Source organism: Paraburkholderia sp. SARCC-3016 (genome assembly GCF_031119615.1).
Taxonomy (GTDB): Bacteria; Pseudomonadota; Gammaproteobacteria; order Burkholderiales; family Burkholderiaceae; genus Paraburkholderia.
In genome coordinates this window covers 57,672-115,342 of the sequence record NZ_JAVHZD010000027.1, presented here as the reverse complement: position 1 = coordinate 115,342, position 57,671 = coordinate 57,672, and the positions used below count along the sequence as shown (strand labels likewise).

At 63.1% G+C, this 57,671-nt stretch carries 48 protein-coding genes and 1 pseudogene (2 of these 49 cut by a window edge); 35 read left to right on the top strand and 14 right to left on the bottom strand.

Annotated features, from left to right (window positions below; translation table 11 throughout):
- The 5 genes from QYH69_RS25405 to QYH69_RS25385 form a co-directional block, all read left to right on the top strand.
- A protein-coding gene (locus tag QYH69_RS25405) for a haloacid dehalogenase type II (protein ID WP_308834484.1) crosses the window boundary here: on the top strand, positions 1-68 show its 3' portion. It extends 607 nt beyond the left edge of the window; the window shows 68 of its 675 coding nt (coding positions 608-675); its start codon lies beyond the left edge, outside the window; the stop codon is at positions 66-68.
- Positions 69-319: 251 nt separating this feature from the next.
- Positions 320-1,207, top strand: a complete 888-nt coding sequence (locus QYH69_RS25400; RefSeq protein ID WP_308834483.1) for an alpha/beta hydrolase — start codon at positions 320-322, stop codon at positions 1,205-1,207.
- A 198-nt stretch (positions 1,208-1,405) separates the two neighbouring features.
- On the top strand, positions 1,406-2,305 hold the full coding sequence (locus QYH69_RS25395) for a LysR family transcriptional regulator (RefSeq protein WP_308834482.1): 900 nt from the start codon (positions 1,406-1,408) through the stop codon (positions 2,303-2,305).
- A gap of 196 nt (positions 2,306-2,501) precedes the next feature.
- A complete protein-coding gene (locus QYH69_RS25390; RefSeq protein WP_308834481.1) occupies positions 2,502-3,272 on the top strand; it encodes an SDR family oxidoreductase in 771 nt (256 codons plus the stop codon).
- Between the two features lie 638 nt (positions 3,273-3,910).
- Complete coding sequence (locus tag QYH69_RS25385) at positions 3,911-4,501, top strand: CGNR zinc finger domain-containing protein (protein ID WP_308834480.1); 591 nt, start codon at positions 3,911-3,913, stop codon at positions 4,499-4,501.
- A 36-nt stretch (positions 4,502-4,537) separates the two neighbouring features.
- Here QYH69_RS25385 and QYH69_RS25380 read toward each other — a convergent pair whose 3' ends face one another.
- The 8 genes from QYH69_RS25380 to QYH69_RS25345 form a co-directional block, all read right to left on the bottom strand.
- The gene (locus QYH69_RS25380) at positions 4,538-5,125 is read right to left on the bottom strand and encodes an ABATE domain-containing protein (protein WP_308834479.1); all 588 of its coding nucleotides are present in this window, start codon (positions 5,123-5,125) and stop codon (positions 4,538-4,540) included.
- A 261-nt stretch (positions 5,126-5,386) separates the two neighbouring features.
- Positions 5,387-6,595 (bottom strand): MFS transporter, encoded by a 1,209-nt coding sequence (locus tag QYH69_RS25375; RefSeq protein WP_308834478.1) that lies wholly within the window; start codon positions 6,593-6,595, stop codon positions 5,387-5,389.
- A 223-nt stretch (positions 6,596-6,818) separates the two neighbouring features.
- Entirely contained in the window at positions 6,819-7,577 is a 759-nt protein-coding gene (locus tag QYH69_RS25370; RefSeq protein WP_308834507.1) for a 2OG-Fe(II) oxygenase, read from the bottom strand.
- Between the two features lie 121 nt (positions 7,578-7,698).
- Positions 7,699-8,382 carry a 4-carboxy-4-hydroxy-2-oxoadipate aldolase/oxaloacetate decarboxylase gene (ligK, locus tag QYH69_RS25365; RefSeq protein WP_308834477.1) on the bottom strand — a complete coding sequence of 228 codons (684 nt, stop codon included), beginning with the start codon at positions 8,380-8,382 and terminating at the stop codon, positions 7,699-7,701.
- A 13-nt stretch (positions 8,383-8,395) separates the two neighbouring features.
- On the bottom strand, positions 8,396-9,421 hold the full coding sequence (locus tag QYH69_RS25360) for an amidohydrolase family protein (RefSeq protein WP_308834476.1): 1,026 nt from the start codon (positions 9,419-9,421) through the stop codon (positions 8,396-8,398).
- Between the two features lie 36 nt (positions 9,422-9,457).
- Positions 9,458-10,762 carry an MFS transporter gene (locus QYH69_RS25355; RefSeq protein ID WP_308834506.1) on the bottom strand — a complete coding sequence of 435 codons (1,305 nt, stop codon included), beginning with the start codon at positions 10,760-10,762 and terminating at the stop codon, positions 9,458-9,460.
- A 42-nt stretch (positions 10,763-10,804) separates the two neighbouring features.
- Complete coding sequence (locus tag QYH69_RS25350; RefSeq protein ID WP_308834475.1) at positions 10,805-11,638, bottom strand: IclR family transcriptional regulator; 834 nt, start codon at positions 11,636-11,638, stop codon at positions 10,805-10,807.
- A 246-nt stretch (positions 11,639-11,884) separates the two neighbouring features.
- The gene (locus QYH69_RS25345; RefSeq protein ID WP_308834474.1) at positions 11,885-13,510 is read right to left on the bottom strand and encodes a M85 family metallopeptidase; all 1,626 of its coding nucleotides are present in this window, start codon (positions 13,508-13,510) and stop codon (positions 11,885-11,887) included.
- 774 nt (positions 13,511-14,284) lie between these two features.
- On the opposite strand from QYH69_RS25345, the pseudogene QYH69_RS25340 reads away from it, so the two are divergent.
- The 19 genes and pseudogenes from QYH69_RS25340 to QYH69_RS25250 all read left to right on the top strand — a co-directional run.
- Positions 14,285-18,013: pseudogene (locus QYH69_RS25340) on the top strand (immunoglobulin domain-containing protein); the annotation flags it as partial.
- Positions 18,014-18,935: 922 nt separating this feature from the next.
- The gene (locus QYH69_RS25335) at positions 18,936-22,526 is read left to right on the top strand and encodes a discoidin domain-containing protein (RefSeq protein ID WP_308834505.1); all 3,591 of its coding nucleotides are present in this window, start codon (positions 18,936-18,938) and stop codon (positions 22,524-22,526) included.
- A 164-nt stretch (positions 22,527-22,690) separates the two neighbouring features.
- Positions 22,691-23,128 (top strand): type II secretion system major pseudopilin GspG, encoded by a 438-nt coding sequence (gene gspG, locus QYH69_RS25330; RefSeq protein ID WP_308834473.1) that lies wholly within the window; start codon positions 22,691-22,693, stop codon positions 23,126-23,128.
- 85 nt (positions 23,129-23,213) lie between these two features.
- Positions 23,214-24,401 carry a type II secretion system F family protein gene (locus QYH69_RS25325; RefSeq protein WP_308834472.1) on the top strand — a complete coding sequence of 396 codons (1,188 nt, stop codon included), beginning with the start codon at positions 23,214-23,216 and terminating at the stop codon, positions 24,399-24,401.
- 2 nt (positions 24,402-24,403) lie between these two features.
- On the top strand, positions 24,404-26,263 hold the full coding sequence (locus tag QYH69_RS25320; RefSeq protein ID WP_308834504.1) for a GspE/PulE family protein: 1,860 nt from the start codon (positions 24,404-24,406) through the stop codon (positions 26,261-26,263).
- Positions 26,256-27,392, top strand: coding sequence for a hypothetical protein (locus tag QYH69_RS25315; RefSeq protein WP_308834471.1), 1,137 nt, complete (start codon positions 26,256-26,258; stop codon positions 27,390-27,392). Before QYH69_RS25320 ends, QYH69_RS25315 begins: the two co-directional genes overlap by 8 nt.
- A complete protein-coding gene (locus QYH69_RS25310) occupies positions 27,389-27,940 on the top strand; it encodes a PilN domain-containing protein (RefSeq protein ID WP_308834470.1) in 552 nt (183 codons plus the stop codon). Before QYH69_RS25315 ends, QYH69_RS25310 begins: the two co-directional genes overlap by 4 nt.
- Positions 27,937-28,554, top strand: coding sequence for a hypothetical protein (locus QYH69_RS25305; RefSeq protein ID WP_308834469.1), 618 nt, complete (start codon positions 27,937-27,939; stop codon positions 28,552-28,554). Before QYH69_RS25310 ends, QYH69_RS25305 begins: the two co-directional genes overlap by 4 nt.
- Positions 28,551-29,099 (top strand): hypothetical protein, encoded by a 549-nt coding sequence (locus QYH69_RS25300; RefSeq protein WP_308834468.1) that lies wholly within the window; start codon positions 28,551-28,553, stop codon positions 29,097-29,099. The genes QYH69_RS25305 and QYH69_RS25300 overlap by 4 nt, the downstream gene beginning before the upstream one ends.
- A 138-nt stretch (positions 29,100-29,237) precedes the next feature.
- The gene (locus QYH69_RS25295; protein ID WP_308834467.1) at positions 29,238-31,730 is read left to right on the top strand and encodes a secretin N-terminal domain-containing protein; all 2,493 of its coding nucleotides are present in this window, start codon (positions 29,238-29,240) and stop codon (positions 31,728-31,730) included.
- Positions 31,727-32,209, top strand: a complete 483-nt coding sequence (locus tag QYH69_RS25290) for a type II secretion system protein (RefSeq protein ID WP_308834466.1) — start codon at positions 31,727-31,729, stop codon at positions 32,207-32,209. Before QYH69_RS25295 ends, QYH69_RS25290 begins: the two co-directional genes overlap by 4 nt.
- A gap of 5 nt (positions 32,210-32,214) precedes the next feature.
- Complete coding sequence (locus tag QYH69_RS25285) at positions 32,215-32,607, top strand: type II secretion system protein (RefSeq protein ID WP_156884030.1); 393 nt, start codon at positions 32,215-32,217, stop codon at positions 32,605-32,607.
- Positions 32,607-33,458: a hypothetical protein gene (locus tag QYH69_RS25280; protein WP_308834465.1), complete on the top strand. Its 852-nt coding sequence runs from the start codon at positions 32,607-32,609 to the stop codon at positions 33,456-33,458. Before QYH69_RS25285 ends, QYH69_RS25280 begins: the two co-directional genes overlap by 1 nt.
- Positions 33,459-33,719: 261 nt before the next feature.
- Positions 33,720-34,076: a cytochrome d ubiquinol oxidase subunit II gene (locus tag QYH69_RS25275; RefSeq protein ID WP_308834503.1), complete on the top strand. Its 357-nt coding sequence runs from the start codon at positions 33,720-33,722 to the stop codon at positions 34,074-34,076.
- Between the two features lie 199 nt (positions 34,077-34,275).
- Positions 34,276-34,650, top strand: coding sequence for a DUF3302 domain-containing protein (locus tag QYH69_RS25270; RefSeq protein ID WP_308834464.1), 375 nt, complete (start codon positions 34,276-34,278; stop codon positions 34,648-34,650).
- Between the two features lie 12 nt (positions 34,651-34,662).
- Complete coding sequence (locus tag QYH69_RS25265; protein ID WP_308834463.1) at positions 34,663-35,817, top strand: efflux RND transporter periplasmic adaptor subunit; 1,155 nt, start codon at positions 34,663-34,665, stop codon at positions 35,815-35,817.
- Positions 35,818-35,840: 23 nt separating this feature from the next.
- Complete coding sequence (locus QYH69_RS25260) at positions 35,841-37,259, top strand: TolC family protein (RefSeq protein WP_308834462.1); 1,419 nt, start codon at positions 35,841-35,843, stop codon at positions 37,257-37,259.
- A 221-nt stretch (positions 37,260-37,480) separates the two neighbouring features.
- Complete coding sequence (locus QYH69_RS25255) at positions 37,481-38,749, top strand: DUF3300 domain-containing protein (RefSeq protein WP_374992498.1); 1,269 nt, start codon at positions 37,481-37,483, stop codon at positions 38,747-38,749.
- An 85-nt stretch (positions 38,750-38,834) separates the two neighbouring features.
- Entirely contained in the window at positions 38,835-39,785 is a 951-nt protein-coding gene (locus tag QYH69_RS25250) for a DUF2950 domain-containing protein (protein WP_308834461.1), read from the top strand.
- A gap of 304 nt (positions 39,786-40,089) precedes the next feature.
- Here QYH69_RS25250 and QYH69_RS25245 read toward each other — a convergent pair whose 3' ends face one another.
- On the bottom strand, positions 40,090-40,695 hold the full coding sequence (locus QYH69_RS25245) for a UbiX family flavin prenyltransferase (RefSeq protein WP_374992497.1): 606 nt from the start codon (positions 40,693-40,695) through the stop codon (positions 40,090-40,092).
- 385 nt (positions 40,696-41,080) lie between these two features.
- Between QYH69_RS25245 and QYH69_RS25240 the strand changes: the two genes are divergently transcribed.
- Positions 41,081-42,757, top strand: coding sequence for a UbiD family decarboxylase (locus tag QYH69_RS25240; protein WP_308834460.1), 1,677 nt, complete (start codon positions 41,081-41,083; stop codon positions 42,755-42,757).
- A gap of 255 nt (positions 42,758-43,012) precedes the next feature.
- Entirely contained in the window at positions 43,013-44,047 is a 1,035-nt protein-coding gene (locus QYH69_RS25235; RefSeq protein WP_308834459.1) for a porin, read from the top strand.
- Positions 44,048-44,184: 137 nt separating this feature from the next.
- On the opposite strand, the gene QYH69_RS25230 is transcribed toward QYH69_RS25235, so the two are convergent.
- The 3 genes from QYH69_RS25230 to QYH69_RS25220 all read right to left on the bottom strand — a co-directional run bounded on the left by QYH69_RS25230 (position 44,185) and on the right by QYH69_RS25220 (position 46,965).
- Positions 44,185-45,018, bottom strand: a complete 834-nt coding sequence (locus QYH69_RS25230) for an ABC transporter ATP-binding protein (RefSeq protein ID WP_308834458.1) — start codon at positions 45,016-45,018, stop codon at positions 44,185-44,187.
- 50 nt (positions 45,019-45,068) lie between these two features.
- Positions 45,069-46,061 (bottom strand): ABC transporter substrate-binding protein, encoded by a 993-nt coding sequence (locus tag QYH69_RS25225; RefSeq protein ID WP_308834457.1) that lies wholly within the window; start codon positions 46,059-46,061, stop codon positions 45,069-45,071.
- A gap of 112 nt (positions 46,062-46,173) precedes the next feature.
- The gene (locus tag QYH69_RS25220) at positions 46,174-46,965 is read right to left on the bottom strand and encodes an ABC transporter permease (RefSeq protein ID WP_308834456.1); all 792 of its coding nucleotides are present in this window, start codon (positions 46,963-46,965) and stop codon (positions 46,174-46,176) included.
- Between the two features lie 341 nt (positions 46,966-47,306).
- Here QYH69_RS25220 and QYH69_RS25215 point away from each other — a divergent pair, with 341 nt between their 5' ends.
- From QYH69_RS25215 to QYH69_RS25190, 6 genes are read left to right on the top strand one after another with little or no spacing between them, the layout of a single operon-like run.
- Complete coding sequence (locus QYH69_RS25215) at positions 47,307-48,143, top strand: alpha/beta hydrolase (RefSeq protein WP_308834455.1); 837 nt, start codon at positions 47,307-47,309, stop codon at positions 48,141-48,143.
- Positions 48,144-48,195: 52 nt separating this feature from the next.
- Positions 48,196-49,092 (top strand): xanthine dehydrogenase family protein subunit M, encoded by an 897-nt coding sequence (locus tag QYH69_RS25210; protein WP_308834454.1) that lies wholly within the window; start codon positions 48,196-48,198, stop codon positions 49,090-49,092.
- The gene (locus QYH69_RS25205) at positions 49,093-51,411 is read left to right on the top strand and encodes a xanthine dehydrogenase family protein molybdopterin-binding subunit (protein ID WP_308834453.1); all 2,319 of its coding nucleotides are present in this window, start codon (positions 49,093-49,095) and stop codon (positions 51,409-51,411) included.
- Between the two features lie 2 nt (positions 51,412-51,413).
- Positions 51,414-51,908, top strand: a complete 495-nt coding sequence (locus tag QYH69_RS25200; protein WP_308834452.1) for a 2Fe-2S iron-sulfur cluster-binding protein — start codon at positions 51,414-51,416, stop codon at positions 51,906-51,908.
- A gap of 58 nt (positions 51,909-51,966) precedes the next feature.
- The gene (locus tag QYH69_RS25195; RefSeq protein WP_308834451.1) at positions 51,967-53,349 is read left to right on the top strand and encodes an MFS transporter; all 1,383 of its coding nucleotides are present in this window, start codon (positions 51,967-51,969) and stop codon (positions 53,347-53,349) included.
- Between the two features lie 3 nt (positions 53,350-53,352).
- Positions 53,353-53,733 carry a RidA family protein gene (locus QYH69_RS25190; protein ID WP_308834450.1) on the top strand — a complete coding sequence of 127 codons (381 nt, stop codon included), beginning with the start codon at positions 53,353-53,355 and terminating at the stop codon, positions 53,731-53,733.
- A 41-nt stretch (positions 53,734-53,774) separates the two neighbouring features.
- Here the strand turns inward: QYH69_RS25190 and QYH69_RS25185 are convergent, their stop codons facing one another.
- Together QYH69_RS25185 and QYH69_RS25180 are read right to left on the bottom strand one after the other, a co-directional pair.
- On the bottom strand, positions 53,775-55,421 hold the full coding sequence (locus QYH69_RS25185) for a class I adenylate-forming enzyme family protein (RefSeq protein ID WP_308834449.1): 1,647 nt from the start codon (positions 55,419-55,421) through the stop codon (positions 53,775-53,777).
- 4 nt (positions 55,422-55,425) lie between these two features.
- On the bottom strand, positions 55,426-56,421 hold the full coding sequence (locus QYH69_RS25180) for a LysR substrate-binding domain-containing protein (RefSeq protein ID WP_308834448.1): 996 nt from the start codon (positions 56,419-56,421) through the stop codon (positions 55,426-55,428).
- 254 nt (positions 56,422-56,675) lie between these two features.
- Between QYH69_RS25180 and QYH69_RS25175 the strand changes: the two genes are divergently transcribed.
- The 3 genes from QYH69_RS25175 to QYH69_RS25165 form a co-directional block, all read left to right on the top strand.
- On the top strand, positions 56,676-56,927 hold the full coding sequence (locus tag QYH69_RS25175) for a hypothetical protein (protein WP_308834447.1): 252 nt from the start codon (positions 56,676-56,678) through the stop codon (positions 56,925-56,927).
- A 14-nt stretch (positions 56,928-56,941) separates the two neighbouring features.
- Positions 56,942-57,379: a PaaI family thioesterase gene (locus QYH69_RS25170; RefSeq protein WP_308834446.1), complete on the top strand. Its 438-nt coding sequence runs from the start codon at positions 56,942-56,944 to the stop codon at positions 57,377-57,379.
- Between the two features lie 105 nt (positions 57,380-57,484).
- Positions 57,485-57,671, top strand: partial view of a UbiD family decarboxylase gene (locus tag QYH69_RS25165; RefSeq protein ID WP_308834445.1) — the 5' portion only. The gene runs 1,307 nt beyond the window's last position; the window shows 187 of its 1,494 coding nt (coding positions 1-187); the start codon lies at positions 57,485-57,487; the stop codon falls past the right edge of the window.

Sequence of the window (57,671 nt, the reverse complement as noted above, 5' to 3'; positions counted from 1 at the left end):
AATACGAGTTCGCGGGATTGCATAGCGAGCATCGGTCGCTCGTCGAACTCGCAACGCTGATCCGGTAGGCGGCGCGTGCCGAATCCCATAAGGCACCGCAGCGGGCGATTTGAACAAGCGCCTTGTTTGATTTGCAATACATTTTATTAGATAGGATACCGACGATATTTAGACGAGTCGGAACCGATTGTCAGGCCACCTGGAAGGTAATCAGTCAACGTAACCAATAAAACATTCAATCAAAAGTTGGATTGACTGGTTGCCGCGAAGCTCCGGCAGCATGCGGCCAGCCCGTAGATCAATGGTTCATGGAGGTTCAATGTCGCAAGCTCATAGCGTCCCAGCCGTTTCCCTCAAGCGTATCGAGGCCGACGGCGTCAGCGTCTTTTATCGGGAAGCCGGCTCGGCAACGGCACCGGTCGTTTTGCTGTTGCACGGTTTTCCTTCCTCGTCGCACATGTATCGTCAACTGATTCCGCGCCTCGCGGATACTTACCGGGTGATCGCGCCGGACTTGCCCGGCTTCGGTTTCACCGATGTCCCAGACGCGCGTGGCTACAAATATTCATTCGATGCGCTCGCGCAGACGATGGCCGCATTTGTCGACAAGCTCGGCTTGAGGCGCTATGCAGTCTACGTATTCGACTATGGTGCACCGGTCGGCCTCCGGCTCGCCGTGAAGTTTCCGGAGCGTGTGAGCGCATTGATCTCGCAGAATGGCAACGCGTATGAGGAAGGGCTCGGTGACGCGTGGGATCCTATTCGCAAGTACTGGGCGGAGCCGACACCGGCTCATCGCAAGACCGTTCATGATGCAATCCTCAACTTCGAGGGCACGCGCTTTCAATATTTGCACGGCGTATCGAACCCCGATTCGGTGCCGCCGGAATCGTACACGCTCGACGCGGCGCTGCTCGAGCGCCCGGGCCAGAAAGACATCCAGCTCGACCTGTTCCTCGACTATCAATCAAACCTGAAGCTCTATCCGGTATTCCAGCAGTTTTTCCGGGAAAAGCAGCCGCCGACGCTCGCCATCTGGGGAAAGAACGATCCGTTCTTTATCCCGCCCGGCGCCGAAGCGTACCGTCGCGACAATCCGAAAGCGGTGGTGAGAATGCTCGACACCGGGCACTTTGCACTGGAAACCCACGTCGACGAAATCGCGGCGGCGATGCGAGATTTTCTTGCGGAGAACCTGAAGGCCTGATCACGACGCCGCGGGTTGCCTCGCTCGCGCGCTGCGGGCACGCAACCCCACGGACGCAAGGCACACGCGAGTACTTTGACGCGTGTGCCTTACTGCCGTAACTGGTAATAATGAGTTTGACAAGTTACATATGTTCGTGCAACTATTTTTATAACATTCGGCAACGGGCCGACCGACAAAGCAACGCATCCTGCAATCATGAAATCCAACGTTGACTATCAGGCCAGGCTCTTCATCGAAATAGCTGCCCATAAATCGCTTTCCGCCGCAGCGGAGGCGATGTCGCTCACGCAATCGGGGTTGAGCCGTCATCTCGCGAGCCTCGAAGAATTCATCGGGCAACCGCTTTTCATTCGCCACGGGCGTGGGGTGGAATTGACCGAAGCGGGGCGCAGGCTGCTGGAAGTGGTCAGCGCCGCGTATCAACTGGTGGACAACACCATCCTGCAATTGCGCAACGAACACGGCGTGACGGACGGCAGCATTCACATCGCGACGATCCACACGCTGAGCTATTACTTCATGGCGGAAGTGGCTGCGAGATTCATGGCGCAAAGGCCGAGCGCGAGCCTCGCGTTGCTCGGGCGCAGTTCGCCCGGTGTCGTGGAGCTGGTCGAAAGCGGACGGGCCGAGATAGGTTTCGCGTACGACTCCGCAGTCGCATCGGACCAGCTCGAGATTACGCCTCTATTCGAAGACACGATGTGTCTGGTCGTGCATGAGCATTCACAATTTGCCACGAGGGCGAGCGTCGACTTGCGCAGCGAGTCGGTGCCGCTTGTTGCGTTCCCGGCAGGCTACGCATTGCGCAAGATGCTGCACACGAAGGAATTCGACGCGACGGTCACCGCGGAAGTCGAAACAGTCGATGCGATGCTGAAGCTCGTGTCGATGACAAATGGCCAATGCATTCTGCCGGATCTGATTCCGGAAAAACTGTTGCAGGAGTATCAGCTCGTGAGCGTGAAGATCGAGGAACCGATGATGCGCCGCTGGGTCGTGGCGGTGACGCGCCGCGGGCGTCCGTTGTCGGCGATGACCGCGCTGATGCTCGAAATCGCGCGTGAAAGCGCATCGAAGGTAATGAGCGAGGCTTAACCACGTCATGGCAGCTATCTCGCCCGTTGTATGGCTTGTCCTGCGCGATTGGCCGATACTGAATTCAACGAGGCAGCACTCGGTATCCCGTCGTTGTCGTGTCATAACGATCCAGCTCGGCAACGATGCGTGATGCGAATCAATGTGAAGTTCGGATGACTCGAACCTGGCCATCCACCATGCTGAGGTATTAGAAATGGAAAAGAAAATTGCGATCGTGACCGGCGCGAGTCGCGGTATCGGGCGTGCGACGGCGATTCGTCTCGCGCAGGACTTTGGCGGCGTCGTGATCGCGGCACGAGACGCGGAACTACTGAAGGCGACGGCGAGAAACGTCGTCGCGGCCGGTGCGGAATCGCTCGATATCTGTATCGATTTGCGCGAACCGATCGCTGCCGGGGCGGTGGTTGCGAAGACGCTGGACCGATTCGGCCGAATCGACGCGGTGGTCAACATCGCTGGTGCTGTGCCGCAAATCGACGTGCTCGAAATGACCGACGAACAATGGGACGACGGATTTGCACTGAAGCTACACGGCGCAAGAAGGCTTGCAATTCACGCGTGGGATGCGCTGAAGGCAACGCGCGGTGCGGTTATTTTTACGTCCGGCAATTCGGCCGAAGCGCCCAAATCGGGTTTTGCCGCCGTTGCGACCGTCAACGCGGCGATCGTTGCGATGGCGAAGGCATTTGCGGACCGCGGTATTGGCGACGGCGTACGCGTGAATAGCGTGCTTCCGGGCCCCGTGATGACCGATCGGCGCCGCTCGTATATGGAGAAGTATGCGGCTTCTCACGGTATGACGGTGGAAGAGGCGCTCGAGAAATTTCCGGGGCTCGCCGGCATCACACGCTATGGCAAGCCCGACGATATCGCGGAACTGATGGCGTTCATGTTGTCCCCCGCAGGCGAATGGCTGATCGGCGCGGCGTTGCGGATGGATAAGTCGGAGGCCAAGCGGTCTTAGGAAGACAAAACATTCTACCAACTCCTTGGCTCACAGAACGACATGGCTACGATCCGACTTGAATGCATCGTCGTTCGCATTCGGCTTTCGACGCCAGCATTGAGAGGGCTGAGGGTATGAGATGAATGGGAAAACTAACGAAGGCAATACCATTCCAGGCCGCCGCAATCGGACAGTTGTGAACACCGGTCATTTCCGTATCGCCATCGAAAAAATTCGAGATCGTCTGTCGGTCCGCGTCACCGCTACGCAGCGATGACGACACGGCATGTGAGACATGCTCTCCCGCAGGCGCGATGCTCGCGCCCTATGCTTGCCCTTCGAAGGCTTCGCTCCACTATCTCCCGTTATTGCATTCGATTGAACGGTATCTGGCTGGTCCATTAATCAACGTCGTTCCTCTATCTGCGAGCCCTCCCGGTCAGTCAAAATTTTTGTCGTTTGATGGGCGACGAGGTATGAGTAGCAGGTATGAGTGCGCACTCATACCTGAAAAGCGGATCTGAATCTTCCTGTTGAGATGAGCCGTCGACCTATGCTAAAGAAATCATGCGCATGGGTTGTGATTCATTACAAGAGTAACTTGTCAAGTGTGGTGTTAGAAGTTACAGTCACGGTTCATTTTTGTGGAGGATTCAATGGCTTCGCCATTGGCATCAGTACGCGCTCAGGACGCGGTGCTCGAATTCCTGAATACCGTCGTACCGCGGAATGGGCAGCTGCTGGATCTTTTTCAATCCGATAGCGATGTGCTTGCCTGGCTGGAACGGGCCGGGCTGCTCGATATGATTGAGATGCGTGGAGACGGCCTCTATTGCGATCTCGCGTTAGAGGCTCGGCAGTTGAGGGAGGATGTGCGTCAGCTGGTGTTGCAGAAAAAGCTGGGCCAGTGCGTGGACGCCGAGCTGCTCAACCGGGTGTTGAGCGCCGGCAGCTATCAAATGGAGCTCGCGGAGGACGGCGAGGGAAACTTGAATGCGTTATACCGGTTCCCGGCGCAAACGGCGATGCAGGTGCTCGTGCCTGTCGCGATCGCCGCAGCGGAACTGCTCGCTCGCGGCGATTTCCTGCTGATTCGCCAGTGCGAATCGCCGGACTGTCCGCTGTGGTTTTACGACAGAACGAAATCGCATAGGCGGCGCTGGTGCAACATGACGATTTGCGGGAACCGCCAGAAAGCAGCTCGTTTTCGCACGCGACTACTCTGTGGCGGCCTCGTCGAACAATGAATGAGCGAGCTCGACTCAGCAGAGGATGCGGAGGCGTCACGCAATTCCGGCGCCGGCGCGGCCTTTGCGGCGCGCGCGATACGCGGCGACCTTGCGGCGATTGCCGCACCTCGCCATGCTGCACCAGCGGCGCCGGTGAGCCTTGGTTCGATCGTAGAACCATAGCGAGCATGTGTCGGACTCGCATTTCCTGATCAGCGCGAAGTCTCCGGCGGCCAGCAGTTCGGCTGCCGCGCCGGCGATTTGCGCAAGAAACTGCTCAGGTGTCGAGTGCTCGTATTCGTGCATGAGCCGCATCTGGCCGTTCGATTGTCGGACCAGAGTGAGCCGATAGTGGCCTTGCGTCAGGAATGCGTTCAGCGATCCGACGTGGACTTTCTCCCCTGCTTTGCGCTCGGACAGTGCCTTTCTGATCGCTTCTCTAAGCGCATGTGCGGTGTTGACCAATGCGCCTTCCGCAAATGGCGGCAGCTTCCTCGTGCCGATAAGCCGATGCGCCCGCATCCAATCGATGACGTGCTGGTCGCTGGCGAGATGTTCGTGCGAGTGCGTATCGTCGGAGGAAGACGTGTTGAGAAAATCAAGCACCATATCGTCGGATAGCGTCAGGAATTGGGTGGGCATAACGGGTTCTCCGGGACAGATCACCCATGAAGCGTAACTATTAAATCTAAATATGACAAGTTACGAAAAATCGCCTCGCGGAAGTGCGAGGTCTAGAGGAAGAGTTTGATAAAACAGTACCGACAGAGGGGCGGTATGGCGGGGGCGGGAAGGTGATGCACGGCGCCGGCGTCTAACGGCCGGCGCACCAGTTCGCAGGTGGAGCGGGTGCGGGGATTTAGCGCGACTTGCGCGCCGCCTGGCTCGACGACTCGCTGCCGCTCATGCCATGCCTTCCTTTCCGGACGGGGCATTGCGCTTCAGTGCCCACGAACACAGCACGAACAGCACGAGAGCCGCAACGAAGAACACGCACGACACCCAAGGCAGATTCGACGTCGCAATGCCGTGTCGAATCAGCAGCGCGCTAGCGGCCGATCCGATGGCGCCGCCGAGGTACATCGTCGAGTTGTTCAAGGCAAGCACAAGCGGGCCATGCTGTGGCGCAATCGAAAGGAGCCGGCTTTGCTGTGCGGGGAACAGGAACCACATGTTCAAGCCGAAAATCGCAATCGAGCACGCATTGGCGATCATCGACGACCCGGCAAGACCGAGCCACACGAGGTTCGCAATCTGGATGACGAGCGCGACGGCGACGACGCGTTGCGATCCGATCCGGTCGCTTAACTTGCCGCCGATATGGTTGCCCGCGATGCAGCCCACGCCGAACGCACCATAGATGGCGCTAAGTTCTTCCTTTGTCATGCCGCGCTCGGTCATTGCGGCGCCCAGATACGTATATAGCGAAAACATCGCCACGTACCAGACGAGCGAGGGCGTCATGCCGAGCAGTACCTCGCGATGGGCCAAGGGCGCGAAGCGGGCAGCGAGGCCGGGCGCTTGCGCCGCGGCTGGCGCATCGATTCGCGGCAAACGCATCGCGAGGCTCGCGGCGCCGATTAGCGCGAGCGCGGTGACAAACCAGAAGCTGCCGGGCCAGCCGAAGCGGTTGCCGATGTAGGCGCCGATCGGCACACCCACGACGAGCGAGATCGTGATGCCCGACAAGGCCGCGGACAGCGCGGCGCCCCTTCGATCCGCCCGCGCGAGCGTCGCGGCGAGTCCGTAAGCGGCCGGCGAGAACATGCTGGCGGCGAAGGCCGCGACGATGCGCGTGCCGATCAGGAATGCGTAGGTTGGAGACAGCGCGGACGCCGCGTTGGCGGCCGCGAACGCCGTCAGCGATATAACGATTAGCGGTTTGCGCGGGACATGCGCCGTTAGTCCCGCGAGCACCGGTGCGCATACCGCATAGAACAGCGCGTAGGAGCTGACGACCTGGCCGGCAGCGGGCACGCTGACACCGAGGCTTTGTGCGAGCGACGGCAAAATGCCTGAAACGACGTTGAAATCCGTGCCGATGGCGAAAAAGGCAAGCGCCAACAGCCATACGCGGCGATCGAATGCGGGTGTTTCCGTGACGTGAGCCATTCTGTTCCGAGGACCGGGCGGAGCGTTTGACATAGGAGGTGCTCCAGTTAAAACACGTTGCCGTGTATTAATGCCGAACGGACGAACACCCCGTCCTATTCCCGGGCGAATGGAATTGCAAAGCGAGATGGCCAATCGCTACGATCGATTGTATTGTCGGCCACCTTTGTTCCGGTAGAAGAATGTCCGCCCACCTTTGGTGAGACGAAACGGCCGCCCCCAATCACTGTGCGTCGTGAAAGATCACGCCGACGGTGTGCCGATGCCCCGAACGAAGGCGGCTGACCCCATGCCGCAAATTCACGCGATAGACGCCACGCGTGCCCTGCACGGGCCGGCTGTTGACGGTAAAGATGACGGCATCGCCCTTGTTCAGCGGTACCACTTCCGCGCGCGACTGCATTCGCGGTCGCTGCTCGGTCATGACGAATTCGCCGCCGGTGAAGTCCTTGCCGGGTTCCGAGAGCAGAATTGCCACCTGAATCGGAAATACATGCTCGCCGTAAAGGTCCTGGTGCAGACAGTTGTAGTCGCCGGACTTGTATTGAAGCAGCAGCGGCGTCGGCCGCGTCTGCCCGGCACGATGACAGCGCTCGATGAAGTCGCGATGCGATGACGGATAGCGCACGCCGATGCGCAGCGCCTCGTTCCAGCGATTCGCCACGGCGACGAGGTGAGGGTAGAGCGCGCCGCGCAGGGCGCCGATGATATCGGGCAGCGGGTAGGCGAAGTATTTGTATTCGCCGCGCCCAAAGCCGTGCCGCTCCATGACGACGCGCGAGCGGAAGATTGCGTCTTGCGTGTAAAGCCCCGCGAGCCGATCGCACTCTTGCGGGTCGAGGAGGCCGGCGGCAGTCGCGCAGCCGAAGCTGTCGAGCCCGTCTTCGATGCACGGCCAGTCAAGCGACGCGACGCGTTCGTCGACAGGCCGGTCCGGCAAAACGCTTGCCCCCGCGTCAGCGGCGTGCCGCGCTCCCTGCATGGCGATTTCCATCTCGACCCCCTCGTATCGTTGCACAGCCTTTCAATGTCGAAAGGCTAGTTTACCGATGCCGCGAGGCACGCGCACTCCGGGTCTTGCGGTCTAATCCGGCACAAGCGGTTCAGTCGATATAGCGCAGGCCGAGCGTCCTGAGCGGCTCGCGCATCTGGTACATGTCGAGACCGAGCACGCCCGATGCGAGTTTCGCGCGCTTTTCTGCTTCGTTTGCTTCTCTCGCACCCGCTCTTTCGAGCGTCGCGAGCGCGTTCGCCGATGGCACGACGACGACGCCGTCCTGATCGGCAACGACGACGTCGCCGGGATTCACCAACGCACCCGCGCATACCACAGGTACGTTGACCGAACCGAGCGTCGCCTTGATCGTGCCTTTCGCGGAAATCGCCTTGCTCCATACCGGAAAGCCCATCTCGGTCAGTACGGTCACATCGCGCACGCCGGCATCGATGACGAGCGCGCGCGCGCCGCGCGCCTTGAAACTCGTTGCGAGCAGGTCGCCGAAATAGCCGTCGGTGCAATCGGCCGTGACTGCTGCCACGACGAAATCGCCGGGCTCGATCTGTTCGGCGGCGACATGCAGCATCCAGTTATCGCCGGGATGCAGCAGCACCGTGACCGCTGTTCCCCATGCGTGCGCGCCCGGGTAGATCGGACGCACATACGGCTTCATCAGGCCCGTGCGGCCCATCGCTTCGTGCACGGTGGCGCTGCCGAGTGCGCCGAGACCGTCCGCAACGCGGCTGTCCGCGCGCGCAATGTTGCGATAAACAACTCCGAGTTCGTACATGTCTGTGTCCTGTTTAGCGTCCCTGTGCAAGAAGGTTGGCGTTCAGGCGCGGATAGACGCGCCGCGCGTTGCCCTCATAAATCTTGTAGCGCTGTTCGGTGTCCACCCTGGCGGCTTCGACATAGCGTTTCGTATCGTCGAAGTAATGGCCGGTCTCAGGATCGATGCCACGCACGGCTCCGATCATTTCGCTCGCGAACAGAATGTTGTCGACGGGAATCACGCGAGTAAGCAGATCGATGCCGGGCTGATGGTAGACGCAGGTGTCGAAGAAAATATTGTTCAGCAGGTGTTCCTGCAAAAGGGGCTTCTTCATCTCCTGCGCGAGCCCGCGAAAGCGACCCCAGTGATAGGGCACCGCTCCGCCGCCGTGCGGAATCACGAAGCGCAGCGTCGGGAAATCGCCGAACAGGTCCGACGTCAGGCATTGCATGAATGCGGTCGTGTCGGCGTTCAGGTAGTGCGCGCCCGTCGTATGGAAGCACGCGTTGCAACTCGTGCTGACGTGAATCATCGCGGGAATGTCGTACTCCACCATCTTTTCATAGATCGGGTACCAGTAGCGGTCGGACAGCGGTGGGCTCGTCCAGTGGCCGCCGGAAGGATCGGGGTTCAGGTTGATCGCGACATTGCCGAACTGCTCGACGCACCTGACGAGTTCGGGAATGCATGTTGCCGTATCGACACCGGGGCTTTGCGGCAGCATTGCCGCGGGGACGAAATGCTCGGGAAACAGCTCGCTGATGCGGTAGCACAGTTCGTTGCAGATCGCGGACCACGTACTCGACACGGAGAAGTCGCCGATGTGATGCGCCATAAAGCTCGCGCGCGGGCTGAACACCGTGAGGTCCAGTCCGCGCTCGCGCATCAGGCGCAACTGGTTGGTCTCGATGGATTCGCGCAGCTCGTCGTCGCCGATTCGCAGTTCCGACGGCTTCGGCATGTCGGCCGGATTGCCGAGCGCGGCAATATGGCGCTTGCGCCACGCTTCCAGCGCCTGAGGCGCGGTCGTGTAATGCCCGTGTACGTCGATAATCATGCGTCCAACCTTGAATTGATAGCGGAAACAGGGCAGTTAGCGCGATACGGCATTGTCCGTGCGGCTCGCGTGATCGACTGCGTCGGCGGCGGCCGGCGTCGCTTCGTCGCTGACCTGTGAGAGATCGCGTCCGCGCGTTTCCGGCAGCAGCAATGCGGCGGTCACGACGAGCAGGTACGACACGCACGCACACAGCCCCATCGCCGCGCCGAGCTCGAGCTTTGCGCTCAGCACGCCGACCATGGTCGGCATGATCGCGCCGATCGCGCGGCCCGCATTACCGCAGAGCCCTTGCGCCGAGCCGCGGATGCGCGTCGGAAACAGTTCGGCGATATAGGCGCCGGTGCCGGCGGCCGTGCCCGACTGCAGCGTGCCGAGCACGAAGCCGAGCACGAGCGTGACGGGCAGCGTGATCGGCGCGAGCGTATAGGTTGCGACCGCAACGGCCTGCAGACACGCGATCACGATAAACGTGCGGCGGCGGCCGAAACGGTCGGCCATCCAGCCATTCAGGAAAGCGCCGGCGAACGAGCCGAGAATGTTGATCGCGAGATAGCCGCCGACGTTCGTGATCGACAGATGCAGCACGAGCTTCAGATACGCGGGCAGCCACGTGATCATCACGTAGTTGCCGCCGTAGATGCCGAACGTGAGCAGGATCGCCTTGAGCGTGGTTATCCGCGTCGGCCCTTCGAACACGGCCCAGATGCTTGGGCGATCGGCCGCATGTTCGCGGCGGGTCTGCGCGAACACCGGGGCTTCTTCGATATGGCGGCGAATCCACAGCACCAGCAGCGTCGGCACGATGCCGACTGCGAACAGCACGCGCCACGCAAGCGACGGCGCGAGCGAACTGAACAGCAGCGTGGAAAGCAGCACGGCGAGGCCATAGCCGATTGCCCAGCCCGCCTGCAGCGAGCCGACCGCGCGCCCGCGCACCTGCGGGCGGATCGTTTCGCTGATCAGTACCGCGCCGACGGCCCATTCGCCGCCGAAGCCGAGCCCTTGCAGGCCGCGCGTAATCATCAGTTGCGCGAATGAATCGGTGAACGCCGACAGCAGCGTGAACAGCGAGAACCACAAAATGGTGATTTGCAGCACGCGGACGCGGCCATAGCGGTCGGCCAGAATGCCGGCGATCCAGCCGCCGAGCGATGCCATGATCAGCACCGTCGTGCCGAGCAGCCCCGCCTCGCCGCGCGTCATGCCCCACAGCGCAATCAGTGTCGGAATCGCAAGCGCATACATCTGCGTGTCCATCGCGTCGAGGCCCCAGCCGCTGAAACACGCCCAATAGGTGCGCTTTTCGGGCTGCGTCAGATCCTTGTACCAGCTAAGCATGCTCATTCTCCCCGGCTTCCCGGCTTGCGAGGAAGGCTTTGTCTAGGGTGCGGACCGCACGCGCGACTTTCGCGCGCCGGCGCCCGCTTGTGGTGATGCGGCGGACCGCCTGGAAGCGGTGGCCGGCGTTGCCGCGGCGGCCAGCAACGGCGCAGCATCGCCGCCGAGCGCCGCGGTGGCTTGTGCCGCAAACTGCAGGAGCCGCGGCCGATAACATTCCATTTCGTCGATCCCCATGCGCGTGATCGGGCCGACAATGCCGAGTGCGCCAACCAGTTCCTGCCCGACGCGGAACACCGGTGCGGAGATCCCGGCCGTTTCCGGGTCTCGCTCGCCGAGCGACAGATATACGTGGCGCCTGCGGACCTCGTCGTACGGCGCGCCGGGTTTGCCCGAAAATGCGAGCAGCACGCGCCCGCCGGCGCCGCGATCGAGCGACTGCACGTCGCCCGGATGCACTTCGGCGCGAATCGAATGGCGCGACGAGATGCGATAGAGGCACACGCGATGATCGCGCTCACGCACATGAAACGACACTGCTTCGCCGGTCTCGACATTGAGCTCTTTCATGACGGGCAGAAGAACGTCGCGCAGATCGAAGCCGGCTTCGTAGATCGCGCCCAGATGCATGATCGACGGGCCGATCCAGTAGCGCCCGTCGTCACGACGGTTCAGGAGATTGTGGTGACAAAGCGCATGCGCGAGCCGCGACAGCGTGCTTTTGTAGAGCCCTGTGCGTTCCGATAGTTGGGTCAGCGTCAGCGGTTCGTCCTCGCGCCGGAACGCAAAAAGGATCGAGGCCGCGCGATCGAGCACATCGATGCCGCTCGCTGTGACGCCCTGCGGCGTCCGCGCGCTCTCGCTGCTACGAGGCATGCCTGTCTCCCGTTTTCTGCGTATGTTCTATCAGATAGAACACAAATTCACTGTGTGGAACAATGCTAATACACGCTTTCGGGTAGTGTCAAACGCGCTCTTGCGTGTTTTTCAGGCGCAATGAGGCGGATGGGCAGTAGTGGCCGGCGCTTCACGGCATCGTTCGGAGGTTGATTTGGAATCCGGAATATCGAGCATGCGCACGTGCAAGGGAAACCGGCACGCTTCAGCGTTTCGCCGACGAGGTCACGTGCGTTTGGGCGCGTTGCCCGCTCTCCACGTCCACCAGTTCCAGTTCTTGTCGGGGTTGGTATCGGCGTAATCGGGCCAAAGGTTTGAATCGCGCTGTCTCGATAGCAAGCCGACCCGGCTCCAGCCGCTGTCCCACGCATACATGGACTGCGTGTAGAACGGAGCCGTCTCGCCCTGGTTGAAGTACTCGAGCGTATAACCCTGCCAGATGCGGTCGTAGGGAAACTTCGCCGCGATTGCCGATCCCGCGGCAGCACCGGCTACGCCGCCGAGGTATGCGCCGGCCGGGTTGCCGCCGCTGCCGACAAAGCCGACGACGGCGCCGCCCAGCGCTGCGCCGCCCACCGCCACGGCCGTCTCGAATCCGGTCAGATCACTCGCGGCCAGTGTCGGCTGGTGCGCGGTGATGACGGCCTTGCTGCCGTCGGGAAAATCGTATTGCCGGACGTGCGGGTTGCCGCCCACCGGTTCGCCGTAGCGAAAAAACCGGCCCTGCGTATCCCAGCTTGCGCTGCTGGCCGCATACGCGCTCTGGTATCCGTCGGGTTTGCCCGCGGGGGCGCTGTCGGCGAACGGGAAGAACGACACTTCGCCGTCGTGGAAGCGCACGCGCTCGAGATCGTCCGGCTCCATATCCGCAAGCACGGAGGCGTTATGGGTCGCATTGCCCGCTGCGCCGGGCGGGTCCAGCTCATGGAAATCGGAACTCGCGTCGTGCGCATCGCTGATGTTTTCCAGCCGCTCGAAAAACGAGTGCTCATGTGCGCCATTGCGCTGCGCCGCTTCGAGGAGCCCGGTCCAGTTGGCTCGCAGGTGATACGCGACGCGAGCCGGATCGCCGTAGCCGCGGAATGTCGGCAGGTCCCAACCCATCTCGCCTGCTATACGTCGCGCAATGATCTCGGTCGGCCCCAGGTGACTGCCCTGTGAACTTGCGGGGGGATCGTCCGCGCCGGTCAGATGATGGGTGATCTCGTGTATCAATACGGCTTGCCAGGCCTGCGAAGCGGGCGTATCCGGGTTCGGCGCCACGCCGAGATTCACATAGGGTCCAATGTTTCTCCATGCGCGATTCGCGTCGGATTCCGCAGTGACGGGCAGCGGATTCGTTCCATGCGACTGCAGGTAGGAAATCGTCATGCTGCCGATTCGTGTCATGGCACCCAGGTAGGAAGCGTTGTGGATGTATTCGTTCCTGAACGTGAGGTTGTCGAAGCGTCCGCCGTTCCGGGCGAAGCTGTAACTGACCACCGAACGGAAAGCTGGCGACCGGTTCATCGCGTCGAGCAAGGTGTTGCCGATCATGTCGGCCGTTTGCCGATCCGCCAGTCGCGGGCGGCTCGCCGAGATGGAACGCAGGATGCCGATGCGCGCGGAAAACATCTGTTCCTCGGTCATGGGCGCCTGGGAGCCGGCGCGCAGCACGTAGTCCGCGAACGCATCGGATGTCCTCGTGGGGATGCTTGCCTCGTCGCGCCTCGCTCGCGGCGGTTGCCGCAGCGCATTGTTCGCCCGGGCTGCGTGCCTGCTTTCGTCTTGAGCTATACCGGTGTCCGGCGGGGCGTCGCCAAAGCTCGACGAGGTCGGCCAAGGGTTCGATCCTGTGATCGTTGTGTTCATTTTTAAATATGGATAACGAAATATGAGTCATCGCGGGACGACGGATTTCGTCCGCGCGGCGCGGCATGGGTGCGCCTTGCTCATCTTGCCGCGCATCGCGTGCAGCGGGTAATGGACAAACCTGTTGGCTCTTTTCGCAAACGCAGGCCTTGTGGCGCGTGAATCGTCTTTTAAAAAGCCATGCCTGGATTCATCTGCCTGACGCTGTAAATAATATGAAAGAAATTTAAAGAATCTGGCAAAAGGCGATGTTTTCGCGGCTTAACCGTTGGATAACAAAAGCAGGCAGAAACATGACAAACCGGTGACCGTCGCGGGTTCGCCTGAATGAATACTTTTCTTTCTCTAATATTACAAAAGTATAATAAGAAGCTTTCTGTGTGTAATTATATTGCCGACTACGAAGAAGAAATGGCCGGGCGAATCGCCTGAATGCGCCTGCTGCATGTTCACCGGCCTGACATCGGATGCCTCGCGGGAACCTATACCAGTAAAGGATCGGCGCGAGAACGCCCGACGCATTTCAAAATTCCGTCGCACCTCCGGTTACTGCATAACGCGTACCTGAAGGGTAACAATACGAAAAATAACTTCGTATTAAAAGTCGGCACTTCGCATTGCAATCTTTACGATGAAATGAACACCGGATCATAGCGCCCCGGGGAATAGCGCTCTCAATGGCGCCTCAATCACTTCGACGTCCACTTTCGACCAGCTGTGCCGAATGGGGCGAAAGAAAGCCACGCGTAGTAAAACCAGAAGAAGGGAATCACGATGCGCGAACGCATTGGGCATTTATCGGGGCTCACGGGCCGGCTTGCACTTCTTTGGCTATTGCTGGTATTCGCCGCGACACACGCTGTCGCGGGCGTCGTCGTACCGGCATCCAACCGTCTCGACATCAATCTCGGCGAGACACCGTGGCGGTACACCAAGGACAGCGACAACGCTCTCTATTCGACGCAAACGTTTGACGACTCCAGCTGGGCCTTCAAAGGCGTCCCGCAGTCGCCATCCGATAACGACACGTTCATCAACGAACAGTCGGGCGGCGGCGAGGGCGAGCTGACCGGCAACATCACCTGGTACCGCAAGCACTTCAAGATCGATCCCTCGTTCCAGAACCGCAAGGTGCTGATCGAGTTCCAGGGCGCCCACGTCGGCGCGCAGGTGTACATCAACGGCAACCTGATTCACGGCAACAGCGCGATCAACCCGAACGCGACGCACGTGGTCGGTTTCATCCCGTTTATCGTCGATGCGACTCCGTACCTCGATTTCAACGGCGGCGATAACGTGATCGCCGTGAAGGTCGCGCGCAACGACACGTTCTTCCAGGCACCGGGCTTCAGCACTGCGTTCCGCTTCGGCCAGAGCGATTCCGGTCTGTTCCGTCCGGTGATCATGCACATCACGGACCGCCTGCACATTCCCGAGAACGTCTACTCGGTGCTGCAGACGTGGGGTACGTATGTCGCGACGACGGCAGCGAGCCCGTCCTCGGCGACGATCCAGGTGCAGACGAACGTGCTTAACGAGTACTCGACCGACCAGCCCGTGACGCTGACGACGCAGATCGTCGATGCGAACGGTGTGGTCGTCGCGCGCGACGAGCAGACCAATAACGTGGCTGCCAACGCACCGCCGGGTCTGAACCCGACGACGTTCACGCAGGTCCTGACGGTCAAGAACCCGACGCTCTGGTATCCGAACAATGATCCGAACGGCGGCCCGTACCTGTATCACGTGATCCACACGATCAGCGTGAACGGCACGGTGGTCGACGCAAAGGAAACGCCGCTCGGCATCCGCACGCTCACGTGGGACAAGAATTTCCCGATCTTCAACGGGCACGCGCGCTACCTATGGGGCGCGTCGGGGCGTTACGACTTTCCGGCGCTCGGATCGGCCGTGCCGGAAGCGCTGCAATGGCGCGATCTGAGCCTGCTCGCACAGGCGGGCGGCGCGCTGTACCGCCCGGGGCATTCGTCGCAAGCTCCCGGCTGGCTCGACGGTTCGGACGCGTACGGCATCATGATGTTGCAGCCGAGCGGCGATGGCGAAGGCGGCTTCGGTTCGCTGTGCCAGACGGAGGATAAGACCGGGTGTCTCGAGACGCCGAACGACGTCGCGCTGAAGGAAGAGCTGCATCGCGACATGATCATCAATGGCCGCAACCACCCGTCGGTGCTCGCGTGGGAAGCGAACAACGGCGCGATGGTCACGTCGCTCGCGCAGGATATCGAGCGCATCGCGCAGACCTGGGATCCGGTCAATACGCGCGTTCAGGCCGACCGCACGCCGAATCCGGCGAACGGCGGGCTGCTCGGCTGTAGCGGCGACGGCTGCGACATCGGCGTGAAGCGCGACTTCCCCGATACGCCGTCGATCGGCTCCGAATACTGGGGCAACGGCGTCGGCCGCGCGAAGTACGACTTCGAGCTTGCGTTTGCCGCGCCGTACGTGAACAACTGGGTGCAGAGCGTGGCGATCCAGTCGATGGGTATCGCACACTGGTATCTTGCGGACACGCCCGGCGAAATCGTCGACCAGGTCGACGGTACGCTGAATTCCGAAGTGCGCGGCAACGGCGCATCGATGATGGACCAGAACCGCCTGCCGCGTCTGCTGTACTACATCTACGAAGCGGCGTGGACGCCATTCGATCGCAAACCGGTCGTTAAACTCGCGCATACGTGGAACCGCTCGGGTCTCGTGACCGTGAACGCGTTCAGTAACTGTCCGCAGGTCGGCCTTGTGCTCAACGGGCAGCCTGTCGGCGCGCCGCAGGTGCCGAATCCGACGTCGTCGGATTCGAGCGCGAATCTGACGCAGAGCACGACGCTGCTGCCGGGGCAGGTGCACTGGGATAACGTCCAGTTTCAGGCGGGCACGCTCGTAGCGCAGTGTCTGAACGACCGGCAGGAAGTGGTCGCGCAGGATCAGCTCGTGACGGCCGGCGCAGCCGACCACATCGTGCTGAGCGCCGAACCGCAGCTCGTGAAGCCGGACGGCACGCAGTTCGAAATGAAGGCGAACGGCACGGACGCTGAAATCATCCATGTTGCCGTGGTCGACAGGAACGGCATCGTGGTACCCGATGCGAACCAGGAAATCACGTTCAATGTGAGCGGGGCGGCAGGCGAGTACCGCGGCGGCAGCGATCACTACGTATCGGACGGCCAGGATCTGCATTTCCACTCGCCGGGCTGGCCGAGCCTCTATGCCGAGGGCGGGCAGACGCAGATCGTCGTCAGGAGCACGTTTACGCCGGGCACGGTGACCGTCACGGCGAGTTCGCCGAACCTCGGCAGCGGCACGGTGAGCTTCGACGTTGCGCCGACGGGCAGCGCACAAACGTTTGATGGCAAGGACCTGCTCATCGGTGCGCAGCAGGCATCGGGACTGCAGATCATCAACCAGCCGCTCGACCAGAAGTCGACCGTGGGTCTCACGGCGACCTTCAACGTGCTCGCCGCGAGCGCGACGCCGCTGCACTTCCAGTGGATGAAGAACAACACGCCGATTCAGGGCGCCACGGGCTTCAGCTATACGACGCCGACGCTGCAGGCGAGCGACGACCAGTCGAGCTATTCGGTCGCGGTCAGCAACGGCACCGACAGCCAGACGTCGAATCCGGCCACGCTTACCGTGGTGCAGCCGTCGACGCCGAAGATCGTTGCGCAGCCGGTGCCGCAGTCCGTCACGGTCGGTCTGACCGCGGAATTCGACGTGATCGCGGATGGCTCGCCCGTGCTCAGCTATCAGTGGATGAAAAACGGCGCAGCCATCCAGGGCGAGACGCGTCCTACCTATATCACGCCGGTCACGACGCTTGCGGATAACAACACGGCCTACAGCGTTCTCGTGAAGAACAGCGCGGGCCAGGTGACGTCGAACAGCGCGTCGCTGACGGTCGGTCAGGGCACGTTCCCGAGCATCCTGATCCCGCCGCGCAGCCAGAGCGTGACGCTCGGCCAGAACGTGACGTTCAGCGTCAGCGCGAGCGGCTCGGACCCGCTCACCTACCAGTGGAAGCACGACGGCAAGGTGGTCGGCACGAACAGCAAGAGCCTCGTGATCACGTCGGCGACCGATAGCGATAACGGCGACTATACGGTCACCGTCAGCAACGGCGCCGGCAGCGTGACCGCCGGTCCGGTCACGCTGAGCGTGAGCGGCGGCGGCGCGACGAACCTCGCGATCGGCGCGACGGCGACGTCGAGCAGCGTCGAGAACGACGGTCTCGGACCGAAGTTCGTCAACGACGGCAGCTTCGCGACGCGCTGGTCGTCGCAGGCCGGCGTGGACCCGCAGTGGATCCAGCTCGACCTCGGCACCGTGCGCACGTTCGACCAGATCGTGCTCGCGTGGGAAAACGCATACGCCGACCAGTACGAAATCCAGGTATCGAACGATACGGGCGACAACAAGCAGTGGACCTCGATCTACACGCAATCCGCGGGGACGGGCGGCACCGAAACGATCCCGCTGCGCAGCACGTCGGCGCGTTTCGTGCGCATGCTCGGCGAGCATCGCCATACGGATTTCGGCTATTCGCTGTTCGAGTTCGGCGTCTACGACGTGCCGCAATGCGATGCGCAGAGCAACACCGAGCGCTTCACGCCGATTCCGGCGAAGTCGGGCACCTATGTGCCGCCGTCGGATCTGTCGCAACTCGGTTCGGGCCCGTTCGTGCCGACCGTGCGCGACAACGTGAGCGGCCAGACGTGGCAGCAGTTCTCGACGACGTTCCGCCAGCAAGGCGCGCAGTTCACGCAGGATCTCGCAGCGGAGTACTGCAACTCGATCGGCATGCGTCTGCCGACGCAGGCCGAGGCACTGACGATCGCTCGCGCGAACTACGCACAGTGTGCGTTCCCGCTGCCGTGGACGACGTGGACGACGACCGACGTGCAGTCGACGCCGGGCGACGCGTTTATCGTCGACTCGCAGGGCAACGCGACGTTCGGCATCAAGAACAACACGCCGGGCGCCTCGCTGTGCGTGGCGGGTCCGTCGATCGTCGCGCCGGTCATCATCGCGCAGCCGGCTAACCAGTCGGCCGCCGAAGGCACGTCGGCGCAATTCACGGTCGGCATCGATCCGAAGAGCGTCGGGCCGTTCAGCTACCAGTGGTTCGAGAACGGCAAGCCGGTCGCGATCACGACGATTCCGACCTTCGTCACGGCGCCGACGGTGGCGGCAACCGACAACGGCGCGACGATCTCGGTGATCGTCAGCAATGGCGGCGGCAGCACGTCGAGCGGCAACGCGACGTTGACTGTCACGGCAGCCGGCAACGGTGGCAATGGCGGTAACGGGGGCGACGGCGGCAATGGCGGAAACGGCGGCAACGGCGGCACCCCGCCGGCTCCGTCGGCCAACCTAAGTCGGAGGCCAAGCGGTCTTAGGAAGACAAAACATTCTACCAACTCCTTGGCTCACAGAACGACATGGCTACGATCCGACTTACGACGGTACGCGCTGGTCGTCGGCCTTCGCCGATCCGCAGTGGATCAAGATCGATCTCGGTTCGGCCCAGACCTTCGATCGTGTCGTGCTGCAATGGCAGGACTCGTTCGCGGTCGACTATCAGATCCAGGTGTCGAACGACGGCAGCGACGACGATTCGAGCTGGACGCCGGTGTATACGGAAACGGGCGGCAAGGGCGGCACGGAAGACGTGCGCTTCAAGGCCACCACGGCTCGCTATGTGCGGATGCACGGCACGAAGCGCGCCACGCAGTTCGGCTACTCGCTGTTCGAGTTCGGTGTGTACAACACGGCCAATACGCCGCAGTTCGCCATCACGGCGACGTCGACCGGCAGCGGTACGATCGCGCCGGCCGGCACGACGCAGGTGTTGCAGGGCGGTCCCGTGACTTACACGTTCACGCCGGCTGACGGCAATGCGGTGACGGCTGTGCAGGTGGACGGTCAGAACGTCGGTCTCGTGAGCAGCTATACGTTCAACGACGTGTTGATGCCGCATACGGTGAACGTCACGTTCGGCCCGAGTGCCGGTGCGGTGAACCTTGCGCTTGGCGCGAAGGCGACCGCGAGCGGTCTCGAGAACGACGGATATCCGGCGTCGAATGCAGTGGACGGCAATCTGAACACGCGCTGGTCGTCGGCCTTTGTCGACCCGTCGTGGATCACGCTCGACTTCGGCACGCAGCGCACGTTCAACCGCGTGATGCTGTTCTGGGAGAACGCGCACTCCGTCAAGTACCAGATCCAGACGTCGAACGACGGCAACAACTGGACGCCGGTGTTCACGCAGGACGACGGCAAGGGCGGCGTCGAGGACATTTCGTTTGCGACCGTCACGGCCCGTTACGTGCGGATGAACAGCACGCAACGCAGCAGTGACTACGGCAACTCGCTGTTCGAGTTCGAAGTGTTCAACATGCCGACGACCGGCGACGCCGGTGGCAGCACCGGCAGCAGCACCGGCGGCGCAACCGATGCGGGCACCGGCACTAACACCGGCAGCAACACGGGCACCAACACCGGTGGCAGCACGGGCAGCAATACCGGTAGCAACAATACGAATCCGGTGCAAGCGTCGAACGGCAATCTCGCGCTCGGCAAGCTCGCGACGGCGAGCGGCACGCAGGGCGACGGCTACCCGGCGTCCGCCGCGGTCGACGGCGATCCGAACTCGCGCTGGTCGTCGGACTTCAACGACAACGCATGGCTCGAAGTCGATCTGGGTCAGGCGCAGCTGTTCAACCGCATCGTGCTGCGTTGGGAAAACGCCTACGGCTCGGCTTATCAGCTGCAGGCGTCGAACGACGGCAACAACTGGACCCCGGTGTTCACGCAGAACGCCGGCAAGGGCGGCACCGAAGACCTGACGGTGCCGGCGACGACCGCGCGCTACGTGCGCATGCAAGGTGTGAAACGTGCGTCGCAGTTTGGTTACTCGCTGTTCGAATTCGAGGTCTATAACAACGCGACCACGCCGAAGGTGGCGATTACGGCAAGCGGCGACGCGAACGGTACGCTGAGCCCGTCAGGCACGGTCAATATCGACGCAGGCGCCACGCAGACGTTCACGGCAGTGCCGGCGCAAGGCTACGGTGTCGGTGCGATGTTCGTCGACGGCCAGGAAGTCGGCGTGCAGTCGACCTATACGTTCACCAATGTGACCGGCTCGCACACGATCAGCGTGAACTTCGTGCCGCAAGCCGCGAGCGTAAACCTCGCGTTGCACAGGACGGCGACGGCGAGCAGCCTCGAAAACGACGGGCTGCCGGCGTCGGCAGCGGTGGACGGCGACCTGACGACGCGCTTCTCGTCGGGGTTCTCCGATCCGCAGTGGCTCGAAGTCGATCTCGGCACGGCACAGACGTTCGATCGTGCAGTGATCAACTGGCAGGATGCGCATGCGACCGCGTACCAGATCCAGACGTCCAGCGACAACCAGAACTGGACGCCCGTGTTCACGCAGAACGAAGGCAAAGGCGGTGTCGAAGATCTGAAGTTCGCGGCTGCGACCGCACGCTACGTGCGCATCAACATGACGCAGCGCTCGACGCAGTACGGCGACTCGATCTTCGAGTTCCAGCTGTACAACAGCGGTGCCACGACGAGCGCGCCGGTCGCTGCCTTTATCGAGCAGCCGGCGAGCCAGACCGTGCCGGTCGGCCAGAACGGCCACTTCGCGGTCCTGCCGTCGGGCAACGGTCCGTTCACGTATCAGTGGCGTCGTAACGCCACGCCGATCGCAAACGCGACGAGCCGCACGTACGACACGCCGGTCACGGCGGCCGGCGACAGCGGCGCGGTGTACAGCGTCGTCGTGACGGGCCCGAACGGTCCGGTGACGTCGAACGACGCGACGTTGACGGTGAACAGTGCGTTCCCGAACTACACGGTGACGCCGGGCTTCGTCAGCGTCGATCTCGCGAACAACACGAACGGCGCGTATCCGGACGACAAGGTGTATGTGCTCGTGATCGCGCGCGACCCGGCGACGGGCCAGTTCGCGTGGCTCAAGCCGGACGGCACGATTGTCGCGTCGGCCGTGTCGGACAACGATGCGCCGAATCACCTGACGGGACCGGACGGACAGAACTACGCGAATTATGCGTTCACGCTTGCGCAGAGCAAGACGCTGCAGTTGCCCAAGCTGTTCTCGGGCCGCATTTACGTGTCGCTGGGCACCCCCGTGTACCTGAAGATCCTGACCGATGCGAACAACCAGATCGGTTTCGCCGGCCCGAATCCGCAGAACCCGACCGACCCGAACCTGAACGTGATCTTCGACTGGTATGAGTTCACGTACAACGATTCGGGCCTGTGGCTCAACACGACGCAGGTCGACGAGTTCGGCTTCCCGCTGACCGAAGACGTGTACGGCTCGAATCACACGTTCCACCAGCAGACCGGTATCACGCAGCGCCGCGCGGATCTGTTCGCCGCGTACGCAAGCGAAGTGTCGTCCGCGTTCCAGCCGCAGCCGGCGTCGCAGTTCCGCATCATGGCGCCGGCCAAGGGCAGCTTCGCGGCCGGCCAGCCGAACGGCAATTACTTTGACGCGTACGTGAAAGAGGTCTGGACGTACTACTCGTCGAACAGCCTTGTGCTGAACATGTTCGGCAATAGCCGTCAGTTCGTCGGCAAGGTGCAGGGCGACCAGCTCGTGTTCAGCGAAACGAACCTGAACAACGGCGCGTTCGTCGGCGGCACGTACGTCGTCAACAAGCCGACCACGCAGGACGTGCTGCAGGGCAGCGGTGCGCTCGCAACGGGCAATTCGACGGAACTGGCGATCGAGGCGCAGCTCTGCGCCGCGTTGAATCGCCACGTGGCGGAAGACGTCAGCAAGTGGGCGAACCCGGCCGCGTGGTATGCAGCTTCGCCGTCGAACGAGTACGCGCGGTTCTTCCACGACCACGGCATCAGCGGACTCGACTACGGCTTCGCGTATGACGACGTGAACGATGCGAGCTCGACGATCGTTGCACCGCAGCCGGAGCATGTGGTGCTCGGAATCGGCTTCTGAGCACGCAATCGGTAAAGCATCAGTAAAGCGAAAGGGCGCCCGCATCCGCGGGCGCATCGAGGAGAGTATCGATGTGGCGGCATGGCATGAGTAGCATGGCGGTGATGCACGGTCCGCAGGCAGGGCAGACGCGGTGCTTCGCACAGCGGCACAGGCAAGGGCAAGTGCGGAAGCAAGTGCAGAAGCAAGCGCGGGGACGCCGGCAACGCGGCTTCACGCTGCTGGAATTGCTCGTTGTGCTCGTGATCATCGGCATGCTTGCGGCGCTGGTCGGTCCGCGCTACTTCGCGCAACTGGGCAAGTCGCAGGTCACGGTGGCGCGCGCGCAGATCGACGTGTTCACGAAGGCGGTCGACAACTTCCGGCTCGACGTCGGCCGTTATCCGACCACCCAGGAGGGACTCGCGGCACTCGTCGTGAAGCCCGCCAACGCGGACAAATGGGCGGGGCCGTATCTGAAGAAAGAAGTGCCGCTCGACCCGTGGGGGCATCCGTACATCTACCGGATTCCCGGTACCAAAAGCGACTACGCGATCATTTCGAACGGGCCCGACAGCCAGTCGGGCACGAACGGAGAAAGCGCGCAGATCAGCAGCGAATAGACAGACGGACTACTGATCATCACGAGCGATGCCGGTGCACCCGAAATGGGCCACCGGCATCGTCTGTAAACCCTGGCGATACACCATGCAATACGAAGTCAGAGCGCTTGCGCCCGACAATCAGATCGTCGCGCTCGTCATCGATGCGCACGACGAGAACGATGCGCGGCGTCAGGTCGAAGCGCGCGGACTGCACGCGACGCGGCTCGCGCCGCGCCGTTCGCTGCGCCGCCCGGCGGCGTCGCGCGGCGCGTTGTCGCTCGTGCTGTTCAGCGAGGAACTGCTGGCGCTGCTGACGGCGGGATTGTCGATCGTCGAAGGGCTCGAAGCGCTGCTCGAGCGCGAGGGCAGCGGACGTTTGCGCGGTGTGCTCGAGCGGCTGCTTTCGGGGCTGCGCGAAGGCAAGCGCTTTTCGAGTCTGCTCGCCGAGCAACCCGATGTGTTTCCGCCGCTTTATATCGGCATCGTGCGCGCCGCCGAAGGCACGAGCGACTTGCCGCGCTCGCTGCAACGCTATATCGACTATCAGTCGCGCATCGACCTCGTGCGCAACAAGCTGGTCAGCGCCGCGATCTATCCATGCATTCTGCTGTGTGTGGGCGGCGGCGTGGCGGCGTTTCTGATCGCGTATGTGGTGCCGCGCTTTGCGACGATCTATGAAGGCACTGGGCGATCGCTGCCTTGGATGTCGCAACTGCTGCTCGACTGGGGCAAGTTTGCCGCCGCGCACGGCTTGCCGCTCGCGGGCGCGACGCTCGGCATGGTCTTCGCGGGCGGCACGGTGCTGCGCGCGGCGATCGCGAAGGCCGGTCTCGCGACGCTGCTCGCGCGGATTCCCGTGATCGGACCGCACCTGCGCATCTATCAGCTGTCGCGTCTGTATCTGACGCTCGGCATGCTGCTTGAAGGCGGTATTCCGATCGTGCCGGCGATGGAAACTGCCGGCGGTACGATCTCGCCCGCACTGCGCGAACGGCTGATGCAGGCGCGCATCGCGGTGCAGGCCGGCACGAATCTGTCGAGCGCCTTCGACAACGAAGGCCTCACGACGCCGATCTCGCTGCGCATGCTGCGCGTCGGCGAGCGCTCAGGCGAACTCGGCGACATGCTGACCAAATCGGCGGCGTTCTATGACGGCGAGATCAGCCGGTGGATCGACCGCTTTACGCGTCTGTTCGAGCCGTTGCTGATGTCGGCGATCGGTCTCGTCGTCGGGACCATCGTTATCCTGCTGTACATGCCGATCTTCGATCTGGCGGAGAGTCTGTCGTGAGCATGCCCGCGAACGTGGTGCCGCTGGCCGCCGGGGTGTCGGGTGTACCCGACGCGTCCGATGTGTCCGATGTGTCCGACGCGCCGGCCGGATCGTTGTCCGCGCAACCGGTTTTGCTCGCGCAGCCGGTATTGAAGCTCGATGCCGAACTGCTCGCGCGTGCGCGCACGGCCGCGTCGGCGACGCAGCGTCATCTGATCGTGGAGCTCGAAGCGCTGACCGGCAGCGAGCCGCGCGAGCTGCTGCAGGCGCTCGCGCAGCAGCTTGCGATGCAGGTGATCGAAACGCCTGCGATGCTCGCGATGCAGCCCGCGTTCGACCGCGTGCCGTTATCGCGCGCGATGCAGCGGCGCTGCGCGTTGCTGCGCGATGTGGACAATACTGTCAAACACGCGGCGCAAAATCTGCCGGAAGACGCGAACGATCGCGTAACGAGCCTCGGCGGCACGCTGATCGGCGTCGTGACGAGCCCGTTCGATCTCGACCTGCAGACGTGGCTGGCCGCGCAGGCAGGCGGGCCGATCGAGATCCGCGTCACGCTGCCGTCGGATCTGCAGGCCTACCACACGCGTATGGAAGAATCGGCGCGCGCGGTGGACAGCCTCGTGACCGACGGCGTCGAAACGCGCGCCGACGGGCGCACCGCGCAGGTGCTGTCGTTCGAGACGGTCAGCGAGGCCGCGAGCCCTGCCGTCAAGCTCGTCAATTCGACGCTCTACGATGCGCTCAAGGCAGGCGCATCGGATATCCATATGGAAAGCACAGCGACCGGCCTCGCGTTGAAATACCGCGTCGACGGCGTGCTCGATGCGGCGGCGACGATACACGGCGTCGAAACCGCGGAGCAGGTCATCTCGCGCCTGAAGGTGCTCGCGGAACTCGATATCGCCGAGCGCCGCGTGCCGCAGGACGGCAGTTTCCGCGTCGCGGCCGGCGGGCGCGATATCGACTTGCGCGTGTCGATCATGCCGAGCATTCACGGCGAAGATGCGGTGATCCGTATTCTCGACAAACGCGCGATGATCGAAGCGTACGGGGCGCTGACGCTCGAAGCACTCGGCTACGACGGCGAATCGCTCGAAGCATTGCGCCGTCTCGCGGAGGAGCCGTACGGCATGCTGCTCGTCACGGGCCCGACCGGCTCGGGCAAGACCACGACGCTGTACGCGGCGCTCACCGAAATTCACAACGGCCGCGACAAGATCATTACGATCGAAGACCCGGTCGAATATCAGCTGCCGGGCATCCTGCAGATTCCGGTCAACGAGAAGAAGGGTTTGACCTTCGCGCGCGGCTTGCGCTCGATTCTGCGGCACGACCCGGACAAGATCATGGTCGGCGAAATCCGCGACCGCGAGACGGCCGAGATCGCGGTGCAATCCGCGCTGACGGGCCACCTCGTATTGACGACGGTGCACGCGAACAACGTGTTCGACGTGTTCGGCCGCTTCAGCCATATGGGTATCGATCCGTACGCGTTCGTGTCCGCGCTGAACGGCATCTGGGCGCAGCGGCTGTTGCGCGTGAACTGCTCGCATTGCGCGATGCCTTATACGCCGACCGACGCGGAACTCGCGCGCGTCGGTCTCACGCGCGCCGAGGTCGCCGATTTCGATTTCCGCCAGGGCGCGGGCTGCGGCGATTGCCGCGGCACCGGCTATCGCGGGCGCCGCGCGATTGCCGAGATTCTGATTCTCGACGACGAGATTCGCGATATGGTCGTCGAGAAGCAGCCGATCCGCCTGATCAAGGAGGTCGCGCGCCGCAACGGCACGCGCCATTTGCGCGAGGTTGCGCTGGCCCAGGTGAAGCGCGGCGAAACGACGCTCGCCGAAGTGAAACGGGTGACCCTCAATGCGTGACGTGTTGAAGCGGTGGAGCACAACGCCGGTTTCGATACCGTGGCTGCCGCGCGTTTCGCTGAAGTGGCGGCGCGGCGTGTGCCGCATCGGGATGTCGCGAGACGGCGTGGCGATATTGCGCACGAACGGCGGACGCGGTGACGGAGCGAACGCTTTGGGCGCGCGGCTTGGGGGAATGGGGCTGCTCGCCGATGCTCACGCGAATTCGAGCGTCGGCCCAGCCGCGAGTAGCGTGACAAATGCGGTTGCGTTACGTCAGGCAGCGGCGCCGCCGCTTCTCGCGGAACGTTCGCTGCGCGCGACATCGCCCGGCCTGACGCCCGACGAACTCGCCGCCGCGATCGGCGATGCGCTCGATGAGTCCGGATGCGGCGGGTTGCCGATCCACGCGACCTTCGGTGATGACCTCGTGCGCTACTTCATCGTGACGCCGCCGCCGAACGGCACGCGCGTGCAGGACCTGCGCACCGCGGCCGAGGTGCGCTTCCAGGTGCTCTATGGCGAATCGGCGGCGGCATGGCATCTCGTCGCGGACTGGCATGCGGCGAGGCCATTTCTCGCGTGCGCGGTGCCGCTGCGCATGCATATGGCGCTGCAACTCGCAGCGCGTGCACGGCGCAGTTGTCTCGTTTCGGCAGCGCCCAATTTCATCGGCGCATGGAATCGCTGGCGCCGCCGCGTGACCGGCGATGCGTGGCTCGCCACGCTGCATGATGGCGCGCTGACGCTCGGCGTGATCGACGGCGCCGGGCGGCGTGCGCGCCTTGCGGCGATACGCACGCTAAAGCTCGTCGAAGAAGCGCCGCCGCTCGCATGGCTGCATGAGCAGCTTGTGCGCACGGCGCTGCTCGACAACGTGCACGCACCGAAACTGCTGCATGTGTACGGCCCGTTGCCGCCGGCCTGGCAGCAAACGCCGCGCGCGGCGATGTCCGGCAACAGCAGCACGAACGCGAGCTCGAGCCTGAACCCGAGCCTGGACCCCAGCCCGAACCCGATCGACAGCTTCATCGAAGTCCGCGCATGCACTGCCGTTCAGGCGGCGTTCGCATCGCCTGAAGGCGCGATCGCGGCATGGTCTTCCGCCGCACAACTGGTATTCGGCAGCCAGGGCGGTGCACCGCGATGAAGCGCCTGCATATCGATCTCGCGCCGCTCAGCGCTCGCCGTCAGCTGTACCGCAGTCATCCGGTCATGCGCGTGCTTGCACTCGCCGCGCTGATCGTATGCGTGATTGCCGGCGTGCGCGCGCATAAACTGCTCGGCCGCCTCGACGTGCTCGAGCGCCAGCTGGAGCGCATTGCCTCGCATAACGCGCAAGCGGCGCGCGCACGCGCGAGCGTCGCGAGCCGTCCGATCGACGCGAAGCAGGGCGCCGCCGTCAACGCAGCGGTCGCGCGCCTGAACCTGCCTTGGGACGACATCCTCGACGCAGTCGAGGCCGCGACGCCGCCGAAGGTCGCATTGCTGTCGATCACGCCCGACGCGAGCCGGGCGCTCTTGCGCATCGAAGCCGAGGGCGCCGGCAGCGACGCGATGATCGGCTATCTGCAGGCGCTCGAGCAGCAGCCGCTGTTCGGGCGCGTCGATCTCGTCCGCCACGAGATGTCGAAAGACCATATGGACGGCGTGATCCGCTTCCAGATCGAAGCGCAATGGCGCAGGAGCGCGTCATGAGGGTGCCCGATCTGATGCGTGCGCTGTTGTGGATCCGGCTCGCGCTGCGCCGCACCGGTATCGATGCGCTCGCGGCAGGCGTACTCGCGATCGGCGCCGCGGCGATGTGGTTCGTGCTGCTGCCGGGTCTGACCGTGCGTATCGCCGACGAAGCCCGCGCCGTCGCGCGCGCGCGATCGGCGCCGCCACTCGCGCCGGTGATTTCTCCGCAGGCGCTCGCGGCCCAGCGGCTCGATGCGTTTTACGCAGCGCTCGGCGATGCAGGTCACACGGAGCAGGTCGTTATGCACCTGTTCGACGCCGCGAGCGAGACCGGCGTCGTGCTCGACAAGACCGAATACAAACCGGCGCGCGATGCGGCCGGGCGCTTCGAGACCTACTCGATCGTGCTGCCCGTCAAAGGCGACTATGCGCAATTGCGCCGCTTCTGCGAAAAAGTGCTGATGACGGTGCCTTACGCGGCGCTCGACGATATGCGCTTCAAGCGCAGTTCCGCGAACGACCAGACCGTCGAAGCGAGCCTGCGGTTTACGGTGTTCCTGCGGCCCGTGCAGCAGGGCAGGGGTGCCGCGAACACCGCCGCACTGGTCGCGGCGGGCGAGGCGCAACGATGAAGCCTCTGCACGCGGTGCTCGCGGTCGCATTCGTCGTGTGCGGCGGCCTGCTGATCTTCGGTCGTCACGACGCGCCCGATCAGGTTGTCGAAGCTTCGCCACGCGCGACAGCGGCCGGCCGCACAGCCGAGCGCGGCACGGACGCGACATCCGCCGCAAATCCCGACAACGGATCGCTCGTCACGATCGGCGCGTTGCGTTCGCGCAAGGAACTGTTCGGCTCGGCCGGCGGCGCCCATCACGCGTTGTTCGGCAGCCAGACATGGGCGCCGGCGTTGCCGTCGGTCGCGCCGGCCGGTGCGCAGGTGCCGCCGCTGCCGTCCGCGCCGATCGCGCCGACCCTGCCGTTCACCTATATCGGGAAACAGGCGTCGGACGGTGCGTGGGAGGTTTATCTTGCGCACGGCGACGAGACCGTGATCGTGCACGACAAATCCGTGATCGATGCGACCTATCGCGTCGACGCGATCAAGCCGCCTGTTCTGACGTTGATGTACCTGCCGCTCAAGCTGGTCCAGACCATCGATATCGGCAGCGCCGATTGACGTGCATAAGAGAAAGCATTTACAGGAAGCAAGTCGTTGCATACGCAATCACTAGAACAACATGACCATCGGGGTCCGGGCAGCGGTGCCGCGTCAAGCGGTATGCCGCGCCGGCAACGGCGGGCGCGGCGCGCCTCCTTGCAGTGGCTGGCGCCGCTCGTGCTCGCGATCGCCTTGCCGGTGCTGCTGGCCGGTTGCGCGGCGCAGAAGGCTTATCGCGCGGGCGAAGATCTCGTCGCGCAGGGCAAGGTCGACGAAGGGCTCGCGAAAATGCAGGAAGCGATGACGCAGGAGCCGCACGACGCGCAATATCGCGCGACATGGCTCGCCGTGCGCGCGAGCACGCTGACGCACGACAACGAGCAGGGCGACCGTCTCGCCGCCAGCGGCGCACGCGATGCGGCGCGCAAGTCGTATCAGCATGCGTTGACGCTCGACCCGGAGAACGAACGCGCACTGGCCGGACTTGCCGCGCTCGATCAGGCCGCGCGACTCGATGCGCTCGTCACGCAGGCCGAAGCGATGGCGGCCAGGCAGAACGTGGCCGGCGCACGCCGCCTCGTCGAGCAGGTGTTGACCGAAGCGCCCGAGCATTCGCGCGCGCTCGCATTGCAGCGCCGGCTCACGCTCGATTCCGGTGCGACGCGCATCGAGGCGGCGCTCGCCGCGGCCTACCGCCGGCCGATCCATATCGATTTCAAGGACGCGTCGCTCAAGCAGGTATTCGATGTGATCTCGCGCAGCGCCAACATGAACTTTCTGTTCGACAAGGACGTGCGCACCGACCAGCACACGTCGATCTTCCTCAGAAACAGCACGATCGAAGCCGCGGTTCGCTATGTGCTCGCGACGAACCAGCTCGCGCAGCAGGTGCTCGACGAAAACACCGTGCTGATTTACCCGAATACGCCGGCCAAGCTCAAGGACTACCAGGAGCTCGCGGTGCGCACGTTCTTCCTGTCGAACGCCGAAGCGAAGACAGTCGCGAATACGCTGAAGACGATCCTCAAGGCGCACGACATCGTTGTCGACGAGAAGCTCAATCTCGTCATCGTGCGCGACACGCCCGATGTGATCCATATGGCCGAAAAGCTCGTTGCACTCGAAGATGTCGCGGAGCCGGAAGTCATGCTCGAAGTCGAAGTGCTCGAGGTGCAGCGCAACAGCACGCAAAATCTCGGCATACAGTGGCCCGATTCGCTCACGGTGACGCCGCTGCCGGTCGGCAGCGTGATCTCGAATACGGGCTCGGGCAACAACACGGGCAACGGCTTTGGTAACCCGTTCAACAGCGGATCGTTCGGCATCCCGTCGTCGGGCGGCAGCAACCCGCCGGCGCTGTCGCTGAACGACCTGTTTCACCAGACGTCAAAGACGCTCGGCGTGTCGCAGATCCAGGCGACCGCGCAGGCGAACCTCGTCGATTCGAATGCGAAGCTGCTGACCAATCCGCGCATTCGCGTGCGCAATCACGAGAAGGCGAAGATCCTGATAGGCGAGCGCGTGCCGAACATCACGTCGACGGCGACCTCGACGGGCTTCGTCTCGCAGTCGGTCAACTATATCGACGTCGGCCTCACGCTGAACGTCGAGCCGGCGATCTATCTCGACAACTCGGTCGGCATCAAGGTCGCGCTCGAAGTGAGCAGCCTGCTCAATGTCGTATCGGGCGGCAACTCGGGCACGACCGCCTATGAAATCGGCACGCGCACCGCGAGCACGGTGCTGCAGCTGAAGAACGGCGAAACCGACGTGCTGGCGGGCCTGATCGACAGCGAGGAGCGCACGTCGGGCAACAAGATTCCGGGCTTCGGCCAGCTGCCGGTGCTGGGCCGCCTGTTCGGCGCGACGACCGACGACGACAAGAACACCGAAATCGTGCTCGCGATCACGCCGCATCTGATCCGCAATATCCAGCGACCCGACGCCGCTTCGGCGTATTTTTCGGCGGGCACCGAGACCAATTCGCAGGGCCTGATGCAATCGAACGGCATCAGCAGCGCGTCGTTCTCGCCGGGCAGCAGTTCGTCGTCGACGTCGGCCATGCCGGGCAAAGCGCCATCGTCGGGTGTCGGCAATAACAGCGCGCAGGGCACGAACGGGCTCGGCTCGAACTACGGCGGCGCGGGCAGCGGCACGGTGGGCGGCGGCGCGGGCGGTTTTGCCGGCGGCGAGGGCGATCCGGTCGTCGCCGGCGGCGCGCCGGGTACGGGCACGGCCCAGATGACGGTGCAGGGGCCGCAGCAGGTGAAGGTCGGCGACTCGGTCACGGTGACGGTGACGATGCAGGCGGACCAGCCGCTGCTGATCGTGCCCGCGAACGTGACCTACGACAGCTCGAAGCTGCAATTCACGGGCGTGACCGAAGGCGATTTCCTGAAGCAGGGCGGCGCACAGACGAATTTCTCGAGCCGCGTCGGGCAGAACGGCCAACTGAGCCTGTCCGATTCCGCATCGGGCGGAACGGGCGCCACGGCGTCCGCGACGTACGCCGTGCTGTCGTTCCGCGCGATCGCACCGTCGTCGCAGACCTCGATCCAGGTGCAGCCGGGCACGCTGCTCGGATTGACCGGCATTCCGGTGACGGCCCTGCCGCCGACGCCATACGATCTGACGGTGAATCCGAAATGACGCAGGCGCGCGCGTGCGGTTTCACGCTGATCGAACTGCTCGTCACGCTGGCGATTCTCGGCGTGCTCGCGTGCATGACCGTGCCCGTCGCACAGGTGATGCGTCAGCGCGAACGCGAACAGGACCTGCGCGCGGCGCTGCACGAAATACGCGACGCGATCGACGCGTATCACACGGCGAGCAAGGATGGGCGCATCCAGAAAGAGGCGGGTGCCACCGACTATCCGGCCAATCTCGAACTGCTGGTACAGGGCGTGCCCGACCAGCAGGACCCGAAGGCGCACAAGATGTACTTCCTGCGGCGCATTCCGCGCGATCCGATGAACGACAACGACCCGCAGCTTGCCGATTCGGCGACCTGGGGCAAGCGGGCCTATGCGAGCGAAGCCGACGATCCGCAAGAGGGCGACGACGTATACGACGTCTATTCGCTGTCGAACGGCGTTGGCCTGAACGGCATTCCTTACCGGAAATGGTGACACCGATGCAAGGCGCGAGACATGCGAAGACCGCGGCGGGCTTTACGCTGATCGAACTGCTGATCGTGCTCGCAATCATCGCGTTGATGCTGACGCTCGCATTGCCCGAGTATTTCCATTCGATCGATTCGTCGAAAGAGAAAGTGCTCGTGCAGAATCTGCACGTCACGCGCGTGGCAATCGATCAGTTCTACGGCGACCAGGGGCGTTATCCGGATTCGCTGCAGGAACTCGTGGACAAGCACTATCTGCGCTCGCTGCCGTTCGATCCGGTGGCCGACAGCGCGACGACCTGGCAGATCGTCGCGCCCGACGAGCAGTTTCCCGGCAATGTCTACGACATCAAGAGCGGTGCGGAAGGTACCGATGCCGAGGGCAAGGCCTACGGGGCGATGTGATGGGCGAGACGCGTTCCCGCACCGGGCAGCGACACCTTGCGCGCAGTTGCGCTCACGCTGAAGTTCGCGCTGATGTTCACGCGCACGCGCCGCGCCGCCGTGCTTCGCATGGTGGCTACACGTATCTCGCGCTGCTGATTCTGCTGGCGATCATCAGCATCACGGCGGCGGCGTCGGCGGAACTCGGTGCGATCTATCAGCGGCGCATGGCGGAAAAGGAACTGCTCGCGGTCGGCGCGGAATTCCAGCGCGCGCTGCAAAGCTATGCGTCCGCCACGCCGATCGGCCAGCCGACGCAGCCGCGCACGCTCGAAGACTTGCTGCGCGATCCGCGCTACCCGAATGTCGTGCGCCATCTGCGCAGAGTCCATGACGATCCGATGACGGGCAAGGGCGATTGGATACTCATGATGTCTCCCGATGGGCAGACGATCATCGGCATTCATAGCGCATCGCATGCGCGTCCGATCCAGATCTCGCATTTTCCCGCGGCGTTTCAGGGCTTCGCGAACAGGAAGAGTTATTCGGACTGGGTGTTCGTCGCGCGCTTTCCGACGCTCACGCAGGGGCAGCGTCCGCCCGATGGACCGGTGACGCCGAATGGCGATGCGCCGGGAATGGGGGACGGCGGCAGTTCGAATAACAATGGTTCGTCGAGCGGCGGTCCGTTCGGCTCCAGTCCGTTCGGCGGTGCTTCGTCGAGTCGTTCGCCCGGCGGCTCATTGGGTGGTTCGTTCGGTGGTTCGTCGAACGGTTCCGCACCGGCCGCGCCGTTCTCCGGCGGCTCGCCGTTCTCCGGCGGCTCGCCGTTCAACGGCTCGCGATTCGGCGACGCGCCCGCATCGCAATAGGCGGCAAGCGATGTGTCTGCGGAATTGGACCATGGTCCAATACCGGCGTGACGGCTCTTTGCCCAGGCTGCCGATCACGCACACCACGAGCCGCTGGCTGCCGATCTTCGTGGTGTCGTTCGGCATGGGCGTCGTCACCGGCATCGTGCTGGATTGTCGTCAAGAGCGACGGACCGTAGCGCGAATGGGCATATCGCCGCATCGGCTGGCTCGTTGCGATCGTCCTGGTACTCGTCGCGCTCTCATTCATCGTTTCGCTGACTGTCGATACGCACGCAGTCGGGCACAGCCGCTTGCGCGACCGTATGTGGGGACTCGTTTTTCCCGTGGCTGCGATCGCGGCATTGGCAGGCGCCGCCGTCTGCGCACGCGCGCGCCTCGACAGGGCTGAAGTTCGGGCTGACCGCGCGGATCTTCCTCGCGTCGTATCTGACGTTAGGCGTGATGTTCTGGCCTTATATGGTTCCGTACACCATCACGGCCGGCCATGCCGCGGCTCCGGATGCATCGCTGCAGTGCTTTTTCTACGGCGGCGTGGTCGTGTTGCCGGTGATCGCGTTCTATACCGCCGGTGTGTATTGGGTGTTTCGTGGAAAAATTAAACAGGAATCCAAATAACAGGTAACGGATCGCTAAAAACGATTCCCCGATTTTTAATTGTTCGGACGATAAAACAGTTGGCCAGACGATTGCGAAGAATATCCGACGCCGCGTAACGGTTCAATTGGACCATGGTCCACTAGTAGCGTATCGGCTGCGTGCATAGTCTTCGAGACAGAGCAATGATGCCGGCCTTGCGTCCTGGAGGGAAAGTGACATGCTCGGATTCGAACTCGGGTTCTGGGATTACGTGACATTCGCCACGGGATTCCTCGCCGGCGGCGCCGGCATTCTCACCTACATCTGGATTGCCGGGCTGCCGGGGCGCATTGCGCTCGCGCGCCATCACCCCGAGGCCGAAGCGGTGAAGCTGATGGGATGGGCCGGCTTGCTGCCGACGATATTGCCGTGGATTCAGGCGTTCATCTGGGCCTTCAAACCGACCGATGTCATCGATATCCGGCGCTTCCCGCGCGAAGAGGCACGCGTGATCGAAGAGGAGCATGCCCGCCTGAGCGGCGTGCAGCGCACCGCTTCTGAAGGACGCCCATCTGAATCGCGGCGTCCAGAGGATGGCAATACAAGGAATTGACGGAGGCAAGCCATGCTGCTCGGATTTGTCATGCTGTTCGCGTATGGCTTCCTTGTGTGGCTGGTCTTCTTCAAGTTCCGATGGCTCAGGTTCACGATCGCGTGGGGCTTCTTTTCCACGTTCTTCGTGCTGCATCTGATGCTGATCTTCCTGATCGGGCTGCGCTACGTCACGCCGACCTCGAATGAAGCGCGCGTGATCCAGCATACGATCCAGCTCACGCCGCGTCTGTCGGAGCCGACCCTCGTCACGGCGGTGCTTGTCGAGCCGAACGTCCACGTGAAGAAAGGCACGCCGCTATTCCAGTTCGACAGGCGGATCTACGAAGCGAGGGTCAAGCAGCTGGAGGCGCAGCTCGCACAAGCGAAGCAGAACGTGGCGATCATGAAGACCGACGTCCAGGTGACGGCCGAAAAGATCGTCAGGCTGAAGAGCGAGCTCGAGTATGCCGTGTATCAGGAGAAGCTCTCCGCGAATCTGGCGAAGCGAGGTGCGGGCCCTGAGGAGGATGCGCAGAAGTGGCGCGCGCAAGTCGCCGCGAATGCCGCTGCGATCAAGGAGGCGCAAGCCGAGGAAGATCGCTCGCGGCTCAAGTACCAGTCCGAGATCGGCGGCGTCAATACGGCGGTCGCCTCCATCGAGGCGGAGCTTGATCAGGCGCGCTTCTACCTCGACAACACGTTGATGGTGGCGCCGGAGGACGGCTACATCATCAATCTGCAGGTCCGGCCCGGCATGGTGTCGGGCGATATTCGCTTCGGCGCGATTGCGTCGTTCATATGCGATGCGGACCGTTATGTGCTTGCCCAGTTCTTCCAGGAGAATCTGAAGTACGTGAAGCCGGGTCAGCCGGTGGAAGTGGCATTGGATCTCTATCCCGGACAGATCTGGACCGGCAAGGTCGCGGCGGTCTGGCAAGGGAGCGGCGCAGGGCAAATGCTTCCGAGCGGTGCGTTGCCGTCGTTCAACGCCGTACCTGCCGAAGCGCCGCAAGGGCAGTTCGCCGTGGCGATCACGCTGGACGATCCGAACCAGATCCAGTTTCCGATCGGTACGCAAGGACGGGCGGCGATCTACACCAGCACGAGCAGCGCCTTCGACGTATTGCGCAAGGTCGCGATCCGCTCCTATACCTGGTACAACTGGCTGTATCCGTTCTCGCTATGATGCGCGCGCGATCGTTCGTTGCCGTGTTGCTGCTTGTTGCGCTGACCGGCGCTTGCGCGCTCGCGCCGCCACCGCAACATGACGATGTGGTGAGGAACGCGCTGCCGGCCGGCACGACGCTTCCGCCCGCATGGAAGTCGGAGGCAAGCGCGGTTCCCGTTGCCGACGACTGGTTGAAGCAGCTTGGCGATCCGATGCTCGATGCGGTCGTGAGCGAAGCGATCGCCAACAACCTCGACTTGCGCCAGGCGGCTGATCTGGTGGCGATCGCGCAGCAAGCCGTGGTTGTCGCGGGCGCCCAGCTTTGGCCGCAGATCGGTGCAACCGGCGGCGGGCGCACGACCCACGACTTCGATCACGATAACGGCTCGACGACATCGGTCGTTTTCGGATCCGTGGCGTGGGAAATCGATGTGTGGGGCAAGCTGCGCGCCAAACGCGCTGCCGCCCAAGCGGGCTATGAAGCGACCGCGCTCGATTACGCGTATGCGCGGCAGTCGCTGGCGGCAACCGTAGCCCAGGCCTGGTATCTGACGATCGAAGCGAAGCAACTGCTCGCGCTCGCCGAACATTCGGTCGACATTTATGGACAGTTGCTCGACCTCGTTTCAACGCGGCGCACCGCGGGCAAGGATTCCGACCTCGACGTGGCCGACACGCGTGCCAAGCTCGAATCGGCGCTCAGTTCCGTCGAGGCCGCGCGCCAATCGTACGCAGACGCGCGCCGCGCGCTAGAAGTGCTGCTTGGACGCTATCCCGCTACCGAGATCGAAGTGGCGGCGACCTATCCTCTTCTGCCCGCGCCGCCGGCGGCAGGGCTGCCTGCGGCGCTGCTCGAACGCCGGCCCGATCTCATTGCGGCCGAGCGTCAGGTGCTCGCTGCGTTTCGCCAGGAGGAAGTCGCGAAGCTCGCGCTGCTGCCGGACTTCTCGTTTACGTTCGCGGGCGGCCGTCTCGGCGACCCGCTCTTCTCGCTACTCAACCTCAACCCGTGGCTCGTGACCGCTGCGATCGGTGCATCGATCCCGATCTTCACAGGAGGCGCGCTGCAGGCGCAGATCAGGATCGCGACCGCGCAACAGGCGCAAGCCGTGGCTCATTACGGCAGCGTCGTGCTGGTCGCCTTCCGCGAAGTCGAAGATTCGCTCGCGAACGAACGGTTTCTGACGAGACGATTGCCGCTTGAACAGAATGCCGTGGACTCGCGCACCGAAGCCGTGCGTATCGCGACGATGCAGTACAAGGCGGGCCGCAGAGACCTGCTGTGGGTTTCGAATTTGCAGACAGCCGAACTCGCCAGCCAGGCCGATCTCATCAAGCTCTGGGGCCTGCAGCGCAGAAACCGCATTCACCTGTATCTCGCGCTCGGCGGCAGCTTCGACGCGACACCGTCGAGCGCGCTGTTGCCGGATACGGACGAGGCGAGTGCGGGAACCCGTTAGGCGTTGCAGCGCGTATACCCGGTTAGATGCAGTTGCGCGCGCGGCTGCTTGCGGCGCGAATGCCACCGGCGAAGCGGCGTTTTGCCCATCCGTTTCGAGTGGTCGATTGCGATGCCGGATACGCGAACAGCACGGCGACGCGTCGTCTTTCTATCGGCGGATCGCATTAAGCCAGTCGAGTGACGCCCGTAATACAACTCGCATCGCAGGAGGCCATGATCATGAAACTTTCGCTGGACTATGTGCGCGGTGTGCTGGCTTTGTGCGCGATGCTGGGCGGCGTGCTGCCCATCTGCGGCGTCCTGATGCCCATCACGGCCAGCGCGCAAGGAACGGTCAAGCTTTCGAAGCAGCAACTCGATTCGTTGACTGCGCCCATCGCGCTCTATCCCGACGCGCTGCTTGCCCAGGTGCTGATGGCCGCGACCTTTCCCGACGAGGTTCAGGCAGCGGCGCAATGGTCGAAGGCGAACCCTCAGCAGAAAGGCGACGATGCCGTGAAGGCCGTCGCGTCGAAACCATGGGATCCGAGCGTGCAGTCGCTCGTCGCGTTTCCGCAAGTGCTCGCGACCATGGCATCGAAGCCGGAATGGGTGAGCCAGTTGGGCGATGCGTTTCTCGCGCAGCCGAACGACGTGATGAATTCAGTGCAACAACTGCGCAAGCAGGCGCAGCAGGCCGGCCATCTGAAGTCGAACGAACAGCAGAAGGTGGTTGTGGATCAGGACACGATCCAGATCGAGCCGGCAAACCCGCAGATCGTGTACGTGCCGACCTATAACCCGACCGTGGTCTACGGGCCGTGGCTGTATCCGGCGTATCCGCCCATGTACATTCCGCCGCCTCCCGGCTATGCGCTGGCGAGTGGATTTGCGACGGGACTCGCTTTCGGCGCCGGCATTGCCGTGACGAACGCGTTGTGGGGCGGCTGCAACTGGCACACGGGCAGTGTCAACGTCAACGTGAATCGCTACAACAACCTCAACGTCAATAACCGGCTCAGCACGGCCAGCGACACGGCCAACTGGAACCGCAACGCCAACTTCAGCAACCGCAGCGCGAACTTCAGCAGCGTTCAGCACAACGCATATCGCGGCTATGACGCGTCCCGCGAGCAGGCGATGCAAACGCTGCAGAGCCGCACGGGGGAAAACCTGTCGGGCAGTGCGAGCCAGCGCTTCCAAGACATGCAGCGAGGCGGCGGCGCCGGTTACAACGACCTGCGCAACAGTGCGCAGAACGTGAATCGCGACAATGCGTTCCGTGGAGCGGGCGACGGAAATGCCGAACGCCTCGATACGCAACGCGGTATGGACAGTCACAACACGTATGCCGCCGACAATTTCGGCGGTCGCGAATTCGGGGGCGGCGAACGATCGGGGGGCGGGGACTTCGATAGCGGCCGGTTCGGCGGCGGCGGAGGGTTCGACAGCGGCCGGTTCAGGGGCGGCGGGGGTTTTGGCGGTGGAGGCGGTCGCTTTCGCCGCTGATGCCTCGACGAGCGGACCATCAGGCAGGTCAGAAAGCAAGCCAGAAAGCGGGCCAAAGCGGACGAACAGTGAGGAGGTCTTGTCAATGATCGGATTTCGCAAACACCGTGCGCCGAGCGTCGAATGCTCGAGGCGCAATCGCGTAATCCATGCCGCACTTTCGCTCGCCGCGGCGTGCGCCTTGACGTGCGGCACCGAGGATGCGTGTGCCCAGGCCGTGTACCCGACGCCGGAAGCAGCAGCCGAGGCGCTCGTGAATGCACTTGCGGGCGGCGGACATGCGGCGCTTTCGCACGTTCTCGGCAACGACTTTCAGCGGCTCATACCCGCGCGGGATACCGGCGAAGACGACATCTACGATTTCCTCGGCGCCTGGTCCAAAGGCCACGAGATCGTGATGGATCCTGCGTCGGGCACCGGCCGGCGAACCGCGCATCTCGCGGTCGGCACGAGCGGCTGGACCCTGCCGGTTCCGCTCGTGAAGACTTCGCGCGGCTGGCGCTTCGATCCCGTCGCGGCAAGAAGCGAGATTGGCATTCGCAGGATAGGCCGTAACGAGCGCGCGGCAATGTCGACTTCGCTCGCCTATCTCGATGCGCAGAACGACTATCGCAACCTGACCGGGCATTACGCGCAGCGCCTGATGAGCGCGCCGGGCCAGCGCGACGGCCTGTATTGGCCCGCTCAATCCGGCAGTGCGCAGAGCCCGCTGGGTCCGCTCGCGGCGGCCATGCAGCAAAGCCCGTCGTCGATCGCCGCCGACGGATACTACGGCTATCACTACCGGATCCTGACGCGCCAGGGCCCGCACGCCAATGGCGGGGCGCAGAACTATGTTCAGGATGGCGTAATGAGCAAAGGCTGCGCGCTGATCGCATGGCCGGTGCGATATGGAACAACGGGCGTGATGACATTCATCGTGAACCAGGATGGGCAACTGTACCAGAAGGATCTCGGTCCGAATGCCGCGCGCAGGGCACTTGCGCTGAAGTCGTTCGATCCCGATCCTTCATGGTCGCCGGTTCGGCCTCAATGATCGTTGTTGCCGCGGCGCAGGTCCGTGCGGATACAGGTGTGCGCATGGCGTCGCGGTCCGACGAGCTGCGCGTCCCGATTGCGGACCGCCCACACGGCGTCGCTGCGACCGCCCTACGAAAACCGGTTCTTCATCACGTCCCGATGCGGGTGCGAGCGAACATGACGGGCATGTGTTCGCGGTGCGGCCCCGCGGGACAGGCTGTGTCGAATCAGGCTACGGCGGCGTGCGCCGAAGCGGCTGAGAAAGTAACGCCTGCGGCGCAATTCATGGGGCGTGGTGCCATATCGCTTACGCAGCCCGCTCAAACCGTCGCAAGCCGCGCCACATCCGCTTCGAACTGACCCGTCCAGCGCTTGACGGTGCCTGCGTCGATATCGAACAGATCGAGCACGCGCCCAAGCGTATGGTCGATCATCGATTCGAGGCTATCGGGCCGCGCATAGAATGCCGGCACGGGCGGATAGACGATCGCGCCGATCTCGGTGACGCTCGTCATATTGCGCAGGTGCCCGAGATGCAGCGGTGTTTCGCGCACCATCAGCACCACACGGCGGCGTTCCTTCAGCATCACGTCGGCGGCACGCGACAGCAGCGAACCCGTGTTGCCGGTTGCGATTTCGGCAAGCGTTTTCATCGAACACGGCGCGACGATCATCCCGTCGACGGGAAACGAGCCGCTCGAGATCGCCGCACCGATATCGGCGTTGGGGTAGTGTTTGTGAGCCAGCGCCTGAACTTCGGCCGAACGCCACTGCGTTTCGTAGGCGAGCGTCATCTGCGCCGAGCGTGTCATCACGAGATGCGACTCGATATCGAGTTCGCGCAGCATTTCGAGCAGCCGGATGCCGTAAATCACGCCCGAAGCGCCGCTGATTCCCACCACGATACGTTTGCGTCGGTTTGTCACGATCGTTCTCTTGTTTGAGCGGTTATCCCGCGTCGAGGTCCGCTTGAGAGGACATGCGTCGCTGAATGCGTTGAATATCCCCGTCTCCAGTTTGAAGGTTGCATGACGGACGTCATGCCGCTCAAACGAAATCTGTTCATGCAAGGCATGAGCGCGATTCATCGTCTCGTGCACGCCGCCGCGAGCGCGCCTCGGCGCCTCATCGGATGAAATCTGTTCATGCCTTATATGAGAAATCACCGTTTGCGACGTGAGCGGTTCTGCCTCAGTCTGCGCTGACCGTCTTGCGCGAACCGCCGCGCGCCCGCTACCTGTCGGTGTACTACGCAATAGACGATCCGCCGTAGCGCTGATTGATATTTCCCCGTTCACTTACCGGACCACCATGAAGAATTTCCCTTCATTCCAGACCCATCTGCAAGCTCTCGAAGAAAAAGGGCTCGTTGTGCACGTGCACCGAGAGATCAACAAGGATACCGAGTTGCATCCGCTGGTGCGCTGGCAATTGCGCGGCGGCATTCCCGAAGCGGACCGCAAGGCGTTCGTGTTCCACAACGTCGTCGACAGCAAGGGCCGTCGCTACGAATTGCCGGTGGTAGTGGGCGCGCTGTCGATCAACCGCGAGGTGTATTCGATCGGGATGGGCGTGCCCGTCGATCAGATCGGCAAGAAGTGGCAGCAGGCGAAGAGCAACCCGGTCAAGCCGGTGATCGTCGACGAAGCGCCATGCCAGGAAGTGTGCTTTATCGGCGATGACCTCGACGTGGACGGCCAGGGGCTCGAGCATCTGCCGATTCCGATTTCGACGCCGGGCTTCGACAACGCGCCGTACACGACGTGCTCGCAATACATCTCGGTCGATCCGGAGAACGGCGTGCAGAACATGGGCACGTATCGCGGGCAGATCAAGGGCAAGCGCCGCGTCGGCTGCAATCCGTCGATCGAAATGGGGCAGGGCATCTACCAGCACTGGCTCAAGTACAAGGCGATGGGCAAGCCGATGCCGGCCGCGCTCGTAATCGGCGGCCATCCGGCCGTATCGTTCTGCTCGGTGCAAAAGCTGCCGATCGACGTCGACGAACTCGGCGTGGCCGGTGCGATTCTCGGCGAGCCGCTGCGCGTCGTGAAATGCAAGACCAACGATCTGCTCGTGCCCGCCGACGCGGAAATCGTCATCGAAGGCTTCGTGCCGACCGATTCGCTCGAGCCGGAAGGGCCGTTCGGCGAATCTCACGGTCACGTGAACCTGCAGGAATTCAATCCGTACATGAATGTGACCGCGATCACGCGGCGCAAGAACGCACACCTCGTTTCGATCATCAGTCAGGTCACGCCGAGCGAAAGCTCGCTCGTGAAGAAAGTCGCCTTCGAGCCGCTGTTTCTTGACCATCTGCGTAACGCGCTGCGTATTTCGAGCGTCGAGAAGGTCGTCATGCACGAGCCGCTCACGAATCTGCGCAAGCTCGTCATCGTCGTCTTCAACGAAAAGGCCACCGAAACGGAGATCTGGCGCGCACTGATGGGCGCGGCTTCGTTGCAGCCGGCGGTCGGCAAGCTCGTGGTCGCGGTCAGCAACGACATCAACCCCGAAAACAGCGATGCGATTTTCTGGTCGATGAGCTACCGGATGAACGCGGTCAAGGACGTGCAGATCCTGCACGGCCGCGATACGGGCCACGGTCCGCGCACGTCGGGTGCGCAGCGCGGCGACGACGCGGTGGACGGCGTGATCCTGATGAACGCGACGCTCAAGGAAAAGCTGCCGCCGATGTCGCTGCCGACGCAGCCGTACATGGAAAACGCCAAGGCGATCTGGGAGGAGCTCGGCCTGCCGGCGCTGCGCCCCGAATGGCCGTGGTACGGCGTTTCGATGGGCGACTGGGACGAGCGAAACGAAGCAATGGCGCAGCGTGCGGTGAAGAGCGAGTACTTCGCGACCGGCGAAGAGCAGACCCGTCAACGCGTGGGTCCCGAGTGGATCAACAAGGATTCGGCCTGGTATTTTGAAGAAAGGCGCGCGGAAAAGAACGACGAAACGAGCGAGGAAAAAAACAACATGTAAGCACTCTTCTCATTTGCGCGACAGGCTGAAGGAAATGCGTGCCCCGTGTGTGTATCGAAGCGCCGTCGACTGGAGACAGCGGCGCATCGAGCGGCCGGCCGCATGCGGCGCCGTTCCTCATCGGGCCTTGCCTGCGCATTGGTTTTGCACGTCCGGCCTCACGAATAGAACGACATCAACAGGTGAGATATGTATAAAAAAGGAGGAGCGGTTGGCGCTACGCGCGTCGTCATGTTGACGCGATCGTTGGCGGCAATGACAGTGGTAGGGATCGGCTGTACGGCGGGCGGCGTCGCGCATGCGCAAAGCAGCGTGACGCTGTACGGTTCGCTCGATGGCGGCTTGCGCAATCTCGTCAACGGGACGAAAGCGGGCGGCGCCGCGCTTTCGATGGCTTCGAACGGCACGTATAACTCGAACCGCTGGGGTTTTATCGGCAAGGAGGATCTGGGCGGCGGGTACTACGTGCGCTTCAATCTCGAGGCAGGCTATGTGCTTTCGACAGGCCAGAACAACAACTCGAACAACCAGCTTTTCCAGCGCACGTCGACGGTCGGCTTTGGCGGACCGTTCGGGCAGGTCGACATCGGCCGCCAGTTCACGCTGCAGCACTTCCTGATCAAGGATTTCGAGCCGTTCGACTTTCATTATCTGGGTATCACGGAATCGACGGCCGTATCGGGCGGGAACACGGGCCGCGACGATAACGACATCAACTATCACGGCATTTTCGGACCGTGGGTGTTGCGCGGCGAAGTAGCGGTCGGCGGCGTGCCGGGCAGCGTATCGCACGGCTCGGTGCTTGCCGGCGGCTTCAATTACCGAACGCAGACGGTGAAGTTCGGTGCCGGCTATACGCATCGCTCGAATCCGCTAACGGCGACATCGAACCAGTTCTTCAGCAACGATCAGTACACGGCGGGCGGCACGCTGTCGGTCGGCCCCGTCGACATGATGGCCGGCTATTCGCTCGATATGCAGGACGTGCCGGCCGGGGCGAAGAGCAAGACACGCAACCAGTACTTGTGGGGCGGCGTGCGCTATCAGGTCACGCGGTTCTTCAATGCGACAGCTGCGTATTACGATGACACGAACCGGACGGCCGGCGTCGACGGGCGCAAGGACGTGGCGATTCTCGGCATCGTCTATCTGCTGTCCAAACGCACCGAGCTTTACGCGGACATCGACTATACGCACTTTACCGGCGTGTACGTGACGAACGCGTCGCTCAACGCCTCGGGGCATGAAAAGCAGACCGGTATCTCGTTCGGTATCAACCACTGGTTCTAGCGCTTTGGGCGGGCGCAGCGCGCGCTCGCCTTACTGTCTTTCCGCCTTCAGGCTTTAACCGAGACCACACGAAAAAGCGGCAGGAATCGCGAGATTCCTGCCGCTTTTTTGCGGCGCCAGCCGCCCGCCCAACGCGATCAGTGATCGTCGAGCGAGCCTTGCGCGTTGAAGTGCGCGCGAATCGTCTTCGTGTAGTGGAGAAATGCAGGTGTCGCCATCACTTCGAGCGGCCGCGGCCGCGGCAGGTCGATCTCGTAGATCGCCGCGATGCCGCCGGGGCGCTCGGACATCACGAGCACGCGGTCCGACAGAAACACCGCTTCCGGAATGCTATGCGTGATCAGCAGCACGGTTTTCTTCGATTCGAGCCAGATGCGCTGCAGTTCCATATTCATGCTTTCGCGCGTCATCGCATCGAGTGCCCCGAAAGGCTCGTCCATCAGCAGCACCGACGGCTCGTGAAGCAGCGCGCGGCAGATCGAGACGCGCTGCTGCATGCCGCCCGACAGCTGCCACGGGTACTTCTCCTCGAAGCCGACCAGGCCGGCCATTTCGATGAGCTTGTGCGCTTTCTGGCGTGCTTCGCGCTTCGGCATATGACGCATTTCGGCTTGCAGCAGGATATTGTCGAGCACATTGCGCCATGCAAGCAGCACGGCGCTCTGGAACACGATGCCGACGTTCTTCTGCGGACCGCTGATGGTCTGGCCCGACAGCGTCATCGAGCCCGACGAGATCGGCTCGAGCCCCGCGACCATCTTGAGCAGGGTGCTCTTGCCGCAGCCCGACGGGCCGACGATCGACACGAACTCGCGCTCGCGGATCTCGAAGTCGAGCGGCCTGAGCGCCTGCATCATGCCTTGTCGGCTGCTATAGCTTTTGCTTACGTTGCGCAACTCGATCAGCGGCCGTGCCGGCGACGCCGCGGGCGTTCGATAATGGGTTTCGTCGAGCTTCAGTACGGTGGTCATGGCGGAACGGGTCTGAATGGAGGAAGGAGAGGGACCAGGGCGTGCGGTGCTCAAGGCACGAATGCACCCGTGTAGTACTTCGCCGGCGCATTCGCGGACGCGTCGAGCTTGCTGTACTGAACGATCGACGCGACCGAACTGTCGATATTCTTTGCGCTGACGTGGAAGATCGGCTGGCTCTCCGTTTCCGGCGTCCGGTAGAACGGAATCGTCGCCTGCAGCGTGCGGATCATCGTGTCGCGCGAACCCGCTGCGGGCAGCGTTTTCAGCAGCGCGTCGACGGCCGCGGCCGGGTCTTTTTCGGCTGCGTCGACCGACTTCGCCGTGGCGCGCATGAAGCGCCTGAGCAGATCGGGATTGTCCTTGATCATGTCGTCGCGCGCGATGATGCTGAGCGTCGCGACATTGACGTCATAGTCGGCGAAGCGAATCGCGCGAGCCGGCTTTCGGGTGGCTTCTTCGACCGTGATCAGCGGGATCGTCGCGAAGCCGACCAGCAGATCGGCGTGCCCGGTGATAACCGCATTGATCGTCGTTTGCGGATTGCCGGTAATCGTTTTGAAATCGGAGTCCTTCAAACCGACCTTGTTCATGAACATCGTCCAGATCTGCGACGATGCATCGCCCGGTGCGACGGCTACGGTTTTGCCCTTGATGTCCTGCGGCGTCCTGATGTTCTTTTCCGCGAGGCCGACCACCGAGGTCGGGTTTTCCTGCATCAGCACGCCGATCGCCTTGACGGGCGCGCCCATCGCGGCCACCTTCACCATCGTGCTGAAATCGGCATAGCCGATATCGACGTTATGCGTGGCGACGGCCTGCACGGTCGGACCCGAGCCGTGACCTTCGATGAGCTTCAGGTCGATGCCTTCGGCGTCGTAATAGCCGCGCACCTTGCCGAGATAGAACGGTGCGACCGCGCCCGTGACCGTGTAATTGAGCATCATGCTCAACGAATCTTTCGCATAGGCGCTGCCGCTTGCGCAACAGAACGCGGCGAAACCGAGCGCCGCTGCCGCACGCAATAGCCGTTTTTGCTTCATATCGTCTCCTGCCTTTTATGATGTAGAAATCCAGATCGCGCGCGTGCGGCATCGCGATGCCGCCGCCGCCGTACTTCGCGTAGTACCTTGCGTACTAGTTCGCGCAGGCGCGTTACGTCTTGCCGAGCAGCCGCGCGCGATGCGACGAGTGCCACGGAATCGCGACGCGCTCGAGCATGTCGATCACGACGAACAGCAGCGCCCCGATCACGGACAGCACGACGAGCGCCGAAAAGATCAGCGGCTGATCGAAATTGCCGTTCGCGCGCTGCAGCACGAACCCAAGCCCCGAATTCGCGCCGACGAATTCGCCGACCACCGCACCGACCACGGCCAGCGTAATCGACACCTTCATGCTCGAAAAAATCGACGGCAGCGCATGCGGCAGGCTGATCTTGAAGAAGGTCTTGACCGGCGAGCTGCCCATCGATTTCGCGAGATCGATCAGGTCCTTCTCGACGGACTTGAAGCCGAGCACGGTCGAAACGACGACGGGAAAGAAGCCAAGCAGAAACGCGACGAGCATGCGCGGAAAGAGCCCGAAGCCGAACCAGACGACAAACAGCGGCGCGATCGCCACTTTCGGAATGCTCTGCGAGAACACGACGAGCGGATAGAGATAGCTTTCGATCAGCGGCGACGCGGCGACGAGCATCGCGATCGGCACACCGATCAGCACCGAGAGCGCAAATCCGCCGAGCGTCGCATAGAGCGTCGGCAGCGATTCCTGCAGCAGCATCTGCCATTGCGCGGCGATCTGCTGGCCGATCGCCTCGGGCGTCGGCACGAGGTAAGGCGGAATCTTGAACACGCGGATCACGAGATCCCACGCGACGAGCACGACGACGATCAGGAGCAGAGGACGGACCCACTGCGAGTTCAGGATTTTCCTCGTGACATTCACGGCATTAAACCTCTGTGGTGAGTGGTTGCCACAGAGATTGACCGCGTGACCGGCAGTGGGCAAACGCTAATTGTTCATGCCGAACATGAGAGAAATTCATCCGCGGCCGTTTGCATCGCCAGCTCGCAGGCCGCCTGCATCACGCAAAACGTCTCTTCGCAAGGCAATGAATAGTTTTCATATGGGGCATGAATGATCGTCGTTTGCCGCGCCAGCAGCGGCCCCGCAATATCCGCTTACCGGCTCGCAGCAGACCTCGCAGTCGATCTGAAAAGCAGATCGTTCAGACGCGCCGCGTCGAGCCAGCCTTGAATTTACCTTTCGGCCAGCGGAGCAATGCAATGAATCAACCGACCAGCCCCGATGTCGTTTCATCCCACGTCACCGTACGGGACGGCACGCGCATCGGCTACAGCCTCTACGGCGGAATGCAGAACACGGTGCGCGTCGTGCTCGTCCATTCGCTTGCGATGGACCGCCACTTCTGGACGCCTGTCGTCGAGCGCCTGCTGCCGCGCGCATCCGTGCTGGCGATCGATGCGCGCGGCCACGGATCGTCCGACAAGGTGCCGGGGCCGTACACCGTGACGCAGTTCGCCGAAGACGTATTCGACGTCGTGAGCGGAACCGGCTTTCGCAATGTGCTGATCGCGGGCGCATCGATGGGCGGGTGCGTTGCGCTCGAGTTCGCCGCGACCTATCCCGAGGCGATCGCCGCCGGACTCATCGATACGACCGCGTGGTACGGCGAGACCGCGCCGCGGGACTGGGACGAGCGCATGAAAAAAGCGGAAGCGGGCGGCATGGCGCCGCTCGTCGAATTCCAGACGACGCGCTGGTTCAGCGATGCGTTTCGTGCCGCCAACCCCGAAGTCGTGCAGCGCTGCGTCGATACGTTCCTGCGCAACGGCGTCGCGCAGTTCGCCGCGACGGGCCGCATGCTCGGCGCGTTCGACGGCCGCGCGCTGATGAAGGACGTGAAGGTGCCCGCGTGCGTGATCGTCGGCGAAGAAGACTATGCGGCGACGCCCGCGATGGCGCGCGCGCTGCACGCAGGCGTGGCCGGATCGACGTTCGTCGAGATTCCGAAGGCGCGCCATCTGACGCCGCTCGAAACGCCGGACATCGTCGCGAACGAATTGCACAAGCTGCTCGATCGCGCCGGCTGCGCGCGATAGACGCGGGATACAAGTGTGATACCGGCATGACAAACAAAAGGGAGCGCACCTGATGATTCCGTTTGAGCTCGCAAAGCCCCGCTCGCTGAGCGAAGCGATCGCGCTGCTGGATCCGGAAGACCCCGATATCCGACCGATGGGCGGCGGCACGGCGGTGATGCTGATGATGAAAGCCGGCGTGCTACGGCCGACGCGTCTCGTGAGTCTGCGCGACGTCGAACCCGAGTACGCGCAGATCGGCATCGGCAATAGCGGCGAATTGCAGATCGGCGGCCTCGCGCGGCTCGCCGCGCTCGAACATGCGCCGCTCGTGAAGGAAGGCTGGCCGATGCTCGCGCGCACCTTGCGCACACTGTCCAATGTGCGAGTACGCAACGTTGCGACGATCGGCGGCAACCTCGCGCATGCGGATCCGCATATGGACATGCCGCCCGTGCTCAGTGCGCTCGGCGCGCGCGTGACGATCAAAGGTCCGAACGGCGAGCGGACGGTGCCTGTCGAGCAGTTGTGCACCGGCTACTACGAAACCGTGCTGGCGCGCGACGAGCTGATTTCGCGCGTGATCGTGCCGCCGCAAGCGGGCCGGCCCGCCGCCTATATGAAGGTGACGACGCGCGCGTCGCACGACTGGCCCGCGCTTGGCGTGGCCGTCGTGCTCGATATGCAGGGCGCCGCGATCGGACAGGCGAGCGTGATTGTCGGCGCGGCCACCGACCGGCCGACTCGCCTCACCGAAGCCGAAACGCTCTTGCGCGGCGCCGAGCCGAACGACGAAAAGACTTTGCGTCAGGCAGGCGAAGCGGGTGCCGCGCAGCTCGACATCGTCGGCGATTCGCACGGTACGGCGAGCTACAAGAAACAGTTGCTGAAGGTCTACCTGGGCCGCGCGGTGCGCACGGCGCTTGCCGCCGCGAACTCGCGCGGTATCGCATTCGAGGGCCACGCCTAAATGAAGATTGAAACGAAGCTGGACGAACAGCCGGCGCAGAAGCAGATAGGCCGCTCACTGAACCGGCTCGAGGCGCGTTCGAAGGTTACCGGACGCGCCGACTACATTCACAACCTCGTGCTGCCGCGCATGCTGCACGGCAAGATTCTGCGCAGCACGGTCGCGCATGGAAAGATAGCCGGCATCGATACGAGCGCGGCGCGCGAGTTGCCGGGCGTATTCGGCGTTTATACCGCGCAGGATATCGTCAAGGTGATTCCGGAGCCGTATTACGGACCCGCGTTTCACGACCAGCCGATCCTCGCGCTCGAGAAAGTGCGCTATATCGGTGAACCGGTCGCCGTCGTGCTCGCGACCGATCCGCATATCGCGGAGGAAGCCACGCATCTGATCATGGTCGACTACGAGGACATGCCGGCCGTGTTCGACGAAGTGCAAGCCGCGCAATCGGACGACGTGCTGGTTCACGAGTTTCTGCGCCCCGCAGGCACCTTTCCCGATCTCCAGCACCTGGCCGGCCGCAAGGGCACCAACGTCGCGCTCGATTACAGGCTGCGGCGCGGCGACGTCGAGGCGGCCTTCGCGAGCGCCGCGCATGTCTTCGAAGATACGTTCAGGACGCAGCAGGTGATGCATACGCCGCTCGAGCCAATGGTTTCGGTGGCCGAACCCGATGCGGGCATGGGCACGCTGACCGTGCACACGGCTTCGCAAAGCCCATCGTTCGTGCGCATCGAAATCGCGCGTCTGCTCGGCTGGGACGAAAACCGCGTGCGCGTGAAATCGGCGCTGCTCGGCGGCGGATTCGGCGCGAAGCTGTATATCAAGGTCGAAGCGCTTGTCGTGGCGCTCGCGCTGCTCGCGAAGCGGCCCGTGAAAGTGTCGCTGACGATGGAAGAGCAGTTCTTCACGATCACCAAGCACGCGACGACATTCCGCATGAAAACGGCCGTGTCCGTTGACGGACGCATTACCGGGCGCAAGTGCGAAGTATGGTGGAACGGCGGCGCCTATGCCGATATCGGCCCGCGTGTGACGCAAAAGTCGGGCTTCACCGCAACCGGCCCGTACGATATCGAGAACGTCTGGATCGATTCGTACCAGGTCTACACGAACCTGCCGCCGGCGGGCGCCTTTCGCGGCTTCGGCATCCCGCAGATGGTGTGGGCCTACGAGAGCCACGCCGATATGATCGCGCGCGCGTTGCAGATCGACCCTGTCGAATTCCGCCGCCGCAATCTTCTGCGCGAAGGACGCATGCATCCGACCGGTACGACGATGCACGACGCGGCCGTCGATCTCGTGCTCGAGCGCGTCGCCGAGCGGATGAACTGGAATGCGCCGTTCGAGCGCGGCACCGGCACGTTGCGGCGCGGCCGCGGCATCGGCGTCGGTTTCAAGGCGCTCGTCGCACCGACCACGTCGATGGCGATGATCAGCCTCGCAGGCGACGGCAGCTGCACCGTCTATTCGAGCACGGTCGATATGGGACAGGCATCGGAGACGGCCATCGCGCTGATGGCGGGCGAGGTGCTCGGCATTCCGGCCGAACGCATCAGGGTGATGCGCCCCGACACGGACGTGACGCCCTACGACATGGCGACGCTCGGCTCGCGTTCGACGTTCCATATGGGCCATGCGGTGCGCCTCGCCGCCGAGGACGTGAATCGCAAGATCGCGGAGCTGGCCGAAGAACTCGGCGTGCCGACCGTGCCTGCGATGCGCGCGGGCGAACTGCTGCGTCGCAAGTACAAGATGCAGGCCGGCAATATCGTCGGGATCGGCAGCTTTATTCCGGACTACGAGTCGCCGTCGCACGAGACGGGCCAGTCCGAAAACATCACGCCGAACTGGATGGTCGGCGGCTGCGGCGTCGAGGTCGAAGTCGATACCGAAACCGGGCATTTCAGGTTGCTGCGTTTCGAGAACGTCGTCGATTGCGGTACGCCGATCAATCCGAAAGTGGTCGATACGCAGATTTCGGGCGCCGCGATCATGCAGCTCGGCATTACGCTGTTCGAACGCATGGAGTTCGACGAAGCAGGCCAGCTGCGCAATGCTTCGTTTGCCGAATACAAGATTCCCGGGATCCACGATATCCCCGCGAAAATCGGCCGGGAAACGGTCGAATCGGTGCAAAACAACGGGCCGTTCGGCGCGAAGGGCGTCGGCGAGAGTTCGACGTTCGGCGTCGCGTCCGCGATTGCCGAGGCGATCGAAGATGCAGTCGGCGTGCGCCTCAAATCGCTGCCGCTGACGCCCGAGAGTGTCTATCGCGCGCTGTGCGCGGCGCGCAACGAACCGCTAGCAGAGGAATAACGATGAGCGCTACCTCCGTCCTGATCCATTTCACGCTGAATGGCGAACCGGTCAGCGCCGAGATCGAACCGCATCAAACCATTCTGGAAGTGCTGCGGCAGCAGTTCACGCTGTATGGCGCGCGCGAAAGCTGCGGGCAAGGGCTGTGCGGATGCTGCACGGTGATCGTCAACGGCGAGAGCGTGTCGGGCTGCCTCTATCTGGCCGCAATGGCCGACGGCGGCGAAGTCAGCACCGTCGAAGCGCTCGATGCGAACGGCGAACTCGATGTCGTGCAGCAGGCATTTATCGAATGCGGCGCATTTCAATGCGGGTTTTGCACGTCCGGTTTCATTCTGATGAGCAAGCAACTGCTCGATCGCAACCCCGACCCGAGCGAAGCGGAAATCCGGCATTACCTGTCGGGCAATCTTTGCCGTTGCGCGGCCTATCCCGAGATTATCGAAGCCGTGCAGCTCGCGGCGCAGCTGCGCAGGTCGAAGGCGGTGGCCGTGTAGCGGATGCGCGTCCGACGCGCCGCGCACGGCGCAATACAATAACGAAGGAGACAGGACGATGCATCAACCTCTCGAGCGGCCGGGCGGCGGCACGCCGCTGCATGCGTCAAACGATGCGGCCGGGAATGTGGTCTGGTACCGGTCGATCAACGGGCAGCAGTGGCGCGCGCTCGCCGCATCGAATCTCGGCTGGTTCTTCGACGGCTACGAAACCTATGCGCTGATTCTGACGGTGGGCGGTGCGCTCGGGCAGTTGCTCGAGCCGTCGCTGCGTGGGCAGATTCCGTTCTATGCCGGCCTCGTGATTGCCTTGACGCTGCTCGGCTGGGGCATCGGCGGCCTGATCGGCGGCGTGCTGACCGACTATATCGGCCGCAAGCGGATGATGATGCTGGCGATCCTCGCGTATTCGCTCACCACCGGCTTGAGCGCGCTGTCGTGGAACTGGGCGTCTTTTGCGGCGTTGCGCTTCATTGTCGGCCTTGCAATGGGTTCCGAATGGGCGACCGGCACTGCGATGACCGCCGAAATCTGGCCGGACGGCCACCGCGGCAAAGGGGCGGGCCTGATGCAATGCGGACTCGGTACCGGCTTCTTCGTCGCATCGCTCGTATGGCTTTTTATGAGCGGCGCGGGCGAACATGCATGGCGCTACATGTACGTGATCGGCGTGCTGCCGGGTCTCGCCACGCTGTGGATGCGCGCCGGAATTCCGGAATCCGAACAATGGGAACGCGTCGACGCGCATCGCAAGGCGACGCTCGCACGCAAGCGCGCGGGCGCGACGCTCGACGAACGCGAACAGGCGCTCGCGCGCTTCACGCTAGTCGATCTGCTCGGAAACCCGAAACTGCGGCGCCGCACGTGCATCGCCATACTGATGTCGCTTTCGACGACGCTCGGCTGGTGGGGCATTTCGACATGGGTGCCGCCGTATATCGGTTCGGAGGCCGCGCGCGCGGGCATGTCTGCGGCGACATGGGCAAGCTTCGCGGGCATGGCTTATAACGTCGGTGCGATTGCCGGCTATATCGGTCTCGGTTTTCTCGCCGACGCCTACGGCCGCAAACGCATTACATGTCTGTTCTTCGCAATGGCGTTCGTGCTGACGCCCGTGCTTTTCATGTGGACGCACGATCTCGTGCCGATGCTCGTCATTTGCTGCGTGACCGGCTTTTTCAGCCTCGGGCAATATACGTGGATGCCGACGTGGCTGCCCGAGTTGTACCCGACGCGTGTACGCGGCACGGCTATCGCGTTGTGCTTTAATGTGCCGCGCTTTCTCGCGTGGACCGGACCGCTGATCGCCGGCACGCTGATCGCGCGTTTCGGCGGTTACGGTCATGCGGCGGTAACGGTCGGTTTTATTTATCTCGTTGGTCTCGTGCTGGCACCGTGGTTGCCGGAAACGCGAGGGCAGCGCTTACCCGAAGAGGTCTGAACCGTGAACTTTATTTTTACCGACAAGGTGCCGGCGCCCGGCGGTCATTATTCGCAGGCCGTGCAGGCCGGTGGCTTCACGTTCGTTTCCGGCATGCTGCCGGGACCGGGCGTGGCGGTCGACGGGCCTGAAAACTTCGCGCGTCAGGTGCGTGCGACGCTGCAGCATTGCGAACGCGTGCTCGAGGAAGCAGGCTGCAAGCTGACCGATGTCGTGCAATGCACGGCCTATATCGTCGACGTGAATAACTGGCCGGAATTCAATCGGCTCTATGCGGAGCATTTCGGCACGCATAAGCCCGCGCGGGCGGTGGTGCCGGTGCCGGAGCTGCATCACGGTTTTCTCGTCGAGTTGCAGATGGTTGCTTATCGGCTCGCGCCGTAATAAATGAAGCGGCGACGTGCGATGAATCGCCGCCGGTTCGCTTACTCGAACTCCGGCTCCGACAGATCCGGCGGCATACTGACGCTGCGCCACCATTGCTGGCGCAGCGCATCGCGCAGAATCTTGCCGCGCGAGCTGCGCGGCAGCGATGCGACCACGAATACGTCTTTCGGCACCTTCTCGCGTGCGAGGCGTGCCCCGCAGTGTGCGCGCAACGCTTGCGGATCGACAGACGCACCAGGTTGCGTCACGACGAAACATACGGTTTCCTGACCATATACAGGGTCCGGCACACCGAGCGCGGCGACGTCTTGCACCTCGGGATGCGCGCGCAGCACATCTTCGATTTCCTGCGGCACGATCTTCACGCCGCCGCGAATGATCAGGTCGTCCATGCGGCCCGACATGCGGACAAAGCCTTCGGCGTCGCGTGCCGCGACATCGCGCGTGAAAAGCGGCGCACCGCGTATCGCGAGCATCGACCCATCCCTCTGCAGTACGCCGAGCGCCAGCTTCGCACCGTCGACCACGACTTGCCCTTCCGCGTCGGGCGCGCACGAAACACCCTCGGAGTCGACGATGTCGAAGCGGATATGCGCGGCCGGATAACCGACCGTGCCGATCTTGCGGCGCTGCGAACGGTTGCCGCACATCCAGCCCGCTTCCGACGAACCGTACAGATTGAGAATGCGGATGCCGTACTGCTTTTCGAAGCGTGCCCACTGAACCGGCGAAAGCGGTGCCGTGCTGCACGTCATCGCACGCAACGACGCAAATGTATCGGTCGCGGCATCGAGCGGCGCCTCGAGCAGCAGGTTGAGCACGGTCGGCACGCCGGCGCTGACCGTCACCCGGTTCTCGCGGACCCAGTTGCCGAACTGCCTGCGCGAAAACTTGCGCGCGATGCAAAGTGTCGAGCCCAGCTGGAGGAACGGCATCAGGCTCAGGATCTGTGCGGAGTACCAATCGAACGAACGATATTCGAGCGTGCGGTCGTCGCGGGTAAGGTCCAGCAGGTCGATGCTGTCGAGACCGTTGAGCCAGTAGCATGCGTGATCGTAGACGACGATCTTCGGAATGCCGGTCGTGCCCGATGTGCAGCACAAGGAGGCAATATCGTCGATCGCGCAGACGCTTTCGGCGTCGGGCAGCGGCAAGGCATCTTCGGCGGCTTTATCGCTTTGGGCGGCGGCGGGCGCGAGCGTCATCATGCCCCGACTGGCGCGTTGCGTGCCGGTGCGGCTTTGCGCCGCGCCGAATCCGCCTGCGGCAAAGCGTACGATCGGCGCCGCCGTCATAGCGGAAAGCAAGCCGCCGTCTTCGTCGGGGCACACCACGAGACCCGGAGCGAGCGTTTCCAGCAGCTTGCGCGCGGTCTCGTTGCCGACAAACGGAACGTCGAGCGGACATACGACCGCGCCGAGCCGCCAGGTGCCGAGCCACAGCACCAGCTTGTCGGGCGCCTCGCAGTTTGCGAGCACGACGCGCGTACCCTTGCGGACACCGTGCCGTGCGAGTTGCCGCGCAATACCGTCGACGCGGCAAGCGAGCTGTTCGAACGTTACGCTGACGCGCCGCTCGACATCGACGATCGCGTCCTTCCCCGGCGTTGCGCGCCTGTGCTCGTCGATCATGGCCGCGACGGTGCGCCAGGGCGGGTCGGCTACCGCTGGACTGTCGCTCGACATGAACTCAGCAAGGGGAGTCGGCCGCGACGACGGCGGCCGACGCATGCGTCGCGGAGCGCCCCGCGTGCTCATCCTGCTCATTGTGCCCGTTGTGCCCGCGCTTCTCTCCGAGCCGCGCGAGCGCCCATTCGCGGAACAACTCGACCTTCTTCGTGCGGGCCTTGTCGATCGGCGAGGTGACGAAGTAGGCCGAACTCGACGGCACGCGCACGTCGAACGGCGCGACGAGCCTGCCGCTCGCGAGATCGCCGTTGACGAGCGGCGTGCGGCCGATCGCGATGCCCACGCCGTCGACGGCCGCCGCTAACGACGTGAGCTGCAAGTGAAACACCGATTCGCTCGCGAATTCGACGCCTCCGTGCACGGCGGCCTCGAGCCAAGCGGGCCAGTCGTCCTGATACATCGAGTAGAAGTAGGTGCGAATCTGCCGCATGCGCGACAGGCAGTCGGCGATCGAACCGAACTTGCCCGCTTCGGCGAGCACCGCGGGCGAACACACGGGAAAGAATTCTTCGCCGTGCAGCCGGTCCGCACGCGTCGACGCCCAGCGGCCCGAACCATAGCGAATCGCGACGTCATAGCTGTTGCGCTCGAACTCGTTGAAGGTCGAACTGGTCGCGACATGCACGGTAATGTCGGGGTGCGCGCCTTGAAATTCGGGCAACGCGGGAATCAGGCATTTGACGGCGTAGGTTGGCAGGCAAGTGACCGTGAGCACCGTGCTCGGCTTTTTCTTGCGCGCGTGCGCGGTGGCGATCGACAGCAGATTGATCGCCTCGTGCACGGAATTCAGATACTCGCGCGCGGCGGGCGTGAGCGTGAGCACGTTGCGGCGCCGCACGAACAGCTTTACTTCGAGCCGGTCTTCAAGCGTTTTGATCTGGTGGCTGATCGCCGTTTGGGTGAGTTCGAGTTCCTGCGCCGCGCGTGTAAAGCTCAGGTGCCGCGACGCGGCTTCGAACGCAAGCAAGCTCTGCAGAGAGGGAATGTAGGGTCTCATTCAATGAGTCAGCGCAGTGCAGGATCACTGATGCGGATTCTAGCGGGTTTCACAAGGGTGGGAACGCGAACAGGACAGCATCGGATGCTGCGATGATCGGCCCGTTGGCGGCCGCGAGGAAATGAAACTTTTTCATGAGGGCATGAAAAAAGTTAGTTTGCGCGCGGTGAAAGCACTCATGCACTCTTGGCCGGTCAAGCACAGCGTCGTCGATTGGCGCGCGCGAATCAATCATTACAAACCCGGAACAATCAATGACGACCGGCAAGGAAAAGGCCCGGCGCCTCGCGCGCGGGCAGGGTCAGGCGATCGCGCATTTCGGTGCACAGTTCGGTGCGCAGCTTGTTGTGCAGCTCGGTGCGCAGCTCAGTGCGCAGCTCAGTGCGCCGTTCACGCGGCGACGCGCTGCGCGGTACGTGGCGCAACCTGACGGCTTGGTGCTGTCGGCAGCCGCCCGGCGGCCTGAACCGCTCAACCTCGGGTCCACCGGCCGGTCTGCTGGTTGAGCGGAGGAACGGTTGTGGAGATCGACGCGCTCGAAAATCCGTTCCTCGCCAGCCTCGGCATGACACGCATCGAATGGCGTGAAGGTTACGCGGAATTCCATCTTCGTTTGCAACCGGGCATGCTGAACCGCCAGCGCGTGCTGCAAGGCGGCGTCGTCGCGACGCTGCTCGATGCGGCTTGCGGCTATGCGGGTCTTTACAGCGCCGATCCGCAACGGCCGATACACGGCGTCACGTTATCGCTGACGCTCAACTTCCTTGACAAGGGTGTCGGGGATACGCTAATTGGAAAAGGCTTTCTCGAACGCAAAGGGCGATCGATCTATTTTGCGCGCGGCGAAGCGTGGATCGATGCGACGACGTTGATTGCAACCGCCCAGGGCACCTTCAAGTACGCGGGCGGCTATGGACGGCGCGAGCCGTTGCATGCGCCGCGCGGCGAACTCGACTAATCTCGCGTTGCATGAATCCTTCTCATCCCCGCTATGAACGATGGTCGCTTGCGGCTGCTTGCGCGTTGCTTCAATGTTGGGGAGGACAAACAGGAGACACAGGACGTGAAACAAGGCACAACAGCGAGCACGACAGCGGACACCCCCCGGAGCGCCGCTACCGATGCGCTCGATCTGCGCACATGGCTCGAAGAAGCACGCGCGCTCGGCGAACTGACCGACGTGGCGGGCGCGGACTGGAATCTCGAGCTCGGTGCGATCAGCGAACTGAATGTGAAGAAAGCGCGGCCGG

Coding starts and splice junctions, on each gene's coding strand:
- QYH69_RS25400 (WP_308834483.1), top strand. CDS start 320: ATGTCGCAAGCTCATAGCGTCCCAGCCGTTTCCCTCAAGCGTATCGAG.
- QYH69_RS25210 (WP_308834454.1), top strand. CDS start 48,196: ATGATTCCGTTTGAGCTCGCAAAGCCCCGCTCGCTGAGCGAAGCGATC.
- QYH69_RS25345 (WP_308834474.1), bottom strand. CDS start 13,510: ATGAACACAACGATCACAGGATCGAACCCTTGGCCGACCTCGTCGAGC.
- QYH69_RS25280 (WP_308834465.1), top strand. CDS start 32,607: ATGGGCGAGACGCGTTCCCGCACCGGGCAGCGACACCTTGCGCGCAGT.
- QYH69_RS25350 (WP_308834475.1), bottom strand. CDS start 11,638: ATGCCTCGTAGCAGCGAGAGCGCGCGGACGCCGCAGGGCGTCACAGCG.
- QYH69_RS25380 (WP_308834479.1), bottom strand. CDS start 5,125: ATGCCCACCCAATTCCTGACGCTATCCGACGATATGGTGCTTGATTTT.
- QYH69_RS25325 (WP_308834472.1), top strand. CDS start 23,214: ATGCAATACGAAGTCAGAGCGCTTGCGCCCGACAATCAGATCGTCGCG.
- QYH69_RS25235 (WP_308834459.1), top strand. CDS start 43,013: ATGACAGTGGTAGGGATCGGCTGTACGGCGGGCGGCGTCGCGCATGCG.
- QYH69_RS25290 (WP_308834466.1), top strand. CDS start 31,727: ATGACGCAGGCGCGCGCGTGCGGTTTCACGCTGATCGAACTGCTCGTC.
- QYH69_RS25180 (WP_308834448.1), bottom strand. CDS start 56,421: ATGAGACCCTACATTCCCTCTCTGCAGAGCTTGCTTGCGTTCGAAGCC.
- QYH69_RS25300 (WP_308834468.1), top strand. CDS start 28,551: ATGAAGCCTCTGCACGCGGTGCTCGCGGTCGCATTCGTCGTGTGCGGC.
- QYH69_RS25370 (WP_308834507.1), bottom strand. CDS start 7,577: ATGCAGGGAGCGCGGCACGCCGCTGACGCGGGGGCAAGCGTTTTGCCG.
- QYH69_RS25355 (WP_308834506.1), bottom strand. CDS start 10,762: ATGCTTAGCTGGTACAAGGATCTGACGCAGCCCGAAAAGCGCACCTAT.
- QYH69_RS25195 (WP_308834451.1), top strand. CDS start 51,967: ATGCATCAACCTCTCGAGCGGCCGGGCGGCGGCACGCCGCTGCATGCG.
- QYH69_RS25385 (WP_308834480.1), top strand. CDS start 3,911: ATGGCTTCGCCATTGGCATCAGTACGCGCTCAGGACGCGGTGCTCGAA.
- ligK (WP_308834477.1), bottom strand. CDS start 8,382: ATGTACGAACTCGGAGTTGTTTATCGCAACATTGCGCGCGCGGACAGC.
- QYH69_RS25185 (WP_308834449.1), bottom strand. CDS start 55,421: ATGTCGAGCGACAGTCCAGCGGTAGCCGACCCGCCCTGGCGCACCGTC.
- QYH69_RS25200 (WP_308834452.1), top strand. CDS start 51,414: ATGAGCGCTACCTCCGTCCTGATCCATTTCACGCTGAATGGCGAACCG.
- QYH69_RS25205 (WP_308834453.1), top strand. CDS start 49,093: ATGAAGATTGAAACGAAGCTGGACGAACAGCCGGCGCAGAAGCAGATA.
- QYH69_RS25375 (WP_308834478.1), bottom strand. CDS start 6,595: ATGGCTCACGTCACGGAAACACCCGCATTCGATCGCCGCGTATGGCTG.
- QYH69_RS25310 (WP_308834470.1), top strand. CDS start 27,389: ATGAAGCGCCTGCATATCGATCTCGCGCCGCTCAGCGCTCGCCGTCAG.
- QYH69_RS25270 (WP_308834464.1), top strand. CDS start 34,276: ATGCTCGGATTCGAACTCGGGTTCTGGGATTACGTGACATTCGCCACG.
- QYH69_RS25175 (WP_308834447.1), top strand. CDS start 56,676: ATGACGACCGGCAAGGAAAAGGCCCGGCGCCTCGCGCGCGGGCAGGGT.
- QYH69_RS25315 (WP_308834471.1), top strand. CDS start 26,256: ATGCGTGACGTGTTGAAGCGGTGGAGCACAACGCCGGTTTCGATACCG.
- QYH69_RS25230 (WP_308834458.1), bottom strand. CDS start 45,018: ATGACCACCGTACTGAAGCTCGACGAAACCCATTATCGAACGCCCGCG.
- QYH69_RS25360 (WP_308834476.1), bottom strand. CDS start 9,421: ATGATTATCGACGTACACGGGCATTACACGACCGCGCCTCAGGCGCTG.
- QYH69_RS25250 (WP_308834461.1), top strand. CDS start 38,835: ATGATCGGATTTCGCAAACACCGTGCGCCGAGCGTCGAATGCTCGAGG.
- QYH69_RS25285 (WP_156884030.1), top strand. CDS start 32,215: ATGCAAGGCGCGAGACATGCGAAGACCGCGGCGGGCTTTACGCTGATC.
- QYH69_RS25395 (WP_308834482.1), top strand. CDS start 1,406: ATGAAATCCAACGTTGACTATCAGGCCAGGCTCTTCATCGAAATAGCT.
- QYH69_RS25305 (WP_308834469.1), top strand. CDS start 27,937: ATGAGGGTGCCCGATCTGATGCGTGCGCTGTTGTGGATCCGGCTCGCG.
- QYH69_RS25390 (WP_308834481.1), top strand. CDS start 2,502: ATGGAAAAGAAAATTGCGATCGTGACCGGCGCGAGTCGCGGTATCGGG.
- QYH69_RS25240 (WP_308834460.1), top strand. CDS start 41,081: ATGAAGAATTTCCCTTCATTCCAGACCCATCTGCAAGCTCTCGAAGAA.
- QYH69_RS25320 (WP_308834504.1), top strand. CDS start 24,404: ATGCCCGCGAACGTGGTGCCGCTGGCCGCCGGGGTGTCGGGTGTACCC.
- QYH69_RS25255 (WP_374992498.1), top strand. CDS start 37,481: ATGAAACTTTCGCTGGACTATGTGCGCGGTGTGCTGGCTTTGTGCGCG.
- QYH69_RS25225 (WP_308834457.1), bottom strand. CDS start 46,061: ATGAAGCAAAAACGGCTATTGCGTGCGGCAGCGGCGCTCGGTTTCGCC.
- QYH69_RS25265 (WP_308834463.1), top strand. CDS start 34,663: ATGCTGCTCGGATTTGTCATGCTGTTCGCGTATGGCTTCCTTGTGTGG.
- QYH69_RS25215 (WP_308834455.1), top strand. CDS start 47,307: ATGAATCAACCGACCAGCCCCGATGTCGTTTCATCCCACGTCACCGTA.